Below are 57,671 nucleotides of genomic sequence, written 5' to 3' on the forward strand. Positions count from 1 at the left end.
GCCTGGCTTGCCTGGCGGACGCTGGCGGGATTACCAGGAAATCTGCCTTCCGTCACTGGCGCAAGCCAGGAGACGGTACTGGGGGCTATTTTCCCCGCTAACCTGTGATATCAGAGTTAACTGAATTTTTCTTACCGCGTCTGCCGTTACACTTGGAACGTTAGGGAGGGCGTATTGCCCTCCAGACCAGGAAAGTCTTCGGGATATGTCTATGAAAAAACTGTTACTGATCTGTTTGCCGGTCCTTCTCACCGGCTGTAGCGCGTTCAATCAACTGGTTGAGCGCATGCAAACCGATACGCTGGAATACCAGTGTGATGAAAAACCGTTGACGGTCAAACTGAATAATCCGCGCCAGGAAGTCAGTTTTGTTTATGATAATCAACTATTGCATCTCAAACAGGGCATTTCTGCGTCTGGTGCACGTTACACCGACGGGATCTATGTTTTCTGGTCGAAAGGCGAGGAAGCGACTGTCTATAAACGCGACCGCATCGTCTTGAATAACTGTCAGTTACAAAATCCACAGCGTTGAGATTTTTCCAGGGGCGGCGCACAATAGCGTCACCCACTGACAATCCGTAAAGAAAACCATGTCTGATAACGACGAATTGCAGCAAATCGCGCATCTGCGCCGTGAATACACCAAAGGCGGGTTACGCCGCCGCGATCTTCCTGCCGAGCCATTAACCCTTTTTGAACGCTGGCTCTCTCAGGCTTGTGACGCCAAACTGGCGGACCCTACCGCGATGGTGGTCGCTACCGTGGATGAACATGGTCAGCCTTATCAGCGCATCGTTTTACTCAAACATTACGACGAAAAAGGCATGGTGTTTTACACCAACCTCGGCAGCCGTAAAGCACATCAAATTGAAAATAATCCGCGCGTTAGCCTGCTGTTCCCGTGGCATACCCTTGAACGCCAGGTGATGGTGATCGGTAAAGCGGAACGACTTTCGACTCTCGAAGTGATGAAATATTTTCATAGTCGCCCACGTGATAGCCAGATTGGTGCATGGGTTTCGAAGCAGTCCAGTCGCATTTCTGCCCGCGGTATCCTTGAAAGTAAATTCCTGGAGCTGAAGCAGAAGTTTCAACAGGGCGAAGTGCCATTGCCGAGTTTTTGGGGCGGTTTTCGCGTCAGCCTTGAACAGATTGAGTTCTGGCAGGGCGGTGAGCATCGCCTGCATGACCGCTTTTTGTACCAGCGTGAAAATGATGCGTGGAAGATTGATCGTCTTGCCCCCTGAAAAGATGCAAAAATCTTGCTTTAATCGCTGGTACTCCTGATTCTGGCACTTTATTCTATGTCTCTTTCGCATCTGGCGAAAAGTCGTGTACCGGCAAAGGTGCAGTCGTTATATACATGGAGATTTTGATGGCAAGCAGTAACTTGATTAAACAATTGCAAGAGCGGGGGCTGGTAGCCCAGGTGACGGACGAGGAAGCGTTAGCAGAGCGACTGGCGCAAGGCCCGATCGCGCTCTATTGCGGCTTCGATCCTACCGCTGACAGCTTGCATTTGGGGCATCTTGTTCCATTGTTATGCCTGAAACGCTTCCAGCAGGCGGGCCACAAGCCGGTTGCGCTGGTAGGCGGCGCGACGGGTCTGATTGGCGACCCGAGCTTCAAAGCTGCTGAGCGTAAGCTGAACACCGAAGAAACTGTTCAGGAATGGGTGGACAAAATCCGCAAGCAGGTTGCCCCGTTCCTCGATTTCGACTGTGGAGAAAACTCTGCTATCGCGGCGAACAACTATGACTGGTTCGGCAATATGAATGTGCTGACCTTCCTGCGCGATATTGGCAAACATTTCTCCGTTAACCAGATGATCAACAAAGAAGCGGTTAAGCAGCGTCTCAACCGTGAAGATCAGGGGATTTCGTTCACTGAGTTTTCCTACAACCTGTTGCAGGGTTATGACTTCGCCTGTCTGAACAAACAGTACGGTGTGGTGCTGCAAATTGGTGGTTCTGACCAGTGGGGTAATATCACTTCTGGTATCGACCTGACCCGTCGTCTGCATCAGAATCAGGTGTTTGGCCTGACCGTTCCGCTGATCACCAAAGCAGACGGCACCAAATTTGGTAAAACTGAAGGCGGCGCAGTCTGGTTGGATCCGAAGAAAACCAGCCCGTACAAATTCTACCAGTTCTGGATCAACACTGCGGATGCCGACGTTTACCGCTTCCTGAAGTTCTTCACCTTTATGAGCATTGAAGAGATCAACGCCCTGGAAGAAGAAGATAAAAACAGCGGTAAAGCACCGCGCGCCCAGTATGTACTGGCGGAGCAGGTGACACGTCTGGTTCACGGTGAAGAAGGTTTACAGGCGGCAAAACGTATTACCGAATGCCTGTTCAGCGGTTCCTTGAGTGCGCTGAGTGAAGCGGACTTCGAACAGCTGGCGCAGGACGGCGTACCGATGGTTGAGATGGAAAAGGGCGCAGACCTGATGCAGGCGCTGGTCGATTCTGAACTGCAACCTTCCCGTGGTCAGGCGCGTAAAACTATCGCCTCCAATGCCATCACCATTAACGGTGAAAAACAGTCCGATCCTGAATACTTCTTTAAAGAAGAAGATCGTCTGTTTGGTCGTTTTACCTTATTGCGTCGCGGCAAAAAGAATTACTGTCTGATTTGCTGGAAATAATGCATTAAGTGGAAAGGGGGAGTGAGAAATCACTCCCCCTGGTTTTTATACAGGGAACATGATGAAAAATATTCTCGCTATCCAGTCTCACGTTGTTTATGGTCATGCGGGTAACAGTGCGGCAGAGTTTCCGATGCGCCGCCTGGGCGCGAACGTCTGGCCGCTGAACACCGTTCAATTTTCTAATCACACCCAATACGGCAAATGGACTGGCTGTGTGATGCCGCCCAGCCATTTAACCGAAATTGTGCAAGGCATTGCCGCCATTGATAAATTACACACCTGTGATGCCGTATTAAGTGGCTATCTGGGTTCGGCGGAGCAGGGTGAACATATCCTCGGTATCGTCCGTCAGGTGAAAGCCGCGAATCCGCAGGCGAAATATTTTTGCGATCCGGTAATGGGTCATCCGGAAAAAGGCTGTATCGTTGCACCGGGTGTCGCAGAGTTTCATGTGCGTCACGGTTTGCCTGCCAGCGATATCATTGCGCCGAATCTGGTTGAGCTGGAGATACTCTGTGAGCATCCGGTAAATAACGTCGAAGAAGCGGTTCTGGCAGCGCGTGAACTCATTGCGCAAGGGCCACAAATTGTGTTGGTTAAACACCTGGCGCGGGCTGGCTACAGCCGTGACCGTTTTGAAATGCTGCTGGTTACCGCCGATGAAGCCTGGCATATCAGCCGTCCGCTGGTGGATTTTGGTATGCGCCAGCCGGTAGGTGTTGGTGATGTGACGAGCGGTTTACTGCTGGTGAAACTGCTTCAGGGGGCAACGCTGCAGGAGGCCCTGGAACATGTGACCGCTGCAGTATACGAAATCATGGTGACCACCAAAGCAATGCAGGAATATGAGTTGCAAGTGGTTGCTGCTCAGGATCGTATTGCCAAACCAGAACATTATTTCAGCGCAACAAAGCTCTGAAATATCTCATTTCGGCCCACAACGACCTGTGGGCCGATGGCTATTACTTTAAGCCTTCCGCTGACAGCGCGTCTTGTACTTCCGGACGTTCAGCCATACGTTGCATAAATGCCGCAATGTGCTCTAACCCTTCCAGATTCAGTTTCACCGCGTATGCCCAGCGCAGAACCGTAAACAGATAGGCATCAGCAATTGTAAATCGTTGCCCGCAGATCCAGTGCTCATCCTTCAGAGCATCGTTCACATATTGCAGCTTCTTCTCCAGCTGCGCGCGAACTGTTGGTTTGTACTCTTCCGGTGTATCAGGGCGAAACAGAGGTGTGAAGCCTTTATGCAGCTCGGTGGCGATGTAATTCAGCCATTCGATGGTTTTATAGCGGGAAATACTGTTTACCGGTGCCAGCAACTGGCGGTCGGGGACGCTGTCGGCAAGATACTGCATAATTGCTACGCCTTCCGTCAGCAAAGTACCATCGTCCAGCAGCAATGCAGGCACCTGTCCCTTAGGGTTAACGGCAAAGTAATCGTCACCGTTTTCGAGACGTTTTTTCATTAAATCCACACTGACGAGCGTAAAATCCTTTCCGCTCTCACGCAGGGTGATATGGGAAGCGAGAGAGCAGGCGCCCGGTTTGTAGAACAATTTCATCGGTAACTCCTTTTGTCTGTGGTTTAAAGTATGGTAGTGCGTTGCTGAACAAAAAAAAAGCCGCTAACGAAAAGTTAGCGGCTTGTAAAAGAGTTTCCCTGAATTTTACGCTACAGCAGCTTTCGCCGCTTTGTCTGCAGCGTCATCCTGCGTCATGCGGTGCAGTTTCGGCGCGGTCAGCAGCATCAGTACTGCAATAACGGCAGTAGCAACACCAATCTGCAAGAATACGCGACCATAGACTTCCAGTGACATCAGTGGATCGGTAACGTTATCCGGCACAGCCATCATACCCGCAACATAACCACCAATCAGGTTTGCACCGGCAGTGGTCAGGAACCAGCTACCCATAATGAAGCCCATCAGACGCTGCGGAACGAGTTGTGCAACCATTGCCAGACCCAGACCAGAGATCATAAGTTCCCCGATACTCTGCAGGCCATAGCTTGCGACCAGCCAGCTTACAGACACGATACCTGCGTCAGACGCGAATTTTGCACCCAGCGGCAGAATCAGGAACGCACCAGAACACATCACCATACCGATTGCAAACTTAGTTGGCATCGGCAGGGTATCGCCCATCTTGTTATAGATAGCGGCCAGAATCGGGCTACCAATGATGATCCAGAACGGGTTCAGTGCCTGATACTGCTCAGGTTCTACGGCCAGGCCCAGAATGGTGTGTTCAACGTTACGAATCGCAAAGAAGTTCAGTGACGTTGGCATCTGGCTGTACAGCACGAAGAAGATAATGGCTTCGAGCATCAGGATGAAGGCAACGATCATTTTACGACGCGCAGCACCTTTCATCGCGAAGGCTTCTTTACCGAAGATAACCACGATACCAAAGGCAACAACGCCCAGCGCCATACGCGCAACTTCCTGATTGTGCAGCAGCCAGGTGGCGATAGCGATCAGTGCCACAACACCAATAATGGTCAGCAGCAGGTTACGGTAGTTGATAGGCTCGAAGTCTGGTTTTGAACCGTACTGTTTAACCCAGCGTTGGCAGAAGGCGAAGTTAACGATAGTGATCAGCAGGCCTACAACGCTCAACGCAAACGCAACACTCCAGCCGTATTTCGCGGCCAGCCACGGGGTGGCGATCATAGAGAAGAAAGAGCCGATGTTGACGGACATGTAGTACATGGTGAATGCACCGTCCAGACGCGGGTCGTTTTTCTCATAGCATGTAGAAAGCAGAGAAGACGGGTTAGCTTTAAACAGGCCGTTACCGACCGCAATAGCCGCCATACCCATATAAACGATACCGGCGTCGTGACCAGACCAGGCAACCAGAGCATAACCAATCGCCAGCACAATAGCGCCAAGCATAATTACGCGTTTAGTACCCAGTACCTTGTCACCTAACCAGCCGCCGATAGCGACCAGACCATAAACCAGGGCACTAAAGGAAGAGAAAAGGGTGATTGAATCCGCTTCAGACATACCCAGTTGTTTAACCAGGTAAACAGCCATAATTCCTTGTAGGCCGTAATAACCAAAACGTTCCCATAACTCAATCGAGAAGATGAGATAGAACGCCTTCGGTTGTTTGAAAGCGTTCAAACTGACGCTTTCAGTTGGTTTTTGGTTTGCAGTGGACACTTTTACCTCTTTTTTTACATCCCATATTAACGGGGGTGCTTTCTCGCGTTATGCCTAAAAAACATACGCGCAATTGTTATAGTGGGAGGGGAAACGGCAGGTAATGTTCACTATCTTGCACTTTCAGACAAGTCCTTTGTAATAATCTGTTACATATAACTGAGGCGGGGAATTCAACCATTCCGGGAAATGTTATCCAGCGTTAAATTTTTCAAAAAACGTAACGGCAGATTTTTTCACTACCCTGAGAGGGGGATGATGGCTTAACGGCGATATGTTCTGCTATTTAGCGTTTTTCCTAGTGAGATAGTCCAGTTTCTGAAAAATAGCCAGTGTAATGTTTTGTAGGTCAATATTTGTTGCCTGTGTAAATTTAAATGATTTTAACCTAGTTCTTGCAATGTTTTTACATTGCCACAGCATCGTGATCTTGATCACGAATGAATAGAAAATTTCGCTATTAAAAAAACAATTAACCTGCATTTTTGGTTATCCGCAAACGGATTACCTGATGATAACGCTAAGCAATGGCATCATTGACGTTAAAAAGATGTTTTAAAAGAGGATAAAGAAAGGTTATCAATGGGGTAATCGGTGTTACCCCTTTTCTTCAGATGTCAACTTTCTCTTTGTATTCACAAAGATCTTCAATAATACAAGAGCCACAGCGAGGCTTGCGGGCAATACAGGTATAACGCCCGTGCAGGATCAACCAATGGTGGCAGTCGACTTTAAACTCTGCCGGAACCACTTTCAGTAGCTTTTCTTCTACCTGTTCGACGTTTTTCCCCGGCGCAAATTGAGTACGATTACAAACGCGGAAAATGTGCGTGTCGACAGCAATAGTCGGCCAGCCGAATGCAGTGTTTAATACGACGTTGGCTGTTTTACGACCTACACCAGGCAGGGCTTCAAGCGCAGCACGATCTTCCGGAACCTCGCCATTATGTTGTTCCAGTAAGATACGGCAGGTTTTGATGATATTTTCTGCTTTGTTGTTATAAAGCCCAATGGTTTTGATATAGGATTTCACCCCTTCAACGCCCAGTTCAAGCATCGCTGCAGGCGTATTCGCCACCGGGTAGAGTTTCGCCGTCGCCTTATTAACACTGACATCGGTTGCCTGAGCGGAAAGCAGCACGGCAATCAGCAATTCAAAAGGCGAACTGAAATTAAGCTCGGTGGTGGGATGAGGATTGTTCTCACGCAGACGAGTGAGGATCTCCAGGCGTTTTGCTTTGTTCATCAGACATTCCCTGTTTCACCGTTTGGCAATGCACGTTCGGCAGCTGCTTCAGTACGGCGCTTTTTCATTTTTTCATCAATCAGGTATTTTCCTGCCAGCATCAGTCCCAGGCCAATAAATGCACCTGGCGGCAGCATCGCCAGCAGGAAAGGGGAGTCGGTGTGGAAAATCTCCACGCGTAATACTTTCGCCCAGCTACCTAACAGCGCATCTGCACCGTCAAACAACGTGCCATTGCCGATAATTTCGCGTAGTGAACCCAGCACGAACATGGCGCAGGTTGCGCCCATACCAATTGAAAAGCCGTCCAGTGCCGAAAGCGCCGGACCTTTTTTGGCGGCGAAGGCTTCAGCGCGGCCCACAACGATACAGTTAGTGACAATCAGCGGAATAAAAATCCCTAATGATTGATACAGGCCAAAGGCGTAGGCGTTGATCAGCATCTGTACAGCGCTGACCACCGAGGCGATGATCATCACGTAAATGGGAATGCGGATCTCGGCTGGCGTCCAGTGACGCAGCGTCGAAATGGTCAAGTTGGTCAGCGTCAGTACCAGCGTAGTCGCAAGTCCTAAACCCAGAGCGTTAGTGGCAGTGGACGTGACCGCCAATAGCGGACAGAGGCCGAGCAGCTGGACCAGCGCAGAGTTGTTTTTCCACAACCCCTGAACAATAACGTCTTTAATTTCGCTCACGCTTTATTCTCCACAGGCAGGAAGTTGAGAAAGTTGAGACGGTAACGTCTGAGCGTACAATCCGGCGCGTTTTACCGCATTAACCACCGCGCGGGGAGTAATCGTCGCGCCGGTGAACTGGTCGAAATCACCACCATCTTTCTTCACCGCCCAGTGCGCATCATCCGCACCACTGATTTTTTTACCCGCAAAATGGGTGATCCAGTCAGAAAGGCGCAGTTCGATTTTATCGCCAAGCCCTGGCGTTTCGTGGTGCTCTGTCACGCGCGTGCCAAGTACCGTGCCGTTAAAATCGGCTCCCACCAGCAGCTGAATCGCACCGGAATAGCCATCTGGCGCGGTTGTTTCCAGAACGGCGGCTACCGGTTTGTCATCCTGTTTGGCGATGTAAACCCGATGCTCACCTTTACCTAACTCTGGCGCAGTTACCAGATAGCAACTCTGTGCCAGCGCATTGTTATAGCGTTCGGCTGGCAGCACCTGATCAAATAACGCCTTTTGTTGCAGACTGGCCTGTTCAGCAATTGTCGTTTTGGTCATCTGGTTGATGGCCGCAGTTAACCCTGTAGAACCCGCTGCAAATAGTGCCAGTGTAATGCCGTGTTTTCGGATAGTTTTCAGCATGGTTTACCCTTTGCGATGGCCGTAGACGCGCGGACGCGTGTAGTAATCGATCAGAGGAACCGTGATGTTCGCCAGCAGGACGGCAAAAGCCACGCCGTCAGGATAGCCGCCGAAACTGCGGATCAACCAGACTAATAAGCCCGCCAGCGCGCCGAAAATAAGACGACCACGATTGGTCGTAGAAGCGGTAACCGGGTCAGTCAAAATAAAGAATGCGCCGAGCATGGTCGCTCCAGACAGCAGATGAATTTGCGGTGCTGCCAGTGTTTCTGGTGAGAACAACCAGCCCAACGTTGCGCATAACGCCAGCGTTACTAAGAAGCTGAGGGGAATATGCCAGCGAATCGCTTTCTGCCATAGCAACCACACGCCGCCAGCCAGCCAGGCGAGATTTACCCATTGCCAACCAGCGCCCGCCAGAATACCGCTGTAGATCGGATATTGCATAATCTGTTCAACCGAATGACCTGCGCGGACAGAGGTTTTGAATGTATCCAGCGGTGTCGCCTGACTAATGCCATCAATACCTAAGCGTAGCGTGTTCATATCACCACCACTCGCGGTATGTCCGCTGAAAATAACCTGTATGGCGTCGATAAAACCAGGGATGTTGACCGCAATTTCATGTGGCGGTAACCAGCTGGTCATCTGCACCGGGAAGGAGATCAGTAAGACCACATAACCAATCATTGCCGGATTAAACGGGTTTTGCCCCAGACCGCCATACAACTGTTTAGCGATGATCACCGCAAACACCGTACCCAGCACGACCATCCACCATGGCGCGAGGGGGGGAATACTTACCGCCAGCAATAAGCCTGTCAGCAATGCTGAGTTATCTTTCAACGTTGCGGCTACCGACTGCTTGCGTAGTTTGAGTACGAGAGCTTCGGCTAACAGAGCACTGACCGACGCCAGCAGGATCTGAACGAGAGTACCCCAACCAAAAAAACACAGTTGCGCTGCGATTCCTGGCACGGCTGCGAGCAACACCAACAGCATAATGCGCGATGTCTGGCGCTGGTTATGGGTATAAGGGGAGCTAGCTATTCTGAATACCATTTAGTCCTCGTTTACAACCTTTTGCTGGGCGGCTTTTTTGGCCTGAACGCGGGCAATAGCCGCGGCAACTGCCGCTTTGCGCGGATCAACCTGTTCTTCTGGTACCGCATTAGCCTGTTGCTGTTCCAGCTTGCGCGCTTTGGCGCGGGCAATAGCCGCTTCGACGGCCGCTTTGCGCGGATCAACCTGTTCTTCTGGTTCTGCGTTAGCCTGTTGCTGTTCCAGCTTGCGCGCTTTGGCACGGGCAATAGCCGCTTCGACGGCAGCTTTGCGCGGATCGACCTGTTGTACTGGCTCGGCATTAGCCTGTTGCTGTGCCAGCTTGCGTGCTTTGGCACGGGCAATCGCGGCTTCGACGGCGGCTTTGCGCGGGTCAACCTTTTCTTCTGGCTCCGCATTAGCCTGTTGCTGCTCAAGCTTGCGCGCTTTGGCGCGGGCGATAGCGGCTTCGACGGCGGCTTTGCGCGGATCGACCTGTTGTTCTGGTTCCGCATTAGCCTGTTGCTGTTCCAGCTTGCGCGCTTTGGCGCGGGCGATAGCGGCTTCAACGGCAGTTTTACGTGGATCAGCAACGGTTGCTGCGTCGTTAGTTTGCTGCAGTTCTGCCTGTTTCGCTCTGGCTTGCGCTTTACGGGCTTCCCGTGCTGCAATAATTGCACTGTTATCCGGGCGTTCGCCCGCTTTAATCACAATAGGCTGTGTAGCCTGGGCCTGTTTCTCTTTCACCCGCGCCAGAGCGGCAGCAATCGCATCTTTATCTTTGGCTGCAGGTTGAACGGCTGCGCTCTTATGTCGTTCAAGGCGAGCCGCTTTTTCGCGCTCAAGGCGAGCCTGGCGCGCTTCGAAACGCGCTTTGGCTTCTGCGGCGCGCTTTTCTTCCTGACGAATAGCCGCAATTTCAGCTTTTTCCTGACGGAAATATTGCACCAGGGGAATATTGCTCGGGCAAACCCACGCGCAAGCCCCACATTCAATGCAGTCGGCAATGTTATGCGTGGTGGCTTTATCGTGTTGCTGACCTTTGCTGAACCAGTACAACTGTTGCGGCAAAAGATCCGCAGGGCAGGCGTCAGCACAGGCACTACAACGGATGCAATTTTGTTCTTCCTGTGGTTCGCCAAGCTCATTGGCAGAGGGAGCCAACAGACAGTTGGTAATCTTTACGACCGGGACATCCAGCCATGGCAAGGTAAAGCCCATTAACGGGCCGCCCATAATCACCATTTGATCGGCAGAGGGGCAGAATCCGGCGTCATTCAATAAATGACGCACGGGCGTCCCCAGCCGTGCCCAGACGTTGCCCGGGCGAGCGATTGCTTCGCCAGTCAGGGTTACGACACGCTCGGTAATCGGCTCGCCATCAATAACGGCACGTTTCACTGCATAAGCAGTGCCGACGTTTTGCATTAATACGCCGATATCGGATGAACGCCCGCCATGTGGAACCTGCTTCCCGGTCAGAATGTAGGTTAATTGTTTAGCACCGCCAGAAGGATATTTGGTTGGAATCACCCGCAGAGAAATATCGTGAGAGTCCGCCAGCACCGCGCGCAGCATGGAAATCGCCTGCGGTTTGTTATCTTCAATGCCGATAAGAATTTCGCGTGGCTGCAGAATATGCGCAAGAATGCGAATACCCTCTACGACCTGAGCCGCGCAATCCTGCATCAAACGGTCATCGGCGGTAATGTACGGCTCGCACTCAGCAGCGTTGATAATCAACGTTTCAATCTTATCTCCGCCACCCTGCAATTTAACGCCTGTCGGGAATCCCGCACCGCCCAGCCCGGCAACACCAAACTGATGAATGCGCTCGATTAACTCTTCGCGACTGCGAGAGCGATAATCGTCCCAGCCGTCGCGCGGGATCCAGCAGTCTTCGCCATCGGCATCAATAATCACGCTTAATTCAGCTAAAGCTGAAGGATGAGCCGTAGAGTGGGGCGCAATAGCCGTAACGGTACCCGAGGTGGGCGCGTGAACCGGCAGCATTTTGCCGCGTCCACGGGTAAGCGGCTGGCCGCGCAGTACTTTATCGCCGACGCTAACGCACAACTCACCTTCAGAGCCAATATGTTGTTTCAGTGGTATGACAAAACGCTGCGCCAGTGGTACCTGGCGCAGGGGCGTACCGTTGGACTGGGTTTTCATCTCCGGTGGATGGATGCCGCCGTTGAAATCCCAGATTTTATTTTTTCGGAATGCAGAGAATAACTTAAGCATGGTGTTCCACGGGAATGATACGCACGGGAATGGTGTTCAGATCCCATTTCCAGGAGTCAGGTGTTTCTGCGACCGGTTGCAACGAGATGCAGTGCGTCGGGCACGGGTCAACACATAAATTGCAGCCCGTACAGAGATCACTCATTACCGTATGCATGGCGCGGGTAGCGCCAACGATGGCGTCTACCGGACACGCCTGAATACATTTAGTGCAGCCAATACAGTTATTTTCATCAATAACCGCCACCATCCGCGCTGGCGTTAGCTCTTTCGCTTCGCCATCCAGCGGCTGCGGCTCGACATTAAGCAACTCGGCAATTTTTAGCATCACAGCTTCGCCACCTGGGGCGCAACGGTTGATTTTTTCACCGTTACAGCTGATGGCTTCCGCGTAGGGGCGACAGCCGGGATAACCGCACTGACCACACTGGCTCTGCGGTAAGATTTCGTCAATTTTCTCAACGACCGGATCGTCTTCCACCGCAAAACGGCGGGAGGCATAACCCAGAATGGCGCCAAACGCCAGGCCCAGCAGGCTCACGGCGGCAACGGCAATCCAGATAGCATTCATTACAACTTCACCAAACCACTAAAGCCCATAAAGGCCAGAGACATAAGACCTGCGGTAATTAACGCAATGGCGTTACCGCGAAAAGGTGCCGGGACATCAGCCACAGCAAGGCGTTCGCGGATGGCGGCGAAGAGCACCATCACTAGCGAGAAACCGACTGCGGCGGAAAAACCGTACAGCGCTGACTGCAAGAAATTGTGCCCGAGATTGATATTCAGCAACGCCACGCCGAGCACTGCACAATTGGTGGTGATAAGCGGCAAAAAAATCCCCAGCAGACGGTAAAGCACCGGGCTGGTTTTGCGCACCACCATCTCGGTGAACTGCACAACCACAGCAATCACCAGAATAAACGCCAGGGTGCGCAGGTAAATCAGATTAAGCGGGATCAAAATCCACGTATCGATAAGCCAGGCGCAAATAGACGCCAGCGTCATCACAAACGTTGTAGCCAGCCCCATGCCCATCGCGGTTTCCAGCTTTTTGGAAACCCCCATAAACGGACAGAGACCGAGAAACTTGACCAGTACAAAGTTATTGACCAGTACAGTTCCGACAAACAGTAACAGGTAGTCAGTCATTTTTCGGCCTGAAATAAAAAAGCCGCCTATTATCCGTTAATCCAGAGCAGGCGACAACAGGTTAACTGTAAGGTTATTACGGATTCACAAACGTCGCTTTCACCCGCGACGAGCGTTTAAAATAGGGGACGATCAATGCGGTTGCCAACAAAGTAAACAGTAACTGGCGAACGGCTATGCCATCTTCCACGGGTGAAAAAGCGAACGCTTTTACTGCCAGCAATACGGAAATAAGCAGCCAGATAATATAGTGTTTAGGAACACAACGCCGACGTTTAAAGAAAGCGATGGTCAACCACAGTGTGTAATACCACATGGCGATAGCGGTAATAAAAGAAACGCCCCATAAGATTTGTGTCGTCAGTGCTTGTCCGCCGAGCGTTTGAAATGTTTGCGGAGAAGATAACGCAGCGGTATACAGCAACAACGCCAGCGTCGTACTTAACAGAGCGACTAAAAGCCAGGCCAATGGGCCAAGCAACCAGCCTCCAATACGTTGTGGCGTTGTGGTGGTCATAGGTTCTCCAGAATAGCGACGCAAACAGGCAAATCTAATTTTAGGGGCGTTATTATAAGGCTTTTATAACCGATCGCTACTTTCTTTATTGGACATAGTGCCAGACGGACTTCGGTACCTGGCCGAGGTCAAACAAACGCCCGCCAGAAACCAGCTCTGCGCGGCGGTGATCGGCAGCACGATACATATTGATCAGTTCCTGATCATCCGTCAGAGTGTAATTAAGATGGTCGTAGAGTTTTTCCAGACTTTCGAGTGAACTGATTTTGCGAAATTTTAATAAGTAGTCCTGAACAGTCATAAAAGGTCCATAAAATAATTAATACCAAAGGAGTAGGTATTATTAGTGATGATAAAATTTCACCAAAAGTGAACGCGTGTGTTATTACAATAATAAGAATGCGCTGATGGCAAATATTCAGAGATGAAAAACTGCTCTGAAAAGAGTAACGCGCTTTACTATCCCTGACAATCACCAACAACATCGAACAAGATAATAAATTCCTGGTTTAATATCCGACAAGTGAAAACATGCACCCGGACGGGCAGCATGTCGCTCTACAAGCGCAGAGCTTACTTGTGTTGTACCGTAGTACTCTGTTCAGGTGGCTGATAGTTGTCAATGTGACTCGCCACGCCAAGAAGAATGACTGAAACGACAAGAACGATCCAACCTGTTAATTCAATAAGACGATTCATTACAGCCCACATCTCTGTTGATTGATCCATTAACTTCAGGGGGTAAATGTTACTTAGCAATAATAGCTCCAGCAAGATTTTTACTGAGGTTTTTGCGATATTTAGCTTTTGTCGTTGGAAAAATCGCTATTTTTTTGACTTAAGTTAAACAACATCCCTTATTGCTGGCAGGTTATTAAACTGTTGAGCGAGGGTAAAGGATAGTGTCAAATAGCCATCATACTTCAATGAGAGGCAATGACATGAGCGACAACATCCGTGTTGGGTTGATTGGGTATGGTTATGCGAGCAAAACCTTCCATGCGCCCCTGATTGCGGGCACGCCCGGGCTGGAGCTGGCGGTAATCTCCAGCAGCGATGAAACAAAAGTAAAAGCTGACTGGCCAACGGTTACGGTTGTCTCTGAGCCGAAGCATCTGTTTAACGATCCCAACATAGACCTGATTGTCATTCCTACACCCAACGATACCCATTTTCCGTTAGCCAAAGCGGCGCTTGAGGCGGGTAAACATGTGGTCGTTGATAAACCCTTTACCGTGACACTGTCACAAGCGCGAGAGCTGGAAGCGCTGGCAAAAAGCCTGGGGCGTGTGCTGTCTGTATTCCATAACCGTCGCTGGGATAGCGATTTCCTGACGCTAAAAGGTTTGCTCGCGGAAGGCGTACTGGGTGAAGTTGCTTACTTTGAGTCTCATTTTGACCGCTTCCGTCCGCAGGTGCGCGATCGTTGGCGTGAACAGGGCGGTCCTGGCAGCGGTATCTGGTACGATTTAGCACCGCATCTTCTTGATCAGGCCATTACGCTATTTGGTTTACCGGTCAGCATGACGGTTGATTTGGCACAGTTACGGCCCGGAGCGCAGTCGACCGATTATTTCCACGCCATCTTGTCCTATCCGCAGCGGCGAGTCATTTTACACGGTACAATGCTGGCAGCTGCTGAGTCAGCACGTTATATCGTGCATGGATCCCGAGGCAGTTATGTGAAATATGGCCTCGATCCACAGGAAGAACGTCTGAAAAATGGCGAGCGTCTGCCGCAGGAAGACTGGGGCTACGATATGCGTGATGGCGTACTTACCCGCGTGGAAGGTGAGGAACGTGTCGAAGAAACGCTGTTGACGGTGCCGGGGAATTATCCGGCTTACTATGCGGCTATTCGTGATGCGTTAAATGGCGATGGTGAAAATCCGGTTCCGGCAAGTCAGGCAATCCAGGTAATGGAGTTGATTGAGCTGGGCATCGAATCCGCCAAACATCGCGCGACGCTGTGCCTTGCGTGAAAAGAGGATGGTGCAATTAGCACCATCCTTTTTTGTTACTTCGCAGCGACTTTTTCTCGCAGTGCGCGTTTTTCCTCTGCGCTGAGGAAAGCCATTTCCAGACCATTAATCTGCGCCTGGCGGATTTGCTCGCGGGATAACCCAGCAGCCGGCGCGGCAACGGTATATTCGTGAATGATATCCACTCCCTGTACGCCGGGATCGTCAGTGTTAATGCTGGCACGAATGCCATGCTCAAGGAACATTTTCAGCGGATGTGCCGCCAGCTCTGCCACGGTGCTGGTCTGAATATTGGAGGTCAGACAGGATTCAATACCAATTTGTTGCTCGGCGAGAAAATCCATCAGCGCCCGATCTTCAATGGCTTTTACGCCATGTCCAATACGTTCCGCCCCCAGTTCACGAATCGCCTGCCAGATGCTTTCCGGCCCGGCAGCTTCGCCTGCATGGACGGTAATATGCCAGCCCGCATCACGCGCGCGGTTGAAGTGAGAAAGAAACAGACTTCCCGGGAAACCAAGTTCATCACCGGCTAAATCAAGTGCGGTAATCTGGTCACGGTGGGCTAAAAAGGCCTCCAGCTCTTGCTGACAGGCTGCTTCACCGAAGGTCCGGCTCATAATGCCGATAAGCTTCGCCTGCACACCAAAGGTGCGGCAACCTTCACGTACGCCATCGATCACCGCTTCGACAACACCCGCTACAGGCAGCTGATGTGCCATTGCCATGTAGCCCGGTGAAAAACGCAGCTCGACATAGTGCAGGCCGTTACGGGCTGCATCTTCAATGTTTTCAAATGCCACGCGGCGGCAAGCATCAAGAGAGGCGAGAACTTTAACGCCCCAGTCAAGTTTAGTCAGAAAGCTCACCAGATCGGGTTCGTTGGCAATGACCTGAACGTGGGGAATCAGTGTTTCCAGGGATTGTGCAGGAATCGAGATATTATACTGGCGGCCAAGTTCAAGAATGGTCTGGGGACGAATGTTGCCATCAAGGTGGCGATGGATATCAGTTAATGGCAGGGTGGTATCAATCATGGTCGCACTCTTTTTCTGGATATAAAAGTGCGCACCATTATAAAAACAAAGCAGGGTAAAAATCCACGATTGCGCAACGATTTTTTACGTTGCGCAATTGGGGTTAACGAACAGCGCGGATGGCGTTAATTAATCCAGCAACACCTTTTTCCAGTTTCGAACGCGGGCACCCGGCATTGAGTCGGACAAAACCACGACCTTCTTCACCGTAGGTATATCCCGGCATGATCGCGACCTTTTCTTGCTCGATAAGCGCTTTTTGCAACGCGTTGTCGTCAATGTTCAATGGACGTAGATCAAGCCAGGCCAGATAAGTGGATTGCGGGATCTGCCAGTTGAGTTCAGGAAACGCAGCGTTCATTTTATCTGCGATATACGTCAGGTTATCTTTCAGATAGACGCGTAAGGCATCCAGCCACGGCGCGCCTTGCTGATAGGCGGCGATATGAGCAGTTAACGCCAGTACCGAAGGAGAAGAAAGCCCATCACGTCCTTTCAGTGCCGATAAATAGGCATCGCGGCTACTGCTATTTTCTATAATCCCGTAAGCACCGGTCAGGGCGGGAATATTGAAACTTTTTGATCCCGACGTTAGCAACGCCCAGTCTCCGCGCGCCACATTACACCAGGGAATATGCGGCTGCTCGCCCCAAACCATATCCATATGGATTTCATCGGAAATAACCCGCACACCATGACGCTCGCACAGGTCAGCCATGATCTCCAGCTCATCGCACGTCCACACTTTCCCGGTAGGATTCTGTGGGCTACACAGGAGCATAATTTTACATTCTGGTTTCGCCAGCACGGCTTCCAGCTTGCCCATATCGCAAAACCAGCCGTCAGCCTGCTTCTCTAAAGCAACGGGCATTACTGTGCGCTGGTTACCTTCAATGGCCTTGTAAAATGCGTCATAGGCGGGTGTGTGGATCACCACGCCTTCACCTGTTTCAGACCACTGACGAATCAGTTCTGAAACCATATAGATAACAGAAGGGCCATACACCACCGACTGAGGATCGATGGCGGTGTAATGCTGGGTGGAAAACCAGTGGGCAATAGCCGCGAGAAACTCATCGTTTTTCCAGCGGCTGTAGCCAAACACGCCGTGCATCAGACGCTGATTCAGCGCCTCGATAATGCAGGGGGCAGTGGCAAAATCCATGTCTGAAATCGTGAACGGTAACAGGTCAGCAGTGCCGAAACGGTCGGCGACATAATCCCACTGCGTACACCATGTGCCATGACGATCCACGACCTTTGAAAAATCGAACATATCTTATCCTTATGCCTGGACAGTATGCATCAGACCGGCCATTTCATCTTTTACTGACTGAACTTGTGGCCCGATAACAACCTGCAGGTTATGTTGATTAAGTTGTACTACGCCAATTGCCCGATTGTCCTTCAGTGCCTGCACATTAACAAGCGACATATCTTTCACAGACAAACGCAGACGGGTAATGCAGTTATCGAGGCTGACAATATTGTCGGCACCGCCTAAGGCTTCGAGGATTGCTGGAACGTTGTAACCTGATTTACCCGGCGCACCGGCAACGGCTTTTTCGATTGAACTGGCAACTTCACTATCGCGCCCCGGGGTTTTCAGATTGAAGCGGGTGATAGCGAAACGGAAGATGACGTAGTAAACGACAAACCATATTGCCGCCACTACTGGCACCATGTACCACTTGGTTGACAGACCATGCAAAATACCGAACACCACAAAGTCGATGATATTGCCGTCGGTATTACCGATGGTGACGCCGAGCACAGACATGACAGTGAAGCCGAGGCCGGTTAACAGCGCGTGGATGACATACAGAACTGGCGCTACGAACAGGAACAGGAATTCCAGCGGTTCGGTCGTGCCGCCAACGACACAGGCGATCAGGCCAGAAATCAGCAGACCTTTAATTTTATGGCGATTTTCCGGGCGCGCACAGTGATACATAGCTAACGCTGCACCTGGCAGACCGCCGAGAAACGCAGGCATTTTACCTTGCGAAAGGACACGCGTGGCGCTTTCAGAAAAACCGTGAGTGGTCGGGCAACTCAATTGCGCCTGGAAGATGGTCAGTGCACCGCTGACGGTTTGACCGCAGACTTCCTGCGTGCCGCCTGCGTCGGTAAAGCGAATTAATGCCACCAGAATGTGATGTAGACCAAACGGCAACAGCAGACGTTCACCGGTACCAAACAGCATCGGTCCGAAATCACCCGCGCTGTTGATCATATGGCCTAATCCGCTAATACCCATGGCGAAAATTGGCCAGACTAATGGAATCACCAGGCCGACAAGACCCATCACCAGCGAGGAGATGATTGGTACGAAGCGCGTACCGCCGAAGAATGCCAGCGCATCTGGCAGGCGGATATTATGGAAACGCTCATGCAGCATCCAGACGATAATACCGGCGATCACCGCACCGAGGATCCCGGTGTCGATCGACTGGATCCCAAGAATGCTCTGAATGTTATTGGCTTTCAGAACCGCGGCGTCCGTGGTTGGCAGAATGCCTTTATTGGTCAACCAGAAGTTTACCGCGAGGTTCATTACCGCATAACCGACGAAGCCAGCGAATGCCGCTACGCCTTTGTTTTCGCGTGCCAGGCCCAGCGGGATGGCGATACAGAACATGACTGGCAGGAAACTAAAAGCAAACGAGCCAATCTTACTCATCCAGGTAAAGATAGCCTGCAACACGGGGTTGCCCAGGACCGGGATCAGGGTGATGACATCATGGCTGCTAAGAGAACTACCAATGCCGAGCATAATGCCGCAGAACGACAATAATGCCACGGGTAACATGAAGGTTTTGCCTAACTGCTGGAAGAACTCCCACAGCGTGACTTTCGGTGCTGTTTTCGCCGTCATAAAACGACTCCTCGTAGAGAACAATCTGGATTCAGTAAATTGCGCGAGAAGATAAAACGTTTTATCAAATTTTAGTGAGGCATAAATCACATTACGCAACGATAATAGCGGGTATAAAATAAATAAAAGGTAAAACGTTTTATCTGTCACATAATCAGGGAGTAGGTCATCTGCATGGCTACCGCCAAAAAAATAACCATTCATGATGTTGCGCTGGCTGCGGGCGTGTCGGTAAGCACCGTTTCGCTGGTGCTAAGTGGCAAAGGGCGAATCTCTACCGCCACAGGAGAACGCGTTAACGCCGCCATTGAAGAGCTGGGATTTGTACGCAATCGTCAGGCGTCGGCGCTGCGCGGCGGGCAAAGCGGCGTCATTGGTTTGATCGTCCGTGATTTATCTGCGCCGTTTTACGCCGAATTAACGGCCGGATTGACGGAAGCTCTGGAAGCGCAGGGACGGATGGTTTTTTTGCTTCACGGCGGTAAAGACGGCGAGCAGCTGGCACAACGGTTTTCACTGTTACTGAATCAGGGGGTCGATGGTGTGGTCATTGCCGGGGCTGCAGGAAGCAGCGATGACCTGCGACGGATGGCAGAAGAAAAAGCTATCCCGGTGATTTTCGCTTCCCGTGCCAGTTATCTTGATGATGTTGATACGGTTCGCCCGGACAACATGCAGGCAGCACAGTTGTTAACGGAGCATCTCATTCGCAATGGGCATCAGCGTATCGCCTGGCTGGGAGGGCAAAGTTCCTCATTAACCCGGGCAGAGCGGGTGGGGGGCTATTGTGCAACTCTACTAAAATTTGGCCTGCCGTTTCACAGCGATTGGGTGTTGGAGTGCACTTCCAGCCAGAAGCAAGCCGCGGAAGCTATCACGGCGCTTTTACGTCATAACCCGACCATCAGCGCCGTGGTTTGCTATAACGAAACTATTGCGATGGGGGCATGGTTTGGTTTGCTGAAAGCAGGAAGGCAAAGCGGGGAAAGCGGAGTCGATCGTTACTTTGAGCAACAGGTTTCGCTGGCGGCATTTACCGATGCAACGCCTACCACACTTGATGATATACCCGTTACCTGGGCCAGCACGCCAGCGCGGGAACTTGGTACCACACTTGCGGATCGCATGATGCAAAAAATCACCCATGAAGAGACGCATTCACGCAATCTTATTATTCCCGCCCGGCTCATTGCGGCGAAATAATCCTCTCTTTATCTGCTATACCTGGTAGTGTCCTTTCCTCAAGGTTAATGATAAAAAATGTTGCACACAGGCGGTGCCTTTTATTTTTACTGAAGTTCACAGGAGGTTTATGTGTTTAATTCTGACAACCTGAGACTCGACGGAAAATGCGCCATCATCACAGGTGCGGGTGCAGGTATTGGTAAAGAAATTGCCATTACATTCGCGACAGCTGGCGCATCTGTGGTGGTCAGTGATATTAATGCCGATGCAGCTAATCATGTTGTAGACGAAATTCAACAACTGGGTGGTCAGGCATTTGCCTGCCGTTGTGATATTACTTCCGAACAGGAACTCTCTGCACTGGCAGACTTTGCCGTCAGTAAGCTGGGTAAAGTTGATATCCTGGTTAACAACGCCGGTGGCGGTGGTCCTAAACCGTTTGATATGCCAATGGCAGATTTTCGCCGTGCTTATGAACTGAATGTGTTTTCTTTTTTCCATCTGTCACAACTTGTTGCGCCAGAAATGGAAAAAAATGGCGGTGGCGTTATTCTGACCATCACTTCTATGGCGGCAGAAAATAAAAATATAAACATGACTTCTTATGCATCATCTAAAGCTGCGGCCAGTCATCTGGTCAGAAATATGGCATTTGACCTGGGTGAAAAAAATATTCGGGTAAATGGCATTGCGCCGGGGGCAATATTAACCGATGCCCTGAAATCCGTTATTACACCAGAAATTGAACAAAAAATGTTACAACACACGCCGATCAGACGTCTGGGCCAACCGCAAGATATTGCTAACGCGGCGCTGTTCCTTTGCTCGCCTGCAGCCAGCTGGGTAAGCGGACAAATTCTCACGGTCTCCGGTGGTGGGGTACAGGAGCTCAATTAATACACTAACGGACCGGTAAACAGCCGTATGTGTTGTTTACCGGGATAAACTCATCAACGTCTCAGCTAAATAACTGGCAGCCAAATCACGGCTATTGGTTAACCAATTTTCGAGTAAAAAGTATACGAATAGAGTGTGCCTTCGCACTATTCAACAGCAATGATAGGCGCTCACCTGACAACGCGGTAAACTAGTTATTCACGCTAACTATAATGGTTTTATGATGGATAACATGCAGACTGAAGCACAACCGACACGGACCCGGATCCTCAATGCTGCCAGAGAGATTTTTTCAGAAAATGGATTTCACAGTGCCTCGATGAAAGCCATCTGTAAATCTTGCGCCATTAGTCCCGGGACGCTCTATCACCATTTCATCTCCAAAGAAGCCCTGATTCAGGCGATTATCTTACAGGACCAGGAGAGGGCGCTGGCCCGTTTCCGGGAACCGATTGAAGGGATTCATTTCGTTGACTATATGGTCGAGTCTATTGTCTCTCTCACCCATGAAGCCTTTGGGCAACGGGCGCTGGTGGTCGAAATTATGGCGGAAGGGATGCGTAACCCACAGGTCGCCGCCATGCTTAAAAATAAGCATATGACGATCACGGAATTTGTTGCTCAGCGGATGCGTGATGCCCAGCAAAAAGGCGAGATAAGCCCAGACATCAACACGGCAATGACTTCACGTTTACTGCTGGATCTGACCTACGGTGTACTGGCCGATATCGAAGCGGAAGATCTGGCGCGTGAAGCGTCGTTTGCTCAGGGATTACGCGCGATGATTGGCGGTATCTTAACCGCATCCTGATCCTCTCTCTCTTTCCGCGGGCTGGTGACAACTGAGCCCGCGTTTCATATCGTAATTTCTCTGTGCAAAAATTATCCTTCCCGGGTTCGGAGAATTCCCCCCAAAATATTCACTGTAGCCATATGTCATGAGGGTTTATCGTTCCCAATATGTTCGAACGAACGTTCGATTGCTTATTTTGTGGCTTCTGTCAACGCTGTTTTAAAGATTAATGCGATCAATATCACGCTGTGGGTATTGCAGTTTTTGGTTTTTTGATCGCGGTGTCAGTTCTTTTTATTTCCATTTCTCTTCCGTGGGTTTCTCACAGATAACTGTGTGCAACACAGAATTGGTTAACTAATCAGATTAAAGGTTGACCAGTATTTTTATCTTAATGAGGAGTCCCTTATGTTACGTCCTGTAGAAACCCCAACCCGTGAAATCAAAAAACTCGACGGCCTGTGGGCATTCAGTCTGGATCGCGAAAACTGTGGAATTGATCAGCGTTGGTGGGAAAGCGCGTTACAAGAAAGCCGGGCAATTGCTGTGCCGGGCAGTTTTAACGATCAGTTCGCCGATGCAGATATTCGTAATTATGTGGGCAACGTCTGGTATCAGCGCGAAGTCTTTATACCGAAAGGTTGGGCGGGCCAGCGTATCGTGCTGCGTTTCGATGCGGTCACTCATTACGGCAAAGTGTGGGTAAATAATCAGGAAGTGATGGAGCATCAGGGCGGCTATACGCCATTTGAAGCCGATGTCACGCCGTATGTTATTGCCGGGAAAAGTGTACGTATCACCGTTTGTGTGAACAATGAACTGAACTGGCAGACTATCCCGCCGGGAATGGTGATTACCGATGAAAACGGCAAGAAAAAGCAGTCTTACTTCCATGATTTCTTTAACTATGCCGGGATCCATCGCAGCGTAATGCTCTACACCACGCCGAACACCTGGGTGGACGATATCACCGTGGTGACGCATGTCGCGCAAGACTGTAACCACGCTTCTGTTGACTGGCAGGTGGTGGCAAATGGTGATGTCAGCGTTGAACTGCGTGATGCGGATCAACAGGTGGTTGCAACTGGACAAGGCACCAGCGGGACTTTGCAAGTGGTGAATCCGCACCTCTGGCAACCAGGTGAAGGTTATCTCTATGAACTGTGCGTCACAGCCAAAAGCCAGACAGAGTGTGATATCTACCCGCTGCGCGTCGGCATCCGGTCAGTGGCAGTGAAGGACGAACAGTTCCTGATTAACCACAAACCGTTCTACTTTACTGGCTTTGGTCGTCATGAAGATGCGGATTTGCGCGGCAAAGGATTCGATAACGTGCTGATGGTGCACGATCACGCATTAATGGACTGGATTGGGGCCAACTCCTACCGTACCTCGCATTACCCTTACGCTGAAGAGATGCTCGACTGGGCAGATGAACATGGCATCGTGGTGATTGATGAAACTGCTGCTGTCGGCTTTAACCTCTCTTTAGGCATTGGTTTCGAAGCGGGCAACAAGCCGAAAGAACTGTACAGCGAAGAGGCAGTCAACGGGGAAACCCAGCAGGCGCACTTACAGGCGATTGAAGAGCTGATTGCGCGTGACAAAAACCACCCAAGCGTGGTGATGTGGAGTATTGCCAACGAACCGGATACCCGTCCGCAAGGTGCACGGGAATATTTCGCGCCACTGGCGGAAGCAACGCGTAAACTCGACCCGACGCGTCCGATCACCTGTGTCAATGTAATGTTCTGCGACGCTCACACCGATACCATCAGCGATCTCTTTGATGTGCTGTGCCTGAACCGTTATTACGGTTGGTATGTCCAAAGCGGCGATTTGGAAACGGCAGAGAAGGTTCTGGAAAAAGAACTGCTGGCCTGGCAGGAGAAACTGCATCAGCCGATTATCATCACCGAATACGGCGTGGATACGTTAGCCGGGCTGCACTCAATGTACACCGACATGTGGAGTGAAGAGTATCAGTGTGCATGGCTGGATATGTATCACCGCGTCTTTGATCGCGTCAGCGCCGTCGTCGGTGAACAGGTATGGAATTTTGCCGATTTTGCGACCTCGCAAGGCATATTGCGCGTTGGCGGTAACAAGAAAGGGATCTTCACCCGCGACCGCAAACCGAAGTCGGCGGCTTTTCTGCTGCAAAAACGCTGGACTGGCATGAACTTCGGTGAAAAACCGCAGCAGGGAGGCAAACAATGAATCAACAACTCTCCTGGCGCACCATCGTCGGCTACAGCCTCGGTGACGTCGCCAATAACTTCGCCTTCGCAATGGGGGCGCTCTTCCTGTTGAGTTACTACACCGACGTCGCTGGCGTCGGTGCCGCTGCGGCGGGCACCATGCTGTTACTGGTGCGGGTATTCGATGCCTTCGCCGATGTCTTTGCCGGACGAGTGGTGGACAGTGTGAATACCCGTTGGGGAAAATTCCGCCCGTTTTTACTCTTCGGTACTGCGCCGTTAATGATCTTCAGCGTGCTGGTATTCTGGGTACCGACCGACTGGAGCCATAGCAGCAAAGTTGTGTATGCATATTTGACCTACATGGGACTCGGGCTTTGCTACAGCCTGGTGAATATTCCTTATGGTTCACTTGCTACCGCGATGACCCAACAACCACAATCCCGCGCCCGTCTGGGCGCGGCTCGCGGGATTGCCGCGTCATTGACCTTTGTCTGCCTGGCATTTCTGATAGGACCGAGCATTAAGAACTCCAGCCCGGAAGAGATGGTGTCGGTATACCATTTCTGGACGATTGTGCTGGCGATTGCCGGAATGGTGCTTTACTTCATCTGCTTCAAATCGACGCGTGAGAATGTGGTTCGTATCGTGGCGCAGCCGTCATTGAAGATCAGTCTGCAAACCCTGAAACGGAATCGCCCGCTGTTTATGTTGTGCATCGGTGCGCTGTGTGTGCTGATTTCGACCTTCGCGGTCAGCGCCTCGTCGTTGTTCTACGTGCGCTATGTGTTAAATGATACCGGGCTGTTCACTGTGCTGGTACTGGTGCAAAACCTGGTCGGTACTGTGGCATCGGCACCGCTGGTGCCGGGGATGGTCGCGAGGATCGGTAAAAAGAATACCTTCCTGATTGGCGCTTTGCTGGGAACCTGCGGTTATCTGCTGTTCTTCTGGGTTTCCGTCTGGTCACTGCCAGTGGCGTTGGTTGCGTTGGCCATCGCTTCAATTGGTCAGGGCGTTACCATGACCGTGATGTGGGCACTGGAAGCTGATACTGTAGAATACGGTGAATACCTGACCGGCGTGCGAATAAAAGGGCTCACCTATTCACTATTCTCATTTACCCGTAAATGCGGTCAGGCAATCGGAGGTTCAATTCCTGCCTTTATTTTGGGATTAAGCGGATATATTGCCAATCAGGTGCAAACGCCGGAAGTTATTATGGGCATCCGCACATCAATTGCCTTAGTACCTTGCGGATTTATGCTGCTGGCATTCGTCATTATCTGGTTTTATCCGCTCACGGATAAAAAATTCAAAGAAATCGTTGTTGAAATTGATAATCGTAAAAAAGTGCAGCAGCAATTAATCAGCGATATCACTAATTAATATTCAATAAAAATAATCAGAACATCAAAGGTGCAACTATGAGAAAAATAGTGGCCATGGCCGTTATTTGCCTGACGGCTGCCTCTGGCCTTACCTCTGCTTATGCGGCGCAACTGGCTGACGATGAAGCGGGACTACGCATCAGACTGAAAAACGAATTGCGCAGGGCTGATAAGCCCAGTGCTGGCGCGGGAAGAGATATTTACGCATGGGTACAGGGAGGATTGCTCGATTTCAATAGTGGTTACTATTCCAATATTATTGGCGTTGAAGGCGGGGCGTATTATGTTTATAAATTAGGTGCTCGTGCTGATATGAGTACCCGGTGGTATCTTGATGGTGATAAAAGTTTTGGCTTTGCCCTGGGGGCAGTAAAAATAAAACCCAGTGAAAATAGCTTGCTTAAATTAGGTCGCTTCGGGACGGATTATAGTAATGGTAGCTTACCTTATCGTATTCCGTTAATGGCTGGCAGTTCGCAACGTACATTACCGACAGTTTCTGAAGGAGCATTAGGTTACTGGGCTTTAACGCCAAATATTGATCTGTGGGGAATGTGGCGTTCACGAGTATTTTTATGGACCGATTCAACAACCGGTATTCGTGATGAAGGGGTGTATAACAGTCAGACGGGAAAATACGATAAACATCGCGCACGTTCTTTTTTAGCCGCCAGTTGGCATGATGATACCAGTCGCTATTCTCTGGGGGCATCGGTACAGAAAGATGTTTCCAATCAGATACAAAGTATTCTCGAGAAAAGCATACCGCTCGACCCGAATTATACGTTGAAAGGGGAGTTGCTCGGCTTTTACGCGCAACTCGAAGGTTTAAGTCGTAATACCAGCCAGCCCAATGAAACGGCGTTAGTTAGTGGACAATTGACCTGGAATGCGCCGTGGGGAAGCGTATTTGGCAGTGGTGGTTATTTGCGCCATGCAATGAATGGTGCCGTGGTGGACACCGACATTGGCTATCCCTTTTCATTAAGTCTTGATCGTAACCGTGAAGGAATGCAGTCCTGGCAATTGGGCGTCAACTATCGTTTAACTCCGCAATTTACGCTGACATTTGCACCGATTGTGACCCGCGGCTATGAATCCAGTAAACGAGATGTGCGGATTGAAGGCGCGGGTATCTTAGGGGGTATGAACTATCGGGTCAGCGAAGGGCCGTTACAAGGGATGAATTTCTTTCTTGCTGCCGATAAAGGGCGGGAAAAGCGCGATGGCAGTACGCTGGGCGATCGCCTGAATTACTGGGATGTGAAAATGAGTATTCAGTATGACTTTATGCTGAAGTAAGAAAAAACGCCGGAGAGAAAAATCTCCGGCGTTTTGGCTGTGAATTACTGCTGCGGAATAGCGGGTACAGCCGGTACGTTTAATGCCGGCATCGCAAACATCCCAACAAAATCTTCCAGTGGCATTTTCTGCCCGTTTAACGTTATCTGACCGTTAGCATATTGCAGGCTGGTGGTGATGGTATTGTCCTGCAAGGTGGTCAGACGGAACATCTGCCCCATTGCTGACGCACCTTCAACTTGCTGTTTCGCCAGTTTTTTCGCTTGATCTTCCTGATAACCTTCCAGCTTCGCTACCTGAGTCATCAACTCAGTTGCCATATCCACCGGAATGGTTAGTTTCGCATCCAGAGATTTAACCGAGCGGTCTACTTCCTGCGCCAGCGTTTGCGGCGCTTCTTTAGTCGTTGCCGGATCTTTCAGGAACAGCGACAGATTCAGCGCACTTTCACCCTGACTGTTTTTCCAGCTTAGCGGCGCGATAGTAATCACCGGATCGCCTTTCAACATCAGCGGCAGGGCGCTAAAGAAGGCTTCCGTCACTTTCTCCTGATAAAGTTCGGGATTGTTGGCAATTTCTGGCTGTGCCAGCAGCGCCTGAGTTTGCGCGTTATATTGCTGGCTAAACTGATGCCAGGCTTCACCATCAATCTGGCCGACTTTTAAAGTCAGCTTGCCGCTGCCCAGATCCTGATTCTGTACCTTCAGGCTGTTTAGCGAGTAATCCAGTTGGCTATTGATCGTTTTACCGTCATTGACCAGATCCGATTTACCGCTGATCTCCATGCCTTCCAGCAGTGCCAGTTCTTTGCCTTCCACTGAAATGGTCATTTTTTCCAGTGACAGTTTTTGGTTTCCTACGCGCTCACCAAAACTTGCCAGCGTGCTGGAACCGTCGGTTTTCAGATTATTAAAAGTCAACTGCACTTTCTGGTTGTATTCGTTAACTGCGTCTATCCGACCACTTTGCGCCTCTCCGGAAAGGGAGATAGCTTTGCCGTCTCTGTCCGCATTTAACTGGAACTCGCCGCCGCTAAAGGCGACTTTTTCATCCTTTTGCTCGTAATTCAGCGGCTTGAGCGAAATATCGGAACTGGAATCTCCGCTGTAACCAATGCGGGAGTTAATCTCAAAAGGCGTTTCACCTTTTGCCATATCAAACAGTGGCTTGCTAACTTCGTTATTAACCAGCGTGGTTTGAATTGATGCCATCGACGGGATCAGGTTCAGTTTTTTTAGCTGGGCAAGGGGGAAGGGACCATGATCAACCGATTCGTTGAAGATGACGCTCTGACCGCTTTTAATCCACGGATTTTCTTTCCCGGCAATGGGTTTCACCAACAGTTGCAGCTGACTGCTGAATACGCCGCGATGATAGTTTTGATAACTCACTTCCAGGTTGGATTCAGGAGCGGTCAGTTTGAGTTGCGCGTTCGCCTGCGCGACCATGTCTTCGAGATGGGTTTCAATCTTCTTGCCTGTATACCATGCGCCGCCTGTCCAGACTACGCCTAGCGCAACAATGACGCCTACCGCTACCAGCGATTTATTCATAATGATTATCCATAAAATGAAATCAGGCGGACTGGCCGCCTGAAGGTGTTATAAGCCTTTAATAAGCTTAGCAAGAGATGTTAATTTTTTCAGTAAGCTCTTACAGCTTGTTGTAAACACGCGCTAAACGGCCGTGGCCTTTGACAGTCACCGGTGATTCGTTGGCGGCAATAAACGCTGATTCACCCGGTTTAAGCTGTAACTGCTGAGAACCTTTACACAGCGTTGCATCGCCTTCGACGCAGAACAAAATGGCGGCACTCTGCTGGCTGATGTTGGTTTCTTTATCACTAAGATCATGCAGCGAGAAGGCAAAATCATCAACAGGAATCGGGAAGTCCAGTTCTGCACCTTGTTTCACCGGCTGGGTCAACAACTGGTTAGCCGGTTTGGCTTCGAACTTCACATTGGCAACCAGTTCCGGAATATCAATGTATTTAGGCGTCAGACCCGCACGCAGCACGTTATCGGAGTTCGCCATCACTTCCAGCGCCACGCCTTGCAGGTAAGCGTGCGGTGTTTCAGCGAACAGGAACATCGCTTCGCCAGGGTTCAATTTCACCACATTCAGCAATAGCGGGGAGAACAGACCGCTGTCTTCCGGGTAAAATTCAGAAATTAAACGAATCGTTTGCCACGGTTCACCCTGCTGGCTGTCGAGGGCCGATTTTAAAATCGCCAGCGCGCGGGATTTTTCTTCACCCTGCATATTCAACAGGCTGGCGAACAGTTCGCTTAAACGTTCGGCATCAGGCTGTTGTAAAAAGTGAGCAATCGCCGGATGTGCACCTGCGACCGGCTGGAGCAGGGAGACAATCTCGGAAAACTCACGAAACGCGTTCATCGCAAGGAAAGGCGTCAGCGCAAAAACCAGCTCCGGCTTGTGGTTAGGATCTTTATAGTTACGCTCGGCGGCATCCATCGGAATACCTGCGGCATTTTCTTTGGCAAAACCGATTTCAGAATTGCGTTTGTTTGGATGAACCTGAATGGAGAGCGGCTGTGCTGCGCATAATACTTTGAACAGGAAAGGCAGTTCGCCAAAGCGTTTGGCAACGGCATCTCCCAAAAGAGTCGCTTTATCACTCTCAATCACATCACGCAGTGAAACGATATCTCCGGCGGCATTCTGCACCCGTGAACTGCTTTTCGGATGTGCGCCCATCCACAGCTCGGCCATCGGCTGGCTGGACGGATTTTCCATACCATAAAGTTCAGTCAACGCCGTTTTGCTGCCCCAGGCATAGTTTTGCACTGAGTTAATGAGTTTTTGCATGATCAATCCCTGTTTTAATGTGGAAATTAATCCCGCTATTAAAGCAAGAATCCTACGGGAAGTAACCTGGAGCCGCAAAAAGTCGTACTAGTCTCAGTTTTTGTTAAAAAAGTGTGTAGGATATTGTTACTCGCTTTTAACAGGGCAACGGAACACCCGCCCAGAGCATAACCAAACCAGGCAGTAAGTGAGAGAACAATGTCAAACAAACCCTTTCATTATCAGGCTCCTTTTCCACTCAAAAAAGATGATACTGAGTATTACCTTCTAACCAGCGAACACGTTAGCGTATCTGAATTTGAAGGGCAGGAGATTTTGAAAGTCGCACCCGAAGCGTTAACTTTGTTGGCGCGTCAGGCGTTTCATGATGCGTCATTTATGCTGCGTCCGGCTCACCAACAACAGGTGGCCGACATTCTGCGTGACCCGGAAGCCAGCGAAAATGATAAATATGTGGCGCTGCAATTCCTGCGTAACTCCGACATCGCGGCGAAAGGCGTTCTGCCAACCTGTCAGGATACCGGCACCGCGATTATTGTTGGTAAAAAAGGGCAGCGTGTATGGACCGGTGGCGGTGATGAAGCGGCGCTGGCACGCGGTGTCTATAACACTTATATCGAAGATAATCTGCGCTACTCGCAAAACGCGCCGCTGGATATGTATAAAGAGGTGAATACCGGCACCAATCTACCAGCGCAGATCGATCTTTATGCCGTTGATGGCGACGAGTACAAATTCCTCTGTATCGCCAAAGGTGGCGGTTCGGCAAACAAGACGTATCTCTATCAGGAAACCAAAGCGTTACTAACGCCGGGGAAACTGAAAAATTACCTGGTTGAGAAGATGCGCACGCTGGGTACGGCGGCCTGTCCTCCGTATCATATTGCGTTCGTTATTGGTGGAACTTCTGCAGAAACGAACCTTAAAACGGTGAAACTGGCTTCCGCTAAATACTATGATGAACTGCCAACGGAAGGGAATGAGCACGGACAGGCGTTCCGCGATGTGGAACTGGAAAAAGAATTGCTGATCGAAGCGCAAAATCTTGGTCTGGGTGCGCAGTTTGGCGGTAAATACTTCGCTCACGACATCCGCGTGATTCGCCTGCCACGTCACGGCGCATCCTGCCCGGTCGGTATGGGCGTCTCCTGTTCTGCTGACCGTAATATCAAAGCGAAGATCAACCGTCAGGGGATCTGGATCGAAAAACTGGAACATAATCCAGGAAAATATATCCCGGAAGAGCTGCGCAAAGCGGGAGAAGGCGAAGCGGTGCGCGTTGACCTTAACCGTCCGATGAAAGAGATCCTCGCACAGTTGTCGCAGTATCCCGTTTCTACACGCTTATCGCTGAATGGCACGATTATCGTCGGTCGTGATATTGCTCACGCCAAACTGAAAGAGCGGATGGATAACGGTGAAGGGCTGCCGCAGTACATCAAAGATCATCCGATTTACTATGCGGGTCCGGCCAAAACGCCGGAAGGCTATGCCTCCGGTTCTCTTGGCCCAACGACCGCCGGACGGATGGATTCTTATGTCGATCAACTGCAAGCGCAGGGAGGAAGTATGATCATGCTGGCGAAAGGCAACCGCAGCCAGCAGGTGACGGATGCCTGTAAAAAACACGGCGGTTTCTACCTCGGTAGTATCGGTGGTCCGGCAGCAGTATTGGCGCAGGGAAGTATTAAGAGCCTGGAATGTGTTGAATATCCGGAACTGGGAATGGAAGCCATCTGGAAAATTGAAGTGGAAGATTTCCCGGCGTTTATCCTTGTGGATGATAAAGGAAATGACTTCTTCCAGCAGATACAACTCACACAGTGCACCCGCTGTGTGAAATAAACAGAGCCGCCCTTCGGGGCGGTTTTTTTACATGGCACGAAAGACCAAACATTTGTTATCAAATAGTAAATAATGAGTGAGCTAAAAGTTGCTTAACGAAAGCAAAACAGAAAGAAAAAATTAATCAGGTGAGGAGCAGGCCATGAATACAGTACGCAGCGAAAAAGATTCGATGGGGGCGATTGATGTCCCGGCAGATAAGCTGTGGGGCGCACAAACTCAACGCTCGCTGGAGCATTTCCGCATTTCGACGGAGAAAATGCCCACCTCACTGATTCATGCGCTGGCGCTAACCAAGCGCGCAGCGGCAAAAGTTAATGAAGATTTAGGCTTGTTGTCTGAAGAGAAAGCGAACGCCATTCGTCAGGCGGCGGATGAAGTACTGGCAGGACAGCATGACGACGAATTCCCGCTGGCTATCTGGCAGACCGGCTCCGGCACGCAAAGTAATATGAACATGAACGAAGTGCTGGCTAACCGGGCCAGTGAATTACTCGGCGGCGTGCGTGGGATGGAGCGTAAAGTTCACCCTAACGACGACGTGAACAAAAGCCAAAGTTCTAACGATGTCTTTCCAACGGCGATGCACGTTGCGGCGCTGCTGGCGCTGCGCAAGCAACTCATTCCGCAGCTTAAAACCCTGACACAGACACTGAATGAGAAATCGCGCGCATTTGCCGATATCGTCAAAATCGGTCGAACCCACTTGCAGGATGCCACGCCGCTAACACTGGGGCAGGAGATTTCCGGCTGGGTAGCGATGCTCGAGCATAATCTCAAACATATCGAATACAGCCTGCCGCATGTAGCGGAACTGGCTCTTGGCGGTACAGCGGTGGGTACTGGACTAAATACCCATCCGGAGTATGCGCGTCGAGTAGCAGATGAACTGGCAGTCATTACCTGCGCTCCGTTTGTTACCGCGCCGAACAAATTTGAAGCGCTGGCGACCTGTGATGCCCTGGTTCAGGCGCACGGCGCGTTGAAAGGGTTGGCTGCGTCACTGATGAAAATTGCCAATGATGTCCGCTGGCTGGCCTCTGGCCCGCGCTGTGGAATTGGTGAAATCGCAATCCCGGAAAATGAGCCGGGCAGCTCAATCATGCCGGGGAAAGTGAACCCAACCCAGTGTGAGGCATTAACCATGCTTTGCTGTCAGGTGATGGGGAACGACGTGGCGATCAACATGGGTGGCGCTTCCGGTAACTTTGAACTGAACGTCTTCCGTCCGATGGTGATTCATAATTTCCTGCAATCGGTGCGCTTGCTGGCAGATGGCATGGAAAGTTTCAACAAACACTGTGCAGTGGGCATTGAACCGAATCGTGAGCGAATCAATCAATTACTCAATGAATCGCTGATGCTGGTGACTGCGCTTAACACCCACATTGGTTATGACAAAGCCGCCGAGATCGCCAAAAAAGCGCATAAAGAAGGGCTGACCTTAAAAGCTGCGGCCCTTGCGCTGGGGTATCTTAGCGAAGCCGAGTTTGACAGCTGGGTACGGCCAGAACAGATGGTCGGCAGTATGAAAGCAGGGCGCTAATCTGCAACATACAGGTGCAGCCGTGGAATGATCAAACGAAGCGGCTGCGCCTGTGGTTTATAACGGTGTTGCACATTGTCGGCATCGTAATTTAACAACTCCCCAACGTCCGGCACGCCCGCGCCATTATCCCGATTAATCAGCGCAATAAGCGGTGTAGGGCAAGCGTGTTGTACTTGTTTTTGATCTCCCTTGTACCAGACGCGGGCAATCGGCTGCACCTTCACCGGACGTTTGATTTTTAACTTCGCGTCCTGTGGCAGGGCAGCGATATCCTGATATTCTCGCTCCAGTTTTCTTTGCCACTCCTCGCGCGTCCACGGTGCGACACTGCGCGGTGATTTCAGGCTTTTTTCCAGCTGTGCCAGGACTTCATCACGATGCAAATTCTTAATGATATGTTTATTGGCCCAGCCAAAACGTAAAGTGGCGGGGTCGTGCAGAACAGTGAGCGTGCGGTAAGCATTAAGGGTGATCAGCCCCGGCAAATGACGATGCACCCATTCAAAACGCGCCGCTGTGGGAAGTTCTGACTCAACCGTGACGATATGCTCGAACGTAGTCTTGAGTTGATTGATGTGCTGAATATGACTGACCAACGCTGCTTGCGAAAGGTTATCGACCTGGTAACACAACACGCCAGGTAGACGAACAGCGGCCTTGCTGCTGCGATTTTCGGACTGTTGTTGAATAAATAAATGGCGGAAATGACGCAACGCCAGCGACTGCGCGTCGTTGCCGAGATGTTGTTTTACCTCAATACGATTAAGCGGATTATGCTCATCCTCTTTTTTTACCTCCGGCAAAGAGAACACGCGGGCAACCAATAGCTTGTGTTGCTCAAGATGAGCGGCAAATGCAGCCAGCTCTTGTTCCATCTGGCGAAAAGTAGTGTTGAGTCGGTCTACGAGATCGTAACGCGCCATAATATTAACCACTTTAGTTACAACATCCTTATTTTATAGCACAATGGTGGTGACTTGACCACCGTGCGCATAGTGTCAGGCAGAGGTAAATTGCGGGATGTTATGCCATAACGGCCAGCTGAACGAGAAGCGGGCACCACCCAGTTCGCTGGTGTCACAATTAACCGTACCGCCCATTGCCAGTGCTATAGAGTGGACAATGGCCAGCCCCAGCCCGCAGCCGCCGGTTGAGCGATCCCGGCTGGGATCGAGGCGAACAAAAGGTTCAAAGATATGTTCGCGGTTTTCTGGGGCAATCCCTGGGCCATCATCCTCAACAATTAATGTCGCTCTATTCCCCGACAGTAGCAGGCTGGTTTCAACCGTTGAATGACAGTAGCGCAGGGCGTTATTGAGCAAATTATCCAGCACACGCTCCATTAAGCGCATATCCAACGCCGCATAATGGCCTTGCGCGAGCGTTTTTATCCGTACCGTTTTATTGGGCGTTACTGCCTGAATGTCTGCCAGATGCGTTGACAGCCACAACGGCAGGTCTGGTTCGCTAAGATGAAGCTCGTTTTGTGGGCGATCGAGTCGGGCATAAGTCAGCAGCTCTTCAATTAAAGCTTCAAGTTGACTGATATCGCGGTTCAACGCCTGGGATTCGGCGGCGCTCAGGTTATCGCTCATCTCCAGTCGATAACGCAGGCGCACTAACGGTGTTCGCAGTTCGTGAGCGATACCGTCAATAAGCTGTTTTTTGCTGGCAATCAAGGCGTTGATATTGTCCGCCATCTGGTTAAATGCAACACCAAGTCGTTCAAAGCTCGAACCCTCATCAAAGTGGATACGTTCATTGAGATGCCCATCGCCAAATCGTTGCGCCGCTGCTTCCAGTTTTAACATATCCTGCCAGTGCGGACGCATCCAGATAAACACCGGAAAGGCGAGGGAAATGGCAATAAAAGCGATCAGGGCGATATCCAGCAATCGCATCTGATGGAGGTAATAAAGATAAGGAACAGGACCAACTGCCAGCACGTAGTGGCTGCGCGGGATACGTTGCAAAAAGGTGTACTGATCGTCCAGAGCGACAATTTCGCCGCCACGCAGCCGGTGCATGGAAATATCATCAAGATGGTATTTACTCAGCGGCTCGACACGCAGATCGAAAGAGAGATTTAAATCCATCTCTTTCAGCGTATTACCCCAGTCGTGTGGGGGGATCTCACGCAATTCGCTGCGCATCAGATACAGCGAACTGTTCATCAAATCATCCAGCGACTGTTTGCCTGCGCGTTCGGCGGTAAATTTGTACACCAGCCCGACCAGCAGAGACATCACAAGGAAGCAGACAAACAATAACAGGTAAAACTGGATAAACAGTTTTTTCATCGCTTATTCCCACGCATGAGGCGCAAAAAGATAGCCTTTGTTACGCACGGTTTTAATACGATAAGGTTCTGCGGCGTTATCGAGCAGTTTTTTTCTTAACCGCGAAATAGCCACGTCCACGCTACGATCCAGACCGTCATAACTGACGCCGCGTAAATTTTTCAGCAATGCATCGCGGTCCATGATTTGCCCGGCATGGGTAGCTAATTCCCACAATAATTCGAAATCAGCTGTCGAGAGCGAGATTTCAGTGTTAGCCAGGGTGACTACGCGGTTGATGGGATCGATGGTCAACGTGCCGAAATGCAGGGCTTTGTAGGGAGTCAGAGACGTTTCCTGAATACCTTTGGTCACTGTAGCTTGCTCATTCTGACGCAAATGCAAACGTAAACGCGCTAGCAAAACAGCAGGGGGCGTCGTTTTGAGAATATAGTCGCAGGCGCCCATTTCCAGTGCCAGGATGTGGTTCATATCGCTATCGAGAGAGGTTAGAAGAACAATCGGTCCGGACCACTTTGCGCGTAAATCACGACAAATGGTCATGCCGTCCTTGCCTGGTAGCATGATGTCGAGTAACACCAAATCCGGATTTTCTCGCAGAATAGTTTCTTCGGCCCGGTCGCCGCGCGGCTCTACGGTAACCTGCATATCATGTTTTGCCAGGTACGCAGCAATCAGTGCACCGACTTCCGCATCATCTTCCACAAATACGATAGTGTTCATAACATTCACGGTAGATATAAAAACGTCACAATACACCGCACTGTTTTTACTTACTATCAATCGTTTCTAAACAAGGTTTCATCAGGTATTCTACTGATGACTTGTTATGGAAGTGTTAAGGTAAAAAGATGGGGCTGGTAATCAAAGCCGCGCTCGGTGCGCTGGTAGTGCTGTTGATTGGTGTTTTAGCAAAAACGAAAAATTATTATATCGCCGGGCTGATACCACTTTTCCCGACCTTTGCGCTTATCGCGCATTATATTGTTGCCAGCGAACGCGGCATTGAAGCCTTACGCGCAACCATCATTTTTAGTATGTGGTCGATTATTCCCTATTTTGTTTACCTGGCGTCGCTGTGGTATTTCACCGGAATGATGCGCTTGCCCGCCGCTTTTGTTGGTTCTGTTGCGTGTTGGGGGATAAGCGCATGGGTGTTGATTATATGCTGGATAAAGCTGCATTAACGCAGATGACGACCGCCATCAAGAGGGAAACTGCGTCCGGTGACAAAGCAGCTGGTAAGTAAGTAATCGACCAGGTCGATCACTTCTTTCTCGCCAGGCGCGGTTTTCATCAGTGATTTATTCAGCGCCTGTTGTCGATATTCGGCATCATCATGTTCATTAAACAGGATCAGCGATGGCGCAATAGAATTCACTTTCACTTCCGGTGCCAGCTTGCGGGCAAACGAGCGAGTCATATTATCCAGTGCCGCTTTGCTTGCAGCATAGGCAATATGTTTGTCGCTACCGCGCTCCACCACATAATCGGTAAAGTGAATGATATCGCTGGCGGCGTGTCCGTGCCCACGCAGTAATCTTTCCAGTGCATGGTTGAGCAGGTATGGGGTATTAACGTGGATCTGCATCATGCAAGCCAGTACGTCGGTCAGTGGCGCTCCCGGTTTTTCCGCCATCCACGCGCTGGCGTTATGCAAAATAGCACGCAGACCATGGGTGCTTTTTAGTACTTCATCGGCAAACGCCATCACACCGTCGTTGGTCGAAAAATCAGCCTGAATACACTGCGCACCTGCTTTAATCAGTCCATCAATGGCGGGATAGTGCGTCCGATAGCTGACAATCACCGGTTGCTTTTGATTAATGAAATGCCATGCGAGGGCGAGGCCGATGCGGCGACCTCCGCCAGTAATTAATATTGGCAAGGGCTGGGTTTTACCCATCGTGATCTCCTTTGCTATCCAACGATGGGATGAACGTTATCCCACCAGCATCCAGGTCGCCGGAACTGAGGCAATTAACAGCATGCCAATCAGCACCATTTCCTGACGATTCAGTACATTATCATGGGTATGCGTTTTACGCGCGTACAGGAAAACCAGCAGCCCCGGCGCATACAGAACAACGGATAACAGCAAGTGCATTGGACCAGAGGCGTACAGTAACCATAAGCCATAAATGCAGGCACCGACACCTACCGCCTTATGCAGTGGACGGGTTGCGATTTTCAGCAAGAACGCGCCGACCAGGAAATAGGGCACCAGAATCATTTCTGAGGCGATGGTCAGCAACGTGTTGTAATCGGAACCGGTCAGCCAGATGAGTACCAGACAAATTTGCACGCAGATGTTGGTCAACCACAGTGAGGCGGATGGCGCAGCTTGTGCGTTCTGGCGCGCAAAAATGCGCGGGAATGCTTTATGGGTGGCTGCAAGGAACGGAACTTCTGCTGCCATGATGGTCCAGCTTAAGTACGCGCCGCAAACGGAAACGATCAAACCGGCTGCGATGATGATTTCGCCCCATGGTCCCATCATTTCCACCATCAGACCGGCCATTGACGGGTTACGAATTTCAGCCAGTTCAGGACGTGCCACCACACCCAGCGAAAGCAGCGTTACCAGCAAGTAAACGCCCAGAGCGGAGAGAACCGCCAGCAGTGTCGCTTTGCCAACATCACGTTTATTACGCGCACGCGCAGAAACAACCACGGCACCTTCCACACCAATGAAAACCCACAGGGTGATCAGCATGGTGTTTTTCACCTGTTCCCAAACGGGTACGCCAAGTGCAAGTCCGGTGAAGTCGAGCTTGAAGGTATCCAGTTTGAACATCATCATCGCCAGCACAACAAACAGACCCAGCGGCAACAATTTTGCCAGTGTCGCCACCAGGTTAATGCTGGCAGCGGTTTGCACCCCGCGCAGGATCAAAAAGTGAACAATCCACAATAAAGCCGATGCACCGACTATCGATTGCCAGGTATTACCATCGCCAAACAGGCGCAATTCCGGCGTGTCCGTAAAAAAGCTTAACGCGGAAAAAACGATCACCAGATAGGAGACGTTGGCGATGACCGCGCACAGCCAGTATCCCCATGCGGAACAAAAGCCGATTAGCTCGCCAAACCCTTCGCGGGCATAGGTAAAGATACCGCCGTCAAGTTCGGGACGAATGCGCGTGAGGATCAGCATGGCAAAGGCCAGTAATAAAATACCAGCACCAGTAATACCCCAGCCGATGAGCAGTGCTGCCGGGCTGGCAACTGCCGCCATATTTTGCGGCAGACTGAAAACACCCGCGCCCAGCATTGAGCTTAATACCAGCGCGGTGAGTGCGCTCAGTCCCAGTTTCTTTTCCATCGATATCCAGTGATTAAAACGTGATAAGAAGAATAAATATTAGGGCAAAACGCATAAAAATGGAGTTTGCCACTGAAGCGCCGGATTTTACGAAGAGATGTGTCTGCATGCAATGGTCGCGGGGAAATTTGTGACTAAAAATGCGAAAGGCGGCATCAAGCCGCCTTATAGGAGTAACTGAATAGTTATTTATACAGATCTGCGCTGACGGTCAGGTTATTACCACGTTCCTGCCACTGGCGGGTGATGTGGTAATACTTAGCACCTTTCTTCGCGGCACGTTTCGCAACCTGATAGGAGACTTCGGTCATGTTGCCGTAGTTGCCAGAGAATTTGATGCTGTCGAACGGGACCATCATCGCTGCGGTCGCTTTGTTCAGTTCTTCGACTTTAGTGCCATCCGGGAGCGTGACGGTGTAACGCCCGCCTTTTGATGACTGGGTTTCAAAGAAGCGACCGACTTCAGAACTTGGTGATGCGGTAGTCGCAACACCCGGGATCTCAACTTTCTTCGCAGCTTCGCCACCGGCAGCCAGAGCTGCACGTCCTGCTTCGGAATCTGCCGGGATCACATCCGGGCTCTGGACGATACGTTTCTTAGCATCTTTTTTATAGATGAATGCAGTAATACGCTGGTTGCCGCCCTGGTTGGCATCGATTTGACGAACGATGTAGAAAGAGTAGGCACCTTTCGCTTTTGCTGCTTTGGTGATGGCATCATTGACTTCTGGCTGGCTACGATAGAAGCCCTGGACGGTGACCGTGTCAAACGGTTCAATCAGAACAGCCTGATCTTTCGGCAGTTCGACAACACCGTTAATTACGCGATTACTTGTTTCTTCTGCTTTTTCAGCATCGGCTTTATAGAGGTCAGCGACCACACGCCAGTTACCGCTGTTACCAAAATCAGAAGTGTCGACAACATAAAAAGAGGCGGCACCTTCTTTATCTGCGCGACGAGAAACGGCTTTCACCGCTTCGCCAATAGCATTAAAACGACCGGTAACCACTACACGGTCAAAAGGTTTAACCGCTGCCGCTTGCTCCGGTGTCAGTTCTGTTGCTGCGTTAACGGAGAATGCCGTAGCAGAAAGCAGTGCCGACGCCAGGAGGGTGTTCTTAAGCTTCATAAAAATAATCCTTCGCCTTGCGCAAACCAGGTACTGGTATTGTTATTAACGAGAAACGTGGCTGATTATTGCATTTAAACGGTGTAACTGTCTGCGTCATTTTTCATATCACATTCCTTAAGCCAATTTTAATCCTGCTCAAATGACCGTCTATGCTTAAAAAAACAGCCGTATCAGCATCAATACTACTGAAGCAACTGAATTGTATAAGTTAATTTAATGTTAAGTAGTGATTCGTACCGGGGCGATGTCTCGTTTTACCTGACCGTCGAAGACAATTATCAGTCTTTATCCGGCGTTCTAAGGTGTTTATCCCACTATCACGGCTGAATCGTTAATATTTTGCGAGTTCACGCCGAAATACTGATTTTTGGCGCTAGATCACAGGCATAATTTTCAGTACGTTATAGGGCGTTTGTTACTAATTTATTTTAACGGAGTAACATTTAGCTCGTACATGAGCGGCTTGTGTGGCTCCTGACACAGGCAAACCATCATCAATAAAACCGATGGAAGGGAATATCATGCGAATTGGCATACCAAGAGAACGGTTAACCAATGAAACCCGTGTTGCAGCAACGCCAAAAACAGTGGAACAGCTGCTGAAACTGGGTTTTACCGTCGCGGTAGAGAGCGGCGCGGGTCAACTGGCAAGTTTTGACGATAAAGCGTTTGTGCAAGCGGGCGCTGAAATTGTAGAAGGGAATAGCGTCTGGCAGTCAGAGATCATTCTGAAGGTCAATGCGCCGTTAGATGATGAAATTGCGTTACTGAATCCTGGGACAACGCTGGTGAGTTTTATCTGGCCTGCGCAGAATCCGGAATTAATGCAAAAACTTGCGGAACGTAACGTGACCGTGATGGCGATGGACTCTGTGCCGCGTATCTCACGCGCACAATCGCTGGACGCGCTAAGCTCGATGGCGAACATCGCCGGTTATCGCGCCATTGTTGAAGCGGCACATGAATTTGGGCGCTTCTTTACCGGGCAAATTACTGCGGCCGGGAAAGTGCCACCGGCAAAAGTGATGGTGATTGGTGCGGGTGTTGCAGGTCTGGCCGCCATTGGCGCAGCAAACAGTCTCGGCGCGATTGTGCGTGCATTCGACACCCGCCCGGAAGTGAAAGAACAAGTTCAAAGTATGGGCGCGGAATTCCTCGAGCTGGATTTTAAAGAGGAAGCGGGCAGCGGCGATGGCTATGCCAAAGTGATGTCGGACGCGTTCATCAAAGCGGAAATGGAACTCTTTGCCGCCCAGGCAAAAGAGGTCGATATCATTGTCACCACCGCGCTTATTCCAGGCAAACCAGCGCCGAAGCTAATTACCCGTGAAATGGTTGACTCCATGAAGGCGGGCAGTGTGATTGTCGACCTGGCAGCCCAAAACGGCGGCAACTGTGAATACACCGTGCCGGGTGAAATCTTCACTACGGAAAATGGTGTCAAAGTGATTGGTTATACCGATCTTCCGGGCCGTCTGCCGACGCAATCCTCACAGCTTTACGGTACTAACCTCGTTAATCTGCTGAAACTGTTGTGCAAAGAGAAAGACGGCAACATCACTGTGGATTTTGATGATGTGGTGATTCGTGGCGTGACCGTGATCCGTGCGGGCGAAATTACCTGGCCGGCACCGCCGATTCAGGTATCAGCTCAGCCGCAGGCGGCACAAAAAGCGGCACCGGAAGTGAAAACTGAGGAAAAATGTGCCTGCTCACCGTGGCGTAAATACGCGTTGATGGCGTTGGCAATCATCCTTTTCGGCTGGATGGCAAGCGTTGCGCCAAAAGAGTTCCTTGGACACTTCACTGTGTTCGCGCTGGCCTGCGTTGTCGGTTATTACGTGGTGTGGAATGTATCGCACGCGCTGCATACACCGTTGATGTCGGTCACCAACGCGATTTCAGGGATTATTGTTGTCGGAGCACTGTTGCAGATTGGCCAGGGCGGCTGGGTTAGCTTCCTTAGTTTTATCGCGGTGCTTATAGCCAGCATTAATATTTTCGGTGGCTTCACCGTGACTCAGCGCATGCTGAAAATGTTCCGCAAAAATTAAGGGGTAACATATGTCTGGAGGATTAGTTACAGCTGCATACATTGTTGCCGCGATCCTGTTTATCTTTAGTCTGGCCGGGCTTTCGAAACATGAAACGTCTCGCCAGGGTAACAACTTCGGTATCGCCGGGATGGCGATTGCGTTAATCGCAACCATTTTTGGACCGGATACGGGTAATGTTGGCTGGATCTTGCTGGCGATGGTCATTGGTGGGGCAATTGGTATCCGTCTGGCGAAGAAAGTTGAAATGACCGAAATGCCAGAACTGGTGGCGATCCTGCATAGCTTCGTGGGTCTGGCGGCAGTGCTGGTTGGCTTTAACAGCTATCTGCATCATGACGCGGGAATGGCACCGATTCTGGTCAATATTCACCTGACGGAAGTGTTCCTCGGTATCTTCATCGGGGCGGTAACGTTTACAGGTTCGGTGGTGGCGTTCGGCAAACTGTGTGGCAAGATTTCTTCTAAACCGTTGATGCTGCCAAACCGTCACAAAATGAACCTGGCGGCTCTGATCGTTTCCTTCCTGCTGCTGATTGTATTTGTTCGCACGGATAGCGTCGGCCTGCAAGTGCTGGCATTGCTGATAATGACCGCCATTGCGCTGGTATTCGGCTGGCATTTAGTCGCCTCCATCGGTGGTGCAGATATGCCAGTGGTGGTGTCGATGCTGAACTCGTACTCCGGCTGGGCGGCTGCGGCTGCGGGCTTTATGCTCAGCAACGACCTGCTGATTGTGACCGGTGCGCTGGTCGGTTCTTCGGGGGCTATCCTTTCTTACATTATGTGTAAGGCGATGAACCGTTCCTTTATCAGCGTTATTGCGGGTGGTTTCGGCACCGACGGCTCTTCTACTGGTGATGATCAGGAAGTGGGCGAGCACCGCGAAATCACTGCAGAAGAGACAGCGGAACTGCTGAAAAACTCCCATTCAGTGATCATTACTCCGGGGTACGGCATGGCAGTCGCGCAGGCGCAATATCCTGTCGCTGAAATTACTGAGAAATTGCGCGCTCGTGGTATTAATGTGCGTTTCGGTATCCACCCGGTTGCGGGGCGTTTGCCTGGACATATGAACGTATTGCTGGCTGAAGCAAAAGTACCGTATGACATCGTGCTGGAAATGGACGAGATCAACGATGACTTTGCTGATACCGATACCGTACTGGTGATTGGTGCTAACGATACGGTTAACCCGGCGGCGCAGGATGATCCGAAGAGTCCGATTGCTGGTATGCCTGTTCTGGAAGTGTGGAAAGCGCAGAACGTGATTGTCTTTAAACGTTCGATGAACACTGGCTATGCTGGTGTGCAAAACCCGCTGTTCTTCAAGGAAAACACCCACATGCTGTTTGGTGACGCCAAAGCCAGCGTGGATGCAATCCTGAAAGCTCTGTAACCCTGACGGCCTCTGCGGAGGCCGTCACTCTTTGTTGAGATCGCTTAACAGAACGGCGATGCTTTGACCTCCCGTTGTTTGTTCAAGCGCAATTTTGACAATAATTGTTAACGGCACGGAAAGCAGCATACCCACCGGTCCTAACAACCATCCCCAAAAAATCAACGACAAAAATACCACCAATGTGGAAAGCCCCAGCCCACGTCCCATGATGCGCGGCTCCAGAATATTGCCGAAGACCAGATTAATTAGCAGATATCCCGCCAGCACCAGCAACGCTTCGTAGAAGCCATTAAACACCAGTACCTGAGCGATAGGGGGGATTGCCGCGAGAACTGAACCAATATTAGGGATGTAATTAAGCGCAAAGGCCAGCAATCCCCAGACAAAAGCGAAGCGAACATCGAGTGCGGCGAGCATCGCCCAGGCGACCAGGCCGGTGATGATGCTGATGGCTGTTTTCAGCACCAGATAATGAGACACACTGTCAATCGCACGCTGAATCGCCGCCATCCCTTCAACCGGACGCACCATCATTTGCTGAAATTTTCCGGGCAATTGTGGCACTTCGAGCAACATAAACAGCACCGTCAGCAGCAATAAAAAGATTGATGACATGGCATTAGATAACTGCGTCAATAAGTTGGTGAGCAACGTCATTGCCGCGTTCGGATCAATGTAATGCGCCAGTTGGTCAACTGAGACATCAATCCCTACGCGTTGCAACAACGGTTCAATCGCTTGCAGCGGCGTCATAATAGAGTTGCGATATTGCGGTAACGTCCGCGTCAACTCGTTGAGCGCGGAACCCAGATAAGCTAACAGCAACACCATCGCCATCACGATGATGGTCATCAAAATCGACACCGCCAGTACACGCGGCACTCGCCAGCGGACCATGTGTTGCACCAGCGGGTTAAGAATAACAGCAATAAATAATGCGAGAATAAACGGCACGATGATCTCGGCGGCAAAACGGATACCGCAGAGAATAATGACCAGCATTCCCAACATAATGACGATTTTTAGGCCATTGAGCGTGATGATCGGCTTTGCCATGCTTGTCCCCGTTTTTTCTTCCTTTGCTAATAATAATGTCTTTTTCGCTCCGTCATCATAACGAAAATCAAACCGCTCAGGTAAAGAAGTGAAAATATTTTGAGTTAATTCTTAAGCTATGATACAAAACAGGCGTGTTCAACTACCGAGGACAATTATCATCCGCGATGACGAGAAGCAACACTGCGGATAATTGTAATATTATGGACAATTTGTTCAGGACGTTATTTTCTACATTTACCCATCTTCGTACCTCATCCACTATCTTGCTCGTAGGTGAGCAGCACTGGCGCAACGCGCTTTAGTCCTTTCTCCTGCTTAAGCTTGCGCTATGCGCGGGGCTTGACCACTTTACTTTGGTTTCGCTGAATTAAGCGAAAATTAAAATAATTCTCTTGCAGGAGAAGGACAATGTATATTTATTGGATTTTATTAGGTCTGGCTATTGCTACAGAAATTACCGGTACGCTGTCTATGAAATGGGCGAGCGTCAGTGAGGGAAATGGCGGCTTTATTTTAATGCTGGTGATGATTTCTCTGTCGTATATATTTCTCTCTTTCGCCGTTAAAAAGATCGCCTTAGGCGTGGCTTATGCGCTGTGGGAAGGTATCGGTATTTTATTTATTACCTTGTTTAGCGTTTTGTTATTCGACGAAAGTTTATCGCTGATGAAAATTGCCGGGTTAACCACCCTGGTCGCCGGGATTGTGTTGATCAAATCAGGTACTCGTAAAGCGCGTAAACCTGAACTGGAGGTGAACCATGGCGCAGTTTGAATGGGTTCACGCCGCCTGGCTGGCATTGGCAATCGTGCTGGAAATCGTTGCTAACGTCTTTTTGAAATTTTCTGACGGCTTTCGTCGCAAAATATTTGGCTTGCTCTCCCTGGCGGCGGTGCTGGCTGCCTTTAGTGCGCTTTCTCAGGCCGTTAAAGGGATCGACTTGTCTGTCGCTTATGCATTGTGGGGCGGGTTTGGTATTGCCGCCACGTTAGCCGCAGGTTGGATCTTGTTTGGTCAACGGTTAAATCGTAAAGGCTGGATTGGCCTGGTCTTGCTGTTGGCTGGAATGATCATGGTGAAACTTGCCTGATGAACACGCTGCCCGCACTGTCGGGCAGCGTTTGAACATTATTTTTGCGACAGTTGATCCAGCTTGTCGCGAAAACCGGTAACAGAAATGGCCCGGTTATCGGCGCGCCAGCGATCTTTCGCGGCAGGAGCCGAACTTTGCACCCCAATTAATTGCCAGCCGTCATCGGTATGCAACATCAGAGGCGAACCGCTGTCTCCCGGCAAGGTATCGCACTGATGCGACATCACCGACGTTTGCGCCCAGCCAGTCACTTCACAGTTTTGATGACTGTACAACGTATCGAGATGATCTTCAGGGTATCCTGCCTGAGTCACTTTACGACCTGCCGCTTTTAATGCGGCGGTAAGCGCGGCTTTATCTCCCTCAAATAACGGCAATGGTGTAATGCCAGAAGGGGGATTACGTAGCACAATCAAACCGAAGTCCCACGGCGCAGCTGCGGGAGGTACAATCCAGCCATCCCCATCTGCTTTTAACCGCTTTCCCAGTGTCGGGTCAACGCGGCCTTCTATGTCGTGGATCTCATAGCGCCAAAGACCTTTATTTGACACAAAACGCAGCGCTACCGCTTTATCGGCTTTACCCTTTGGCGGCGTCAATAAACAGTGTCCTGCCGTTAATGCCAGATTGGGTGCAATCAGCGTCGCCGTACATAAATTGCCGCTGGCCGTTTCCAGTTGGCCAACCGCATCCCACGGTGATTGGGTCGTGTCATTCACTGGCACACGATCATCATGACCAAAAAACAGGGTGCTGACCTCATCGTTTGCCGATTTGGCAACGTCTGGTTTATCTGCAAACACAAAAGCAGACGTCAAACTAATTGCACCCAACACTACAGCAATGGTTGTACGCATATCACACTCTGGTGGGTAATTATGATTATTAAAAGCAAACCCTCATAAATACTATAGACGGGACGGGATGAAAGTGGGAGTAAAATCAGATAACTACGATCAGGAAAGATAAAAACGGGCGGCAATCAGTGCGCATAAAATAAGGATGATAAGAATGAACTCAAAGCGATAACGGCCCACCATACTACCCTCCGCTAAAGGCGGTGCTAAACGTTACCCGCTTAGCACCGTAATTTTCAGGCGCGAGGGGGCGCGCCAGCATTACTGTTGAAAACTTACGCTGCGGGTTGTGCAGCAGGTTTTGCCGGTTGCTGATGGCTGTGTTTCTTGGCGTGTTTCTTCGCTGCCTGCGCTTTTTGTTCAGGAGCTTTCTGTTCAGCTTTCGCATTTTTATGATGCTTTTTAGCCGCCTGCGCTTTCTGGGCAGGTGCTGCTTTATGCTGTTTTTTATGATGTGTAGTTTTCGCCGGCGCTGCTTTGGTGGTCGTCGCAGTCGGAGCAGGTGTGGTCACAGTTTCTGCAGCAAAGGCGGCAGAAGACAGACCCATAGCAGCGGCAACAACCAGAGCTAATACTTTTTTCATTGTCATACCCTCAATTTGTTTTTTCATTTAACCCCACTGCGGGGCCGTTGAAATAACTATATCCCTGGGAATGGCAGACTTCCGTGAGTGGTTGGTTTCAGCGTGTAACGATATGTACAAACGCTGAATAAATTACAGCGTTGATAATAACGTATTGTGACTTAAGGGAAATTTAGCTACCAATAATAGTAGTCTTGATCGGGTTAACTATTTTACTACTTACAAAGCGGTAGAATAACTGCGCATCAGTAATAAATGACACATAGCAAAATGAATCCGTTTATTTGGGTACTTATAATCCTGATGACGCTAGATGCGCTGCGGGAATTGGCTGGCGCTTCGTCTATTTTAGGATGGCTATTAACGTTGGTTTGAGCAGGCAATAAGTCCGGATGGGTATTTACCGCAGTCCGGACTTATTTTTCAGGCGTGCAGACGACGATGCAAACGCGTCCCGACCAGCAGAGCAATGACCAGCATCAGAGCAATAAATGCGCCGACGCCGTTCCAGCCATAGTTATGCCAGAAAACACCACCCAGCGTCCCGGCAATACTCGACCCCAGATAGTAACTGAACAGATACAGCGAGGAGGCCTGGCCTTTAGCGCGTTTTGCGCGGGGGCCGATCCAGCTGCTGGCAACGGAGTGGGCTGCGAAGAATCCGGCTGAGAAGAGTAACATTCCGGCAAAGATCAGCCACAGCGAGCTGAATAAGGTCATCAATAAACCAAACAGCATAACTCCCGTCGAAAACAACATCACCGGACCGCGCCCATAGCGGGTGGTCATGGTTCCGGCTTTGGGTGAGCTCCATGTACCGGTCAAATAGGCCAGCGATAATAAGCCAACCACGGCCTGACTGACATGCCAGGGGGAAAGCATCAACCGATAGCCGATGTAATTAAACAGCGTGACGAACGACCCCATCAGCAAAAAGCCTTCTGCGAACAATAACGGTAATCCCCGGTCACGCCAGTGCAGACGAAAGTTGATAAACAACGTCTTAGGTCGCAGCGAAGTCGGGCGAAAATGGCGTGATTCAGGGAGGATTTTCCAGAACATTAACGCCGAGGCCAGCGCGAAACAACCGATTGCCGCCAGCGCAATTCGCCAGTTGAAAAAGTCCGTGAAGACACCGCTAATTAAGCGTCCGCTCATGCCGCCAATTGAGTTGCCGCTGATATACAACCCCATCGAAAAGGCCACGAAACTGGGGTGGATTTCCTCGCTAAGATAAGTCATGCCAACAGCTGCTACGCCACTTAACGAAAGCCCAATCAAGGCGCGCATAATCAAAATGCCGTGCCAGCTGGTCATCATTGTCGAAAGTAACGTACAAATGGAGGCCAACAGTAGCGCCGTGACCATCACTGGTTTGCGACCAATGGCATCGGATAACGGGCCAGTAAACAGCAAACCGATAGCCAACATCGCCGTGGAAATGGACAGTGAAATACTACTGTTCGCGGGCGTTAAGCCAAACTCCTGCGAAAGCACCGGAAGGATAGGTTGCACACAATAGAGAAGTGCGAAGGTTGCCAGTCCGGCAGAGAACAGCGCCAGGGTGACGCGCATAAATTGCGGCGTACCGCGTTTAATAAATTGATTTGGCTGAGAAATGCTTTGCTTGTCAGTGTCGCTTGCCGGAGCGCCATCAACAGTTGTAGTACGGCTCACTTGAAATCCTTGCTAAATATGCCTGTGGATCAGGCTTATGGATAGATTAGGAAAATCGAATTGTTCTGTCTAATATATTAATAATCTCAAATAAGATGTTTTAAATATGAATATTGAACTTCGTCATCTGCGTTACTTTGTTGCGGTTGCAGAAGAGCTGCATTTCGGGCGCGCCGCTGCCCGCCTGAATATTTCGCAACCACCGCTAAGTCAGCAGATTCAGGCGCTGGAGCAACAAATTGGTGCCCGACTGCTGGCACGAACCAATCGCAGTGTATTGCTGACGGCATCAGGAAAACAGTTTCTTGCAGATAGTCGGCAAATCCTGTCTATGGTGGATGACGCTGCCGCTCGCGCTGAAAGACTGCATCAGGGTGAAGCGGGGGAGTTGCGTATTGGTTTTACTTCGTCCGCTCCTTTTATTCGGGCGGTGTCTGATACGTTATCGCTGTTTCGCCGTGATTATCCCGATGTCCATTTACAAACCCGCGAAATGAACACTCGCGAGCAAATCGCTCCGCTCATTGAAGGAACGCTGGATATGGGATTGCTGCGTAACACAGCGTTACCGGAGACGCTTGAACACGCAGTCATCGTCCATGAACCGCTTATGGCGATGATCCCGCACGATCATCCCCTGGCAAATAACCCGAGTGTAACGCTGGCTGAACTGGCGAAAGAACCCTTTGTCTTTTTTGATCCGCACGTCGGGACAGGGCTGTATGACGATATTCTCGGGCTGATGAGACGTTACAATTTGACGCCCGTCATCACTCAGGAGGTGGGTGAGGCAATGACCATCATCGGTCTGGTTTCCGCTGGTCTGGGCGTTTCAATTTTGCCTGCGTCATTTAAACGTGTTCAGCTCAACGAAATGCGCTGGGTGCCGATTGCTGAAGAGGATGCGGTTTCTGAAATGTGGTTGGTCTGGCCGAAACATCATGAACAAAGTCCAGCTGCGCGAAACTTTCGTATTCATCTGCTGAATGCTCTCAGGTGAGGGAAATTTCAGCGAAAAAGCCCGAAAAATGTGCTGTTAATCACATGCCTAAGTAAAAATTTGACGACACGTATTGAAGTGCTTCACCATAGCCTACAGATTATTTCGGAGCGCGAAAATATAGGGAGTATGCGGTGGTTGCTGAAAATCAGCCTGGGCACATTGATCAAATAAAGCAGACCAACGCGGGCGCGGTTTATCGCCTGATTGATCAGCTTGGTCCAGTCTCGCGTATCGATCTTTCCCGTCTGGCGCAACTGGCTCCTGCCAGTATCACTAAAATTGTCCGTGAGATGCTCGAAGCACACCTGGTGCAAGAGCTGGAAATCAAAGAAGCGGGGAACCGTGGCCGTCCGGCGGTGGGTCTGGTGGTTGAAACTGAAGCCTGGCACTATCTTTCTCTGCGCATTAGTCGCGGGGAGATTTTCCTTGCTCTGCGCGATCTGAGCAGCAAACTGGTGGTGGAGGAGGCGCAGGAACTGGCGTTAAAAGATGACTCACCATTGCTGGATCGTATCATTTCCCATATCGATCAGTTTTTTATCCGCCACCAGAAAAAACTTGAGCGTCTAACTTCGATTGCCATAACCTTGCCGGGAATTATTGATACGGAAAATGGCATTGTACATCGCATGCCGTTCTACGAGGATGTAAAAGAGATGCCGCTCGGCGAGGCGCTGGAGCAGCATACCGGCGTACCGGTTTATATCCAGCATGATATCAGCGCATGGACGATGGCAGAGGCCTTGTTTGGTGCCTCACGCGGGGCGCGCGATGTGATTCAGGTGGTTATCGATCACAACGTGGGGGCGGGCGTCATTACCGATGGTCATCTGCTACACGCCGGCAGCAGTAGCCTCGTGGAAATAGGTCACACGCAGGTCGACCCGTATGGGAAACGCTGTTATTGCGGGAATCACGGCTGCCTCGAAACCATCGCCAGTGTGGACAGTATTCTTGAGCTGGCACAGCTGCGTCTCAATCAATCCATGAGCTCGATGTTACATGGACAGCCGTTAACCGTGGACTCATTGTGTCAGGCGGCATTGCGCGGCGATCTACTGGCAAAAGACATCATTACCGGGGTGGGCGCGCATGTCGGGCGCATTCTTGCCATCATGGTGAATTTATTTAACCCACAAAAAATACTGATTGGCTCACCGTTAAGTAAAGCGGCAGATATCCTCTTCCCGGTCATCTCGGACAGCATCCGTCAGCAGGCCCTTCCTGCGTATAGTCAGCACATTAGCGTTGAGAGTACTCAGTTTTCTAACCAGGGTACGATGGCAGGGGCTGCGCTAGTAAAAGACGCGATGTATAACGGTTCTTTGTTGATTCGTCTGTTGCAGGGTTAACATTTTTTAACTGTTCTACCAAAATTTGCGCTATCTCAATTTGGGCCAGGAAAGCATAACTTAGACTTTCAAGGTTAATTATTTTCCTGGTTTATATTTGTGAAGCATAACGGTGGAGTTAGTGATGCTGAAGCGTTTCTTTATTACCGGTACAGACACTTCTGTAGGGAAAACGGTGGTTTCCCGCGCATTGCTACAAGCGTTAGCCTCCCAGGGAAAAACGGTTGCGGGATATAAACCCGTAGCGAAGGGGAGCAAAGAGACACCCGAAGGGCTGCGTAATAAAGATGCCCTGGTGTTGCAGAGTGTTTCAACCATCGAACTGCCTTATGAAGCAGTTAATCCTATCGCGTTAAGCGAAGAAGAAAGTAGCGTGGCGCACAGTTGCCCAATCAATTACACCCTCATTTCAAACGGCCTGGCAAACCTGAACGATAAAGTCGATCATGTGGTGGTAGAAGGGACTGGCGGCTGGCGCAGTCTGATGAATGATTTGCGTCCGCTCTCTGAATGGGTGGTGCAGGAACAACTGCCGGTGTTGATGGTTGTCGGTATTCAGGAAGGTTGCATTAACCATGCACTGCTAACAGCTCAGGCGATTGCCAACGACGGGCTGCCGCTCATTGGCTGGGTGGCTAACCGAATCAACCCAGGACTTGCGCATTATGCGGAAATCATTGATGTGCTCGGTAAAAAACTTCCGGCACCGCTCATTGGTGAACTGCCTTATCTGCCGCGCGCCGAACAGCGTGAACTGGGGCAATACATCCGCTTAGCTATGCTTCGCAGTGTGCTGGCGGTAGATAGAGTCACGGTGTAACGTCCGCGAAATTACCGACGCAATTACGCAGGCAATCAATAAACCGGGGAGTAGCTGATACTCCCCGGTCATTTCACATATCATCAACGTCGACATAATCGGCGCGTGCGTGGTTGCCGCCAACAGTGTCGCCATCCCGGTCAATCCGAGTAAAAGCGTAATTTCTTCGCCATCAGGGAACCATAATCCCAGGCTACGACCATACAACATGCCAATGGCAAGACCGATAAATAGTGTCGGTGTAAAGACACCACCGGGCGCGCCAGAACCACTACTCGCCAGCACGGCAAACAGTTTACAGAGGAAGATCCCGGCAATGATCATTAACAGTGGCGGGGCGGTTAAAAAGGATTGTACGGTGCTATAGCCGTTGCCCCACACTGCAGGTGTGAACAGGGAAAGCAGACCCACGATCAACCCGCCCAGTGCCAGTTGCCAGGGCGGCGCAAGTTTGAGACTTACAAATCCACGATGACAGGCGTTCATTAACGTTAACAACAGTGGTCCGCACAGACCTGCCAGCACACCTGTACTGATAATCAGCGCATAGTCACGAGCCTGAACCGTCACTGAGAGTTGTACGCTGTAGAGTAACGCGTCGCTATGATTAATCAGATTGCTAACCAGCAACGCCACGACGGCGGAAATAATCACCGGGCCGAGAGAGGCCAACATCATAGTGCCAAACAGCACTTCGGCTATAAATAAACTGCCAGCAAGCGGGGCACGATAGGCCGCAGCCATTCCCGCCGCAGCTCCACAGGCGATCCATAATTTCCACTCCTGGCGTGGCGTAAAACGTTGGGCAAAACAGGAGGCGGCAAGGGCAGCTAAAAGAATCATCGCACCTTCGCGACCAATTGCACTGCCGCTGGTTACTACCAGCAGAGAGGCAAGCGATTTAACCAGGCTTGCTGCGTAATCGAACTGACCATCGGTTTGCAACGCTTCCATGTAATCGGTCGGCGCATGAGGGCGTTGCTGGGTAAATTTCTGCCAGCCCATCAGCAACAAACCCGCCGCCAGTCCGCCGAGCGCCGGAGTTAGCAACCGTCGCCATGGGGAAAGATTTGTCGCTGCATTGACCAGACTGCCGGAGTCATTATTGAGGAACAACCACTCCAGTAGCAGCATTGCATGACGAAACCCGGCAACGGCAAAGGCCGCAAGAATACCGACGACTGTTGCGATAAGCAGACGGCGGAACATAGTGCGCAGATCCGGATAGATGTGTAGATGATGCATGAGCAGAAATGGGCAATGAAACACGGGCGACTATTTTGCGGCAAAAGAGGCCAGCCGCAAAAGCAGTGCGTGCTTTAAGAGATAAAAAAACGTGACACTGTAACGTATTATTGCCGAATCGCGCGTAATCGTCACCATCCGGCAATATTACGGTGATCCTATCGAAAGAGTGGTTTAACCGCGACAGGAATCAACAGTTGTGATTGCCATTGCGCCAGCGTTAAGCGAGCCAGTTCACCCAGTGCACGGTAGAAAGGGTGTTCTGCTTTTTCGATAAAAACGTCAAGAAAACGTGTTGACCACGGAAAAAGGTGCCATGCCAGCAATTCTTCGCATTCTGTCTGGCGACCATTCTCCGCCAACCACGCAGCCATCAGCAGCAGTGAACCAAAATGATCTTCCGGTTCGTTTTGCTTCATTTCAAACTGAATGCCTTGCTCGCGCATCCACTGACGAAGTGCCAATGTTGAATCGCCAAACAGCACAGATTCGCGATCCAGCCAGACCGATCCCCACGGCGGTGACGGCAGTGCCCACGGGCCGACAAACAAACGCTGCCAGGCCTGGGCGTGAGTCTCTTCACTCTGTGTCTGAAAAGCAGTCACCAGCGGCGCTAATGACGCTTCTGGTAGAGGCCACTGAGTTTCCCAGCCGTCACGGGTGAGTACCGCAACCAGGGGGGCGGCTTCCGCACTCTCAGGAGCGTAATAAAACAGCGCGCCCAACACGCGCGCCGCGACAGAAAAATTATCTTGCTGTGAAAAATGGGTCATTCCTAACATCCTGAAATGTGCGGGTTGCCCCGCACCAATTTGTTAACCTGCAATAGCCATTCCTACCGTCATGTGCAGGCCATAAAAGAGCACACGCCCGATCATCTCACCGCCAAGAATGAGGATTAACCCCAGAATAAGTCCGGCAACGTGAGGTTCACGGCGACGAATGAGCGGACAAAGCCAGCATCCAAGACCTGCGCATAACAATACCACACGCCAGACCTGTAAGGAGGCGTAATCTGGTACCAGTACGCTGGCTTGTTGTACGGATGAGTGAATAGACGCCAGAGACAAACCTTGCAGCACAATCACCCCGGCACAAGCGATCAGCGCCAGAACGCTAATGATGGCAAATGGTGTGGTATTAAATGTAACGCGGGCTGCCCGCAGAATTGCGGCAGCAAGTATTGGACCGCTCAACAATACTGTCAGGAAGAAAGCCAGCGTAGTGTAACCGTTATGCCAGGTTGGCACTGTGTCGATTTGATACACGCAGGTCATCATCCAGACGAAAATGACGCCGAGCGCCATGCTGACAAGTAACCAGAGTTTCCCCAACGCTTGCGGCATTTTACCGATGACTGCCACCAGCCACCATAATCCGCCAACGGCAAAAAATATGGAACCGGCAGCAATCTCGTTACTCAGACCAGAATCTCCGATTCGATTCAGCGAGTTAAACGCCCGCAGTGGCGACCCCAGGTGCATGACAGAGGCAATAAACCCGATGCCCATCAACAGCCAGAGGAAAAACATGCCACGGACAATACGCTGACGGTCTGCGTCATTTTTGGCGGCGAACCAGCCAATTCCGCTAACAATCAGCGCGCCTACTACGCATTGACCCAATACGGTAAAGATAACCAGTGGCCATTCATGCCATCCATTTCCCATTTTACACTTCCTCCGGATTAGCCAGATAACCAGTGGTATCGCCGGTCGGGCGGCTGTTGGCGTTAGGTTTGATAACGATATTGGGTTTTGTGAAATGCGCGCGCGGCAGTGGCGCGACGGCAGCCAGAGTGCCGTGCTTCTGGCGCAGCTCTTCAATTGGACCGAATTCAAGTGCACGCAGCGGGCAGGATTCGACACATATGGGTTGTTTCCCCTCGGCGACGCGCGAATAACAACCATCGCACTTCGTCATGTGCCCTTTTTCAGCATTGTACTGTGGTGCGCCGTACGGACAAGCCATGTGGCAGTAGCGGCAGCCGATACAAACATCTTCATCAACCACCACAAAGCCATCTTCACGCTTATGCATTGCGCCGCTGGGGCAGACTTTTGTACATGCGGGGTCATCGCAATGGTTACAGGAGATGGAGAGATAATAAGCGAACACGTTCTGGTGCCAGACGCCATTATCTTCCTGCCAGTCGCCGCCAGCATATTCATAAATACGGCGGAAACTGACTTCCGGGCCAAGATCTTTAAAATCTTTGCATGCCAGTTCGCAGGTTTTACAGCCAGTACAGCGGCTGGAATCGATAAAAAATCCATATTGTGTGGTCATGGGCTACTCCTTAAACCTTTTCGATCTGGACAAGATTGCTGTGCGACGGGTTTCCCTTTGCCAGCGGTGAAGGGCGGTGCGAGGTCAGAATATTGATACTGCCGCCGTGATCGACCCGGTCACCAAACATATCCGCTTTAAGCCACGCACCTTGCCCGATGGCGGTAACGCCAGGCAGAATACGCGGAGTCACTTTCGCGGCAATCAACATTTCGCCATTATTGTTAAATACCCGCACGGTATCGCCATGACGGATACCGCGTGCCTGAGCATCAATAGGGTTGATCCACACCTCTTGTGGGCAGGCCTGCTGTAATACATCAATATTGCCGTAACTGGAGTGGGTACGCGCTTTGTAGTGGAAGCCCGTTAGCTGCAGTGGATAGGTTTTCCGCAGGGGATCGTCCCAGCCATCAAAACCTGGCGTATAAGCTGGAAGAGGATGAATAATTTCATCTTTTTTCAATTCCCAGGTATCCGCAATCTTCGCCAGTCGTTCAGAATAAATTTCGATTTTTCCCGAAGGTGTTTTCAATGGGTTTGCCTGTGGATCTTCACGGAATGCGCGGAAAGCGACGTAGTGTTCTTCCGGGCATTTTTTCTTAAAGATCCCGGTCGTTTTCATCTCCTCGTAGTCGGGCATCTCAGGGTTACGTTCCTTCGTTTTCGCATGGAGATATTTGATCCATTCATGCTGACTGCGACCTTCAGTAAAGGTTTGATAAACGTCTGGTCCTAAGCGTTTGGCGACTTCACTCAGCATCCAGTAGATGGGTTTGCGTTCAAATTTTGCTGAGGTTGCGGGTTGGGCGAGGATCACATAGCCCATATTCCCGGCAGATTCATGAGAGATAAGGTCTTCTTGCTCTGTTGGCATCAGGTCGGGCAACAGGATATCGCAATACTTAGCCGAGGCAGTCATGAAGTGGTCAATGCCAACAATCATCTCGCACTTGCTGTCATCCTGAAGCACCTCATGGGTGTGATTGATGTCGCCATGTTGATTGATCAATGTGTTACTGGCGTAGCACCATAAAAACTTGATGGGGACATCCAGTTTTTCTTTTCCACGAACACCATCACGGGTCGCGGTCATTTCCGTACCATGGTCGATGGCATCTGTCCATGTAAAGACGGAAATCTGCGTTTTAACAGGATTCTCGAGCATCGGGAACCATTCTACTCCCAGATCCCAGCTACCTTCGCGTACACCTGAGTTGCCGCCGTTTATGCCGACGTTACCGGTGAGAACGGAAAGCATGGCAATAGCGCGGGATGTTTGCTCGCCGTTGGAATGTCGTTGTGGCCCCCAACCCTGACAAATATAAGCCGGTTTTGCTGAACCGATCTCTCGTGCCAACTGGATAATTTTTTCTGCCGGGATGCTGGTGATTTTTGCTGCCCATTCCGGCGTTTTAGCTATGCCGTCAGGCCCTTCGCCCAGAATATAGGCTTTATAATGCGCGTTACGTGGTGCGTTGGCGGGCAGCGTTTTTTCATCGTAACCAACACAATATTTGTCGAGAAATGGCTGATCGACCATGTTTTCAGTAATCAGTACCCAGGCAATCGCACAGGCCAGTGCGCCATCGGTGCCAGGGCGAATGGGCAGCCATTCATCTTCACGTCCGGCAGCTGTGTCGTTATAACGTGGATCGATGACGATCATGCGTGCATTTGAACGTTCGCGGGCTTGCTCGACGTAGTAAGTGACACCACCGCCGCTCATCCGCGTTTCTGCCGGGTTATTTCCGAACATAACGACCAGTTTCGTATTGGCGATATCATCCGGGCTGTTGCCATCATTGGCACCGAACATATAACTCATCGCGGCACTGATCTGTGCGGTACTGTAGCTACCATAGCGACTGAGAAAACCACCGCAAGAGTTCATCAGACGGTACGGGACGTTCGAGTTGGTGATGTTTCCGCCATCTACGCCTGTTCCGTACAGGACATGTACAGCCTCATTGCCGTAATCTTTAAGGATCCGCCGAAGATTATCACTGATGGTATCCAGGGCTTCATCCCAACTTATCCGTTCAAATTTACCTTCACCGCGCTTGCCGACGCGCTTCATGGGATATTTCAACCTGTCAGGATGATTCATCCGTCGACGGATAGAGCGCCCGCGTAAACACGCTCGAACCTGATGATTACCGTAGACGTCGTCACCTGTCGTATCAGACTCCACCCAGTACACGGTGTCATCTTTCACATGCAAACGTAACAGACAGC

At 50.6% G+C, this 57,671-nt stretch carries 56 protein-coding genes (2 of these 56 cut by a window edge); 23 read left to right on the forward strand and 33 right to left on the reverse strand.

Annotation, left to right across the window (positions count from 1 at the left end; all coding sequences use genetic code 11):
- The 5 genes from anmK to pdxY all read left to right on the forward strand — a co-directional run.
- Positions 1-108 carry the 3' portion of an anhydro-N-acetylmuramic acid kinase gene (anmK, locus tag ACJHX7_RS04545; protein WP_000835076.1) on the forward strand. 1,002 nt of this gene lie to the left of the window's left edge, so only the last 108 of its 1,110 coding nucleotides appear in the window; its start codon lies off the left edge, out of view; its stop codon occupies positions 106-108.
- Positions 109-205: 97 nt separating this feature from the next.
- Positions 206-535 (forward strand): C-type lysozyme inhibitor, encoded by a 330-nt coding sequence (mliC, locus tag ACJHX7_RS04550; RefSeq protein ID WP_000061974.1) that lies wholly within the window; start codon positions 206-208, stop codon positions 533-535.
- 58 nt (positions 536-593) lie between these two features.
- Positions 594-1,250: a pyridoxamine 5'-phosphate oxidase gene (pdxH, locus tag ACJHX7_RS04555; RefSeq protein ID WP_001282325.1), complete on the forward strand. Its 657-nt coding sequence runs from the start codon at positions 594-596 to the stop codon at positions 1,248-1,250.
- A gap of 128 nt (positions 1,251-1,378) precedes the next feature.
- Positions 1,379-2,653: a tyrosine--tRNA ligase gene (gene tyrS / locus ACJHX7_RS04560; protein WP_001295400.1), complete on the forward strand. Its 1,275-nt coding sequence runs from the start codon at positions 1,379-1,381 to the stop codon at positions 2,651-2,653.
- Positions 2,654-2,714: 61 nt separating this feature from the next.
- On the forward strand, positions 2,715-3,575 hold the full coding sequence (pdxY, locus tag ACJHX7_RS04565; protein ID WP_001302086.1) for a pyridoxal kinase PdxY: 861 nt from the start codon (positions 2,715-2,717) through the stop codon (positions 3,573-3,575).
- Between the two features lie 43 nt (positions 3,576-3,618).
- Here pdxY and gstA read toward each other — a convergent pair whose 3' ends face one another.
- From gstA to blr, 12 genes are all read right to left on the reverse strand, one after another.
- Positions 3,619-4,224 (reverse strand): glutathione transferase GstA, encoded by a 606-nt coding sequence (gene gstA, locus ACJHX7_RS04570; RefSeq protein ID WP_000765742.1) that lies wholly within the window; start codon positions 4,222-4,224, stop codon positions 3,619-3,621.
- Between the two features lie 105 nt (positions 4,225-4,329).
- Complete coding sequence (gene dtpA, locus ACJHX7_RS04575) at positions 4,330-5,832, reverse strand: dipeptide/tripeptide permease DtpA (protein ID WP_000100942.1); 1,503 nt, start codon at positions 5,830-5,832, stop codon at positions 4,330-4,332.
- Positions 5,833-6,442: 610 nt separating this feature from the next.
- Positions 6,443-7,078: an endonuclease III gene (gene nth / locus ACJHX7_RS04580; RefSeq protein WP_077516082.1), complete on the reverse strand. Its 636-nt coding sequence runs from the start codon at positions 7,076-7,078 to the stop codon at positions 6,443-6,445.
- Positions 7,078-7,773: an electron transport complex subunit RsxE gene (rsxE, locus tag ACJHX7_RS04585; RefSeq protein ID WP_001289646.1), complete on the reverse strand. Its 696-nt coding sequence runs from the start codon at positions 7,771-7,773 to the stop codon at positions 7,078-7,080. Before rsxE ends, nth begins: the two co-directional genes overlap by 1 nt.
- Before the next feature lie 3 nt (positions 7,774-7,776).
- Positions 7,777-8,397 (reverse strand): electron transport complex subunit RsxG, encoded by a 621-nt coding sequence (rsxG, locus tag ACJHX7_RS04590; protein ID WP_000920799.1) that lies wholly within the window; start codon positions 8,395-8,397, stop codon positions 7,777-7,779.
- A 3-nt stretch (positions 8,398-8,400) separates the two neighbouring features.
- The gene (gene rsxD / locus ACJHX7_RS04595) at positions 8,401-9,459 is read right to left on the reverse strand and encodes an electron transport complex subunit RsxD (RefSeq protein ID WP_032171338.1); all 1,059 of its coding nucleotides are present in this window, start codon (positions 9,457-9,459) and stop codon (positions 8,401-8,403) included.
- Entirely contained in the window at positions 9,460-11,682 is a 2,223-nt protein-coding gene (gene rsxC / locus ACJHX7_RS04600) for an electron transport complex subunit RsxC (protein WP_094029646.1), read from the reverse strand.
- Complete coding sequence (gene rsxB / locus ACJHX7_RS04605; RefSeq protein ID WP_000991801.1) at positions 11,675-12,253, reverse strand: electron transport complex subunit RsxB; 579 nt, start codon at positions 12,251-12,253, stop codon at positions 11,675-11,677. The genes rsxC and rsxB overlap by 8 nt, the downstream gene beginning before the upstream one ends.
- A complete protein-coding gene (gene rsxA / locus ACJHX7_RS04610) occupies positions 12,253-12,834 on the reverse strand; it encodes an electron transport complex subunit RsxA (RefSeq protein WP_000133193.1) in 582 nt (193 codons plus the stop codon). The genes rsxB and rsxA overlap by 1 nt, the downstream gene beginning before the upstream one ends.
- A gap of 76 nt (positions 12,835-12,910) precedes the next feature.
- Entirely contained in the window at positions 12,911-13,351 is a 441-nt protein-coding gene (locus ACJHX7_RS04615) for a DUF2569 domain-containing protein (RefSeq protein ID WP_000214176.1), read from the reverse strand.
- Positions 13,352-13,436: 85 nt separating this feature from the next.
- Positions 13,437-13,652, reverse strand: a complete 216-nt coding sequence (gene ydgT, locus ACJHX7_RS04620; protein WP_000217950.1) for a transcription modulator YdgT — start codon at positions 13,650-13,652, stop codon at positions 13,437-13,439.
- 272 nt (positions 13,653-13,924) lie between these two features.
- Positions 13,925-14,050 carry a division septum protein Blr gene (gene blr / locus ACJHX7_RS04625; protein WP_001296096.1) on the reverse strand — a complete coding sequence of 42 codons (126 nt, stop codon included), beginning with the start codon at positions 14,048-14,050 and terminating at the stop codon, positions 13,925-13,927.
- 242 nt (positions 14,051-14,292) lie between these two features.
- On the opposite strand from blr, the gene ACJHX7_RS04630 reads away from it, so the two are divergent.
- Positions 14,293-15,333 carry an oxidoreductase gene (locus tag ACJHX7_RS04630; RefSeq protein WP_001282537.1) on the forward strand — a complete coding sequence of 347 codons (1,041 nt, stop codon included), beginning with the start codon at positions 14,293-14,295 and terminating at the stop codon, positions 15,331-15,333.
- A gap of 35 nt (positions 15,334-15,368) precedes the next feature.
- On the opposite strand, the gene add is transcribed toward ACJHX7_RS04630, so the two are convergent.
- The 3 genes from add to malX all read right to left on the reverse strand — a co-directional run bounded on the left by add (position 15,369) and on the right by malX (position 19,248).
- Complete coding sequence (gene add / locus ACJHX7_RS04635; protein WP_000567471.1) at positions 15,369-16,370, reverse strand: adenosine deaminase; 1,002 nt, start codon at positions 16,368-16,370, stop codon at positions 15,369-15,371.
- A 103-nt stretch (positions 16,371-16,473) separates the two neighbouring features.
- Positions 16,474-17,646: a bifunctional maltose regulon transcriptional repressor/cystathionine beta-lyase MalY gene (malY, locus tag ACJHX7_RS04640; protein WP_000459369.1), complete on the reverse strand. Its 1,173-nt coding sequence runs from the start codon at positions 17,644-17,646 to the stop codon at positions 16,474-16,476.
- A gap of 9 nt (positions 17,647-17,655) precedes the next feature.
- Positions 17,656-19,248, reverse strand: coding sequence for a PTS maltose transporter subunit IICB (malX, locus tag ACJHX7_RS04645; RefSeq protein WP_410231531.1), 1,593 nt, complete (start codon positions 19,246-19,248; stop codon positions 17,656-17,658).
- Between the two features lie 174 nt (positions 19,249-19,422).
- Here malX and malI point away from each other — a divergent pair, with 174 nt between their 5' ends.
- The 6 genes from malI to uidC all read left to right on the forward strand — a co-directional run bounded on the left by malI (position 19,423) and on the right by uidC (position 27,017).
- Complete coding sequence (gene malI, locus ACJHX7_RS04650) at positions 19,423-20,451, forward strand: mal regulon transcriptional regulator MalI (RefSeq protein ID WP_000179513.1); 1,029 nt, start codon at positions 19,423-19,425, stop codon at positions 20,449-20,451.
- Between the two features lie 111 nt (positions 20,452-20,562).
- Positions 20,563-21,330: a 7-alpha-hydroxysteroid dehydrogenase gene (hdhA, locus tag ACJHX7_RS04655; RefSeq protein WP_000483362.1), complete on the forward strand. Its 768-nt coding sequence runs from the start codon at positions 20,563-20,565 to the stop codon at positions 21,328-21,330.
- 220 nt (positions 21,331-21,550) lie between these two features.
- Positions 21,551-22,141 (forward strand): DNA-binding transcriptional regulator UidR, encoded by a 591-nt coding sequence (gene uidR, locus ACJHX7_RS04660; RefSeq protein WP_000969092.1) that lies wholly within the window; start codon positions 21,551-21,553, stop codon positions 22,139-22,141.
- Positions 22,142-22,531: 390 nt separating this feature from the next.
- Positions 22,532-24,343 carry a beta-glucuronidase gene (uidA, locus tag ACJHX7_RS04665; RefSeq protein WP_094029647.1) on the forward strand — a complete coding sequence of 604 codons (1,812 nt, stop codon included), beginning with the start codon at positions 22,532-22,534 and terminating at the stop codon, positions 24,341-24,343.
- The gene (uidB, locus tag ACJHX7_RS04670; protein WP_094029648.1) at positions 24,340-25,713 is read left to right on the forward strand and encodes a glucuronide transporter; all 1,374 of its coding nucleotides are present in this window, start codon (positions 24,340-24,342) and stop codon (positions 25,711-25,713) included. Before uidA ends, uidB begins: the two co-directional genes overlap by 4 nt.
- 38 nt (positions 25,714-25,751) lie before the next feature.
- Entirely contained in the window at positions 25,752-27,017 is a 1,266-nt protein-coding gene (gene uidC, locus ACJHX7_RS04675; RefSeq protein ID WP_097465856.1) for a glucuronide uptake porin UidC, read from the forward strand.
- A 44-nt stretch (positions 27,018-27,061) separates the two neighbouring features.
- Here uidC and ACJHX7_RS04680 read toward each other — a convergent pair whose 3' ends face one another.
- Both ACJHX7_RS04680 and manA read right to left on the reverse strand, forming a co-directional pair.
- The gene (locus ACJHX7_RS04680) at positions 27,062-28,570 is read right to left on the reverse strand and encodes a YdgA family protein (protein ID WP_001043343.1); all 1,509 of its coding nucleotides are present in this window, start codon (positions 28,568-28,570) and stop codon (positions 27,062-27,064) included.
- 100 nt (positions 28,571-28,670) lie between these two features.
- Positions 28,671-29,846, reverse strand: a complete 1,176-nt coding sequence (gene manA / locus ACJHX7_RS04685; protein WP_001170654.1) for a mannose-6-phosphate isomerase — start codon at positions 29,844-29,846, stop codon at positions 28,671-28,673.
- Between the two features lie 198 nt (positions 29,847-30,044).
- On the opposite strand from manA, the gene fumB reads away from it, so the two are divergent.
- Together fumB and fumC are read left to right on the forward strand one after the other, a co-directional pair.
- Complete coding sequence (fumB, locus tag ACJHX7_RS04690) at positions 30,045-31,691, forward strand: class I fumarate hydratase (protein ID WP_000066639.1); 1,647 nt, start codon at positions 30,045-30,047, stop codon at positions 31,689-31,691.
- A gap of 142 nt (positions 31,692-31,833) precedes the next feature.
- A complete protein-coding gene (gene fumC / locus ACJHX7_RS04695) occupies positions 31,834-33,237 on the forward strand; it encodes a class II fumarate hydratase (RefSeq protein ID WP_094029650.1) in 1,404 nt (467 codons plus the stop codon).
- Here fumC and tus read toward each other — a convergent pair.
- From tus to rstA, 3 genes are all read right to left on the reverse strand, one after another.
- Entirely contained in the window at positions 33,234-34,163 is a 930-nt protein-coding gene (gene tus, locus ACJHX7_RS04700; RefSeq protein ID WP_094029651.1) for a DNA replication terminus site-binding protein, read from the reverse strand. The genes fumC and tus overlap by 4 nt on opposite strands.
- Positions 34,164-34,238: 75 nt before the next feature.
- Positions 34,239-35,540 carry a two-component system sensor histidine kinase RstB gene (gene rstB / locus ACJHX7_RS04705; protein ID WP_094029652.1) on the reverse strand — a complete coding sequence of 434 codons (1,302 nt, stop codon included), beginning with the start codon at positions 35,538-35,540 and terminating at the stop codon, positions 34,239-34,241.
- A 3-nt stretch (positions 35,541-35,543) separates the two neighbouring features.
- On the reverse strand, positions 35,544-36,263 hold the full coding sequence (rstA, locus tag ACJHX7_RS04710; RefSeq protein WP_001298660.1) for a two-component system response regulator RstA: 720 nt from the start codon (positions 36,261-36,263) through the stop codon (positions 35,544-35,546).
- A 128-nt stretch (positions 36,264-36,391) separates the two neighbouring features.
- Between rstA and ACJHX7_RS04715 the strand changes: the two genes are divergently transcribed.
- Positions 36,392-36,727 carry a GlpM family protein gene (locus ACJHX7_RS04715; protein ID WP_000524861.1) on the forward strand — a complete coding sequence of 112 codons (336 nt, stop codon included), beginning with the start codon at positions 36,392-36,394 and terminating at the stop codon, positions 36,725-36,727.
- On the opposite strand, the gene folM is transcribed toward ACJHX7_RS04715, so the two are convergent.
- The 3 genes from folM to ydgH form a co-directional block, all read right to left on the reverse strand.
- On the reverse strand, positions 36,724-37,446 hold the full coding sequence (folM, locus tag ACJHX7_RS04720; protein WP_001552898.1) for a dihydromonapterin reductase: 723 nt from the start codon (positions 37,444-37,446) through the stop codon (positions 36,724-36,726). The genes ACJHX7_RS04715 and folM overlap by 4 nt on opposite strands.
- Positions 37,447-37,482: 36 nt before the next feature.
- Entirely contained in the window at positions 37,483-38,865 is a 1,383-nt protein-coding gene (locus tag ACJHX7_RS04725; protein ID WP_000412379.1) for an amino acid permease, read from the reverse strand.
- A gap of 185 nt (positions 38,866-39,050) precedes the next feature.
- Positions 39,051-39,995: a DUF1471 family protein YdgH gene (gene ydgH, locus ACJHX7_RS04730; protein WP_000769322.1), complete on the reverse strand. Its 945-nt coding sequence runs from the start codon at positions 39,993-39,995 to the stop codon at positions 39,051-39,053.
- A 524-nt stretch (positions 39,996-40,519) separates the two neighbouring features.
- Here ydgH and pntA point away from each other — a divergent pair.
- Complete coding sequence (gene pntA, locus ACJHX7_RS04735) at positions 40,520-42,052, forward strand: Re/Si-specific NAD(P)(+) transhydrogenase subunit alpha (RefSeq protein WP_001298661.1); 1,533 nt, start codon at positions 40,520-40,522, stop codon at positions 42,050-42,052.
- A gap of 10 nt (positions 42,053-42,062) precedes the next feature.
- On the forward strand, positions 42,063-43,451 hold the full coding sequence (gene pntB / locus ACJHX7_RS04740) for a Re/Si-specific NAD(P)(+) transhydrogenase subunit beta (protein WP_000014031.1): 1,389 nt from the start codon (positions 42,063-42,065) through the stop codon (positions 43,449-43,451).
- A gap of 24 nt (positions 43,452-43,475) precedes the next feature.
- Here the strand turns inward: pntB and tqsA are convergent, their stop codons facing one another.
- Positions 43,476-44,510, reverse strand: a complete 1,035-nt coding sequence (gene tqsA, locus ACJHX7_RS04745; RefSeq protein ID WP_001118219.1) for an AI-2 transporter TqsA — start codon at positions 44,508-44,510, stop codon at positions 43,476-43,478.
- Between the two features lie 411 nt (positions 44,511-44,921).
- On the opposite strand from tqsA, the gene mdtJ reads away from it, so the two are divergent.
- Entirely contained in the window at positions 44,922-45,287 is a 366-nt protein-coding gene (gene mdtJ / locus ACJHX7_RS04750; protein WP_000276149.1) for a multidrug/spermidine efflux SMR transporter subunit MdtJ, read from the forward strand.
- Positions 45,274-45,603, forward strand: a complete 330-nt coding sequence (gene mdtI / locus ACJHX7_RS04755) for a multidrug/spermidine efflux SMR transporter subunit MdtI (RefSeq protein WP_000046661.1) — start codon at positions 45,274-45,276, stop codon at positions 45,601-45,603. The genes mdtJ and mdtI overlap by 14 nt, the downstream gene beginning before the upstream one ends.
- 38 nt (positions 45,604-45,641) lie before the next feature.
- On the opposite strand, the gene ACJHX7_RS04760 is transcribed toward mdtI, so the two are convergent.
- The 3 genes from ACJHX7_RS04760 to asr form a co-directional block, all read right to left on the reverse strand.
- A complete protein-coding gene (locus tag ACJHX7_RS04760) occupies positions 45,642-46,463 on the reverse strand; it encodes a trypsin-like serine peptidase (protein ID WP_001260849.1) in 822 nt (273 codons plus the stop codon).
- 99 nt (positions 46,464-46,562) lie between these two features.
- A complete protein-coding gene (locus tag ACJHX7_RS04765; RefSeq protein ID WP_000233090.1) occupies positions 46,563-46,646 on the reverse strand; it encodes a hypothetical protein in 84 nt (27 codons plus the stop codon).
- Between the two features lie 92 nt (positions 46,647-46,738).
- On the reverse strand, positions 46,739-47,047 hold the full coding sequence (gene asr / locus ACJHX7_RS04770) for an acid resistance repetitive basic protein Asr (protein WP_001571473.1): 309 nt from the start codon (positions 47,045-47,047) through the stop codon (positions 46,739-46,741).
- Positions 47,048-47,317: 270 nt separating this feature from the next.
- On the opposite strand from asr, the gene ACJHX7_RS04775 reads away from it, so the two are divergent.
- Positions 47,318-47,422: a KPN_01571 family protein gene (locus ACJHX7_RS04775; RefSeq protein ID WP_001351109.1), complete on the forward strand. Its 105-nt coding sequence runs from the start codon at positions 47,318-47,320 to the stop codon at positions 47,420-47,422.
- Positions 47,423-47,470: 48 nt separating this feature from the next.
- Here the strand turns inward: ACJHX7_RS04775 and ACJHX7_RS04780 are convergent, their stop codons facing one another.
- Entirely contained in the window at positions 47,471-48,724 is a 1,254-nt protein-coding gene (locus tag ACJHX7_RS04780) for an MFS transporter (RefSeq protein ID WP_000091840.1), read from the reverse strand.
- 106 nt (positions 48,725-48,830) lie between these two features.
- Between ACJHX7_RS04780 and ACJHX7_RS04785 the strand changes: the two genes are divergently transcribed.
- The 3 genes from ACJHX7_RS04785 to bioD all read left to right on the forward strand — a co-directional run bounded on the left by ACJHX7_RS04785 (position 48,831) and on the right by bioD (position 51,899).
- Positions 48,831-49,724 (forward strand): LysR family transcriptional regulator, encoded by an 894-nt coding sequence (locus ACJHX7_RS04785; RefSeq protein WP_077516074.1) that lies wholly within the window; start codon positions 48,831-48,833, stop codon positions 49,722-49,724.
- Positions 49,725-49,858: 134 nt separating this feature from the next.
- The gene (gene mlc, locus ACJHX7_RS04790) at positions 49,859-51,079 is read left to right on the forward strand and encodes a sugar metabolism global transcriptional regulator Mlc (protein ID WP_000225257.1); all 1,221 of its coding nucleotides are present in this window, start codon (positions 49,859-49,861) and stop codon (positions 51,077-51,079) included.
- A 124-nt stretch (positions 51,080-51,203) separates the two neighbouring features.
- Positions 51,204-51,899, forward strand: coding sequence for a dethiobiotin synthase (gene bioD, locus ACJHX7_RS04795; protein WP_094029653.1), 696 nt, complete (start codon positions 51,204-51,206; stop codon positions 51,897-51,899).
- Here bioD and clcB read toward each other — a convergent pair.
- The 5 genes from clcB to ynfF form a co-directional block, all read right to left on the reverse strand.
- Positions 51,852-53,144 (reverse strand): voltage-gated ClC-type chloride channel ClcB, encoded by a 1,293-nt coding sequence (clcB, locus tag ACJHX7_RS04800; RefSeq protein ID WP_071586384.1) that lies wholly within the window; start codon positions 53,142-53,144, stop codon positions 51,852-51,854. The genes bioD and clcB overlap by 48 nt on opposite strands.
- Before the next feature lie 158 nt (positions 53,145-53,302).
- Positions 53,303-53,917, reverse strand: coding sequence for a Tat proofreading chaperone DmsD (dmsD, locus tag ACJHX7_RS04805; protein WP_094029654.1), 615 nt, complete (start codon positions 53,915-53,917; stop codon positions 53,303-53,305).
- Positions 53,918-53,959: 42 nt separating this feature from the next.
- Positions 53,960-54,814 (reverse strand): selenate reductase membrane anchor subunit YnfH, encoded by an 855-nt coding sequence (gene ynfH, locus ACJHX7_RS04810; protein WP_094029655.1) that lies wholly within the window; start codon positions 54,812-54,814, stop codon positions 53,960-53,962.
- A 1-nt stretch (position 54,815) separates the two neighbouring features.
- Complete coding sequence (gene ynfG / locus ACJHX7_RS04815; RefSeq protein ID WP_000213028.1) at positions 54,816-55,433, reverse strand: DMSO reductase like molybdoenzyme iron-sulfur subunit YnfG; 618 nt, start codon at positions 55,431-55,433, stop codon at positions 54,816-54,818.
- A gap of 10 nt (positions 55,434-55,443) precedes the next feature.
- Positions 55,444-57,671, reverse strand: partial view of a selenate/tellurate reductase subunit YnfF gene (gene ynfF, locus ACJHX7_RS04820; protein WP_077773446.1) — the 3' portion only. The gene runs 196 nt beyond the window's last position; the window shows 2,228 of its 2,424 coding nt (coding positions 197-2,424); the start codon falls outside the window, past its right edge; it ends in the stop codon at positions 55,444-55,446.

The sequence above is a fragment of the Escherichia sp. WS1451 genome (genome assembly GCF_046487365.1).
Lineage (GTDB): Bacteria > Pseudomonadota > Gammaproteobacteria > Enterobacterales > Enterobacteriaceae > Escherichia > Escherichia coli.

Bases quoted from the DNA above. Each gene is read 5' to 3' on its own strand.
- mliC (WP_000061974.1), top strand. From the start codon at position 206: ATGTCTATGAAAAAACTGTTACTGATCTGTTTGCCGGTCCTTCTCACC.
- pdxH (WP_001282325.1), top strand. From the start codon at position 594: ATGTCTGATAACGACGAATTGCAGCAAATCGCGCATCTGCGCCGTGAA.
- tyrS (WP_001295400.1), top strand. From the start codon at position 1,379: ATGGCAAGCAGTAACTTGATTAAACAATTGCAAGAGCGGGGGCTGGTA.
- pdxY (WP_001302086.1), top strand. From the start codon at position 2,715: ATGAAAAATATTCTCGCTATCCAGTCTCACGTTGTTTATGGTCATGCG.
- gstA (WP_000765742.1), bottom strand. From the start codon at position 4,224: ATGAAATTGTTCTACAAACCGGGCGCCTGCTCTCTCGCTTCCCATATC.
- nth (WP_077516082.1), bottom strand. From the start codon at position 7,078: ATGAACAAAGCAAAACGCCTGGAGATCCTCACTCGTCTGCGTGAGAAC.
- rsxG (WP_000920799.1), bottom strand. From the start codon at position 8,397: ATGCTGAAAACTATCCGAAAACACGGCATTACACTGGCACTATTTGCA.
- rsxD (WP_032171338.1), bottom strand. From the start codon at position 9,459: ATGGTATTCAGAATAGCTAGCTCCCCTTATACCCATAACCAGCGCCAG.
- rsxC (WP_094029646.1), bottom strand. From the start codon at position 11,682: ATGCTTAAGTTATTCTCTGCATTCCGAAAAAATAAAATCTGGGATTTC.
- rsxB (WP_000991801.1), bottom strand. From the start codon at position 12,253: ATGAATGCTATCTGGATTGCCGTTGCCGCCGTGAGCCTGCTGGGCCTG.
- rsxA (WP_000133193.1), bottom strand. From the start codon at position 12,834: ATGACTGACTACCTGTTACTGTTTGTCGGAACTGTACTGGTCAATAAC.
- ACJHX7_RS04615 (WP_000214176.1), bottom strand. From the start codon at position 13,351: ATGACCACCACAACGCCACAACGTATTGGAGGCTGGTTGCTTGGCCCA.
- ydgT (WP_000217950.1), bottom strand. From the start codon at position 13,652: ATGACTGTTCAGGACTACTTATTAAAATTTCGCAAAATCAGTTCACTC.
- blr (WP_001296096.1), bottom strand. From the start codon at position 14,050: ATGAATCGTCTTATTGAATTAACAGGTTGGATCGTTCTTGTCGTTTCA.
- ACJHX7_RS04630 (WP_001282537.1), top strand. From the start codon at position 14,293: ATGAGCGACAACATCCGTGTTGGGTTGATTGGGTATGGTTATGCGAGC.
- add (WP_000567471.1), bottom strand. From the start codon at position 16,370: ATGATTGATACCACCCTGCCATTAACTGATATCCATCGCCACCTTGAT.
- malY (WP_000459369.1), bottom strand. From the start codon at position 17,646: ATGTTCGATTTTTCAAAGGTCGTGGATCGTCATGGCACATGGTGTACG.
- malX (WP_410231531.1), bottom strand. From the start codon at position 19,248: ATGACGGCGAAAACAGCACCGAAAGTCACGCTGTGGGAGTTCTTCCAG.
- malI (WP_000179513.1), top strand. From the start codon at position 19,423: ATGGCTACCGCCAAAAAAATAACCATTCATGATGTTGCGCTGGCTGCG.
- uidR (WP_000969092.1), top strand. From the start codon at position 21,551: ATGATGGATAACATGCAGACTGAAGCACAACCGACACGGACCCGGATC.
- uidA (WP_094029647.1), top strand. From the start codon at position 22,532: ATGTTACGTCCTGTAGAAACCCCAACCCGTGAAATCAAAAAACTCGAC.
- uidB (WP_094029648.1), top strand. From the start codon at position 24,340: ATGAATCAACAACTCTCCTGGCGCACCATCGTCGGCTACAGCCTCGGT.
- uidC (WP_097465856.1), top strand. From the start codon at position 25,752: ATGAGAAAAATAGTGGCCATGGCCGTTATTTGCCTGACGGCTGCCTCT.
- ACJHX7_RS04680 (WP_001043343.1), bottom strand. From the start codon at position 28,570: ATGAATAAATCGCTGGTAGCGGTAGGCGTCATTGTTGCGCTAGGCGTA.
- manA (WP_001170654.1), bottom strand. From the start codon at position 29,846: ATGCAAAAACTCATTAACTCAGTGCAAAACTATGCCTGGGGCAGCAAA.
- fumB (WP_000066639.1), top strand. From the start codon at position 30,045: ATGTCAAACAAACCCTTTCATTATCAGGCTCCTTTTCCACTCAAAAAA.
- fumC (WP_094029650.1), top strand. From the start codon at position 31,834: ATGAATACAGTACGCAGCGAAAAAGATTCGATGGGGGCGATTGATGTC.
- tus (WP_094029651.1), bottom strand. From the start codon at position 34,163: ATGGCGCGTTACGATCTCGTAGACCGACTCAACACTACTTTTCGCCAG.
- rstB (WP_094029652.1), bottom strand. From the start codon at position 35,540: ATGAAAAAACTGTTTATCCAGTTTTACCTGTTATTGTTTGTCTGCTTC.
- rstA (WP_001298660.1), bottom strand. From the start codon at position 36,263: ATGAACACTATCGTATTTGTGGAAGATGATGCGGAAGTCGGTGCACTG.
- ACJHX7_RS04715 (WP_000524861.1), top strand. From the start codon at position 36,392: ATGGGGCTGGTAATCAAAGCCGCGCTCGGTGCGCTGGTAGTGCTGTTG.
- folM (WP_001552898.1), bottom strand. From the start codon at position 37,446: ATGGGTAAAACCCAGCCCTTGCCAATATTAATTACTGGCGGAGGTCGC.
- ACJHX7_RS04725 (WP_000412379.1), bottom strand. From the start codon at position 38,865: ATGGAAAAGAAACTGGGACTGAGCGCACTCACCGCGCTGGTATTAAGC.
- ydgH (WP_000769322.1), bottom strand. From the start codon at position 39,995: ATGAAGCTTAAGAACACCCTCCTGGCGTCGGCACTGCTTTCTGCTACG.
- pntA (WP_001298661.1), top strand. From the start codon at position 40,520: ATGCGAATTGGCATACCAAGAGAACGGTTAACCAATGAAACCCGTGTT.
- pntB (WP_000014031.1), top strand. From the start codon at position 42,063: ATGTCTGGAGGATTAGTTACAGCTGCATACATTGTTGCCGCGATCCTG.
- tqsA (WP_001118219.1), bottom strand. From the start codon at position 44,510: ATGGCAAAGCCGATCATCACGCTCAATGGCCTAAAAATCGTCATTATG.
- mdtJ (WP_000276149.1), top strand. From the start codon at position 44,922: ATGTATATTTATTGGATTTTATTAGGTCTGGCTATTGCTACAGAAATT.
- mdtI (WP_000046661.1), top strand. From the start codon at position 45,274: ATGGCGCAGTTTGAATGGGTTCACGCCGCCTGGCTGGCATTGGCAATC.
- ACJHX7_RS04760 (WP_001260849.1), bottom strand. From the start codon at position 46,463: ATGCGTACAACCATTGCTGTAGTGTTGGGTGCAATTAGTTTGACGTCT.
- ACJHX7_RS04765 (WP_000233090.1), bottom strand. From the start codon at position 46,646: ATGGTGGGCCGTTATCGCTTTGAGTTCATTCTTATCATCCTTATTTTA.
- asr (WP_001571473.1), bottom strand. From the start codon at position 47,047: ATGAAAAAAGTATTAGCTCTGGTTGTTGCCGCTGCTATGGGTCTGTCT.
- ACJHX7_RS04775 (WP_001351109.1), top strand. From the start codon at position 47,318: ATGAATCCGTTTATTTGGGTACTTATAATCCTGATGACGCTAGATGCG.
- ACJHX7_RS04785 (WP_077516074.1), top strand. From the start codon at position 48,831: ATGAATATTGAACTTCGTCATCTGCGTTACTTTGTTGCGGTTGCAGAA.
- bioD (WP_094029653.1), top strand. From the start codon at position 51,204: ATGCTGAAGCGTTTCTTTATTACCGGTACAGACACTTCTGTAGGGAAA.
- clcB (WP_071586384.1), bottom strand. From the start codon at position 53,144: ATGCATCATCTACACATCTATCCGGATCTGCGCACTATGTTCCGCCGT.
- dmsD (WP_094029654.1), bottom strand. From the start codon at position 53,917: ATGACCCATTTTTCACAGCAAGATAATTTTTCTGTCGCGGCGCGCGTG.
- ynfH (WP_094029655.1), bottom strand. From the start codon at position 54,814: ATGGGAAATGGATGGCATGAATGGCCACTGGTTATCTTTACCGTATTG.
- ynfG (WP_000213028.1), bottom strand. From the start codon at position 55,433: ATGACCACACAATATGGATTTTTTATCGATTCCAGCCGCTGTACTGGC.